Origin of the sequence: Microbacterium luteolum, from assembly GCF_039533965.1 — a bacterium.
Classification (GTDB): domain Bacteria; phylum Actinomycetota; class Actinomycetes; order Actinomycetales; family Microbacteriaceae; genus Microbacterium; species Microbacterium luteolum.
Genome location: NZ_BAAAUN010000001.1, coordinates 1 through 55,979, shown reverse-complemented (window position 1 = coordinate 55,979; position 55,979 = coordinate 1). Strand labels below are relative to the sequence as shown.

The 55,979-nt window shown below is 69.2% G+C and carries 57 protein-coding genes, 1 tRNA gene and 1 rRNA gene (1 of these 59 running past the window's edge); 19 read left to right on the top strand and 40 right to left on the bottom strand.

Going from position 1 to position 55,979, the window contains the following annotated elements:
- Together ABD648_RS00295 and ABD648_RS00290 are read right to left on the bottom strand one after the other, a co-directional pair.
- Window positions 1-214: the start of a MinD/ParA family ATP-binding protein gene (locus ABD648_RS00295; RefSeq protein ID WP_282216759.1), read on the bottom strand. 1,673 nt of this gene lie to the left of the window's left edge; 214 of the gene's 1,887 nt are visible here — the first part of the coding sequence; it begins with the start codon at window positions 212-214; its stop codon lies beyond the left edge, outside the window.
- A 66-nt stretch (window positions 215-280) separates the two neighbouring features.
- Window positions 281-3,688, bottom strand: a complete 3,408-nt coding sequence (locus ABD648_RS00290; RefSeq protein WP_282216758.1) for a pyruvate carboxylase — start codon at window positions 3,686-3,688, stop codon at window positions 281-283.
- Between the two features lie 92 nt (window positions 3,689-3,780).
- Between ABD648_RS00290 and ABD648_RS00285 the strand changes: the two genes are divergently transcribed.
- Window positions 3,781-4,584 carry a ParA family protein gene (locus ABD648_RS00285; RefSeq protein WP_282216757.1) on the top strand — a complete coding sequence of 268 codons (804 nt, stop codon included), beginning with the start codon at window positions 3,781-3,783 and terminating at the stop codon, window positions 4,582-4,584.
- Here the strand turns inward: ABD648_RS00285 and ABD648_RS00280 are convergent.
- Window positions 4,527-6,335 carry a 2-isopropylmalate synthase gene (locus ABD648_RS00280; RefSeq protein WP_282216756.1) on the bottom strand — a complete coding sequence of 603 codons (1,809 nt, stop codon included), beginning with the start codon at window positions 6,333-6,335 and terminating at the stop codon, window positions 4,527-4,529. The two genes, ABD648_RS00285 and ABD648_RS00280, sit on opposite strands and share 58 nt — an antisense overlap.
- A gap of 188 nt (window positions 6,336-6,523) precedes the next feature.
- Between ABD648_RS00280 and ABD648_RS00275 the strand changes: the two genes are divergently transcribed.
- Complete coding sequence (locus tag ABD648_RS00275; RefSeq protein WP_282216755.1) at window positions 6,524-7,192, top strand: FadR/GntR family transcriptional regulator; 669 nt, start codon at window positions 6,524-6,526, stop codon at window positions 7,190-7,192.
- Between the two features lie 57 nt (window positions 7,193-7,249).
- Here the strand turns inward: ABD648_RS00275 and ABD648_RS00270 are convergent, their stop codons facing one another.
- From ABD648_RS00270 to ABD648_RS00260, 3 genes are all read right to left on the bottom strand, one after another.
- Window positions 7,250-7,795 (bottom strand): MerR family transcriptional regulator, encoded by a 546-nt coding sequence (locus ABD648_RS00270; protein WP_116636800.1) that lies wholly within the window; start codon window positions 7,793-7,795, stop codon window positions 7,250-7,252.
- 99 nt (window positions 7,796-7,894) lie between these two features.
- Window positions 7,895-8,572: a transcriptional regulator FtsR gene (ftsR, locus tag ABD648_RS00265; RefSeq protein WP_282216754.1), complete on the bottom strand. Its 678-nt coding sequence runs from the start codon at window positions 8,570-8,572 to the stop codon at window positions 7,895-7,897.
- Window positions 8,572-9,057 (bottom strand): FHA domain-containing protein, encoded by a 486-nt coding sequence (locus tag ABD648_RS00260; protein WP_282216753.1) that lies wholly within the window; start codon window positions 9,055-9,057, stop codon window positions 8,572-8,574. The genes ftsR and ABD648_RS00260 overlap by 1 nt, the downstream gene beginning before the upstream one ends.
- A gap of 101 nt (window positions 9,058-9,158) precedes the next feature.
- Between ABD648_RS00260 and ABD648_RS00255 the strand changes: the two genes are divergently transcribed.
- Window positions 9,159-9,821: a copper resistance CopC family protein gene (locus tag ABD648_RS00255; protein WP_282216752.1), complete on the top strand. Its 663-nt coding sequence runs from the start codon at window positions 9,159-9,161 to the stop codon at window positions 9,819-9,821.
- A gap of 9 nt (window positions 9,822-9,830) precedes the next feature.
- Window positions 9,831-11,228: a dihydrolipoyl dehydrogenase gene (gene lpdA / locus ABD648_RS00250; protein ID WP_282216751.1), complete on the top strand. Its 1,398-nt coding sequence runs from the start codon at window positions 9,831-9,833 to the stop codon at window positions 11,226-11,228.
- Between the two features lie 111 nt (window positions 11,229-11,339).
- On the opposite strand, the gene ABD648_RS00245 is transcribed toward lpdA, so the two are convergent.
- From ABD648_RS00245 to ABD648_RS00220, 6 genes are all read right to left on the bottom strand, one after another.
- The gene (locus ABD648_RS00245; RefSeq protein WP_282216750.1) at window positions 11,340-12,461 is read right to left on the bottom strand and encodes an FAD-dependent oxidoreductase; all 1,122 of its coding nucleotides are present in this window, start codon (window positions 12,459-12,461) and stop codon (window positions 11,340-11,342) included.
- On the bottom strand, window positions 12,448-13,170 hold the full coding sequence (locus ABD648_RS00240; protein ID WP_282216749.1) for a methyltransferase domain-containing protein: 723 nt from the start codon (window positions 13,168-13,170) through the stop codon (window positions 12,448-12,450). Before ABD648_RS00240 ends, ABD648_RS00245 begins: the two co-directional genes overlap by 14 nt.
- The gene (locus ABD648_RS00235; protein WP_282216748.1) at window positions 13,167-14,327 is read right to left on the bottom strand and encodes a type III polyketide synthase; all 1,161 of its coding nucleotides are present in this window, start codon (window positions 14,325-14,327) and stop codon (window positions 13,167-13,169) included. Before ABD648_RS00235 ends, ABD648_RS00240 begins: the two co-directional genes overlap by 4 nt.
- A gap of 63 nt (window positions 14,328-14,390) precedes the next feature.
- Entirely contained in the window at window positions 14,391-15,008 is a 618-nt protein-coding gene (locus ABD648_RS00230) for a CYTH domain-containing protein (protein ID WP_282216747.1), read from the bottom strand.
- Entirely contained in the window at window positions 14,998-15,213 is a 216-nt protein-coding gene (locus ABD648_RS00225; RefSeq protein ID WP_116636791.1) for a response regulator, read from the bottom strand. Before ABD648_RS00225 ends, ABD648_RS00230 begins: the two co-directional genes overlap by 11 nt.
- A gap of 18 nt (window positions 15,214-15,231) precedes the next feature.
- Complete coding sequence (locus tag ABD648_RS00220) at window positions 15,232-15,702, bottom strand: prepilin peptidase (RefSeq protein WP_282216746.1); 471 nt, start codon at window positions 15,700-15,702, stop codon at window positions 15,232-15,234.
- A gap of 144 nt (window positions 15,703-15,846) precedes the next feature.
- Here ABD648_RS00220 and ABD648_RS00215 point away from each other — a divergent pair, with 144 nt between their 5' ends.
- The 3 genes from ABD648_RS00215 to ABD648_RS00205 are packed head-to-tail and all read left to right on the top strand — an operon-like array spanning window position 15,847 to window position 21,637.
- Complete coding sequence (locus tag ABD648_RS00215; protein WP_282216745.1) at window positions 15,847-16,644, top strand: hypothetical protein; 798 nt, start codon at window positions 15,847-15,849, stop codon at window positions 16,642-16,644.
- The gene (locus tag ABD648_RS00210) at window positions 16,641-18,179 is read left to right on the top strand and encodes a DNA polymerase Y family protein (RefSeq protein WP_282216744.1); all 1,539 of its coding nucleotides are present in this window, start codon (window positions 16,641-16,643) and stop codon (window positions 18,177-18,179) included. The genes ABD648_RS00215 and ABD648_RS00210 overlap by 4 nt, the downstream gene beginning before the upstream one ends.
- Window positions 18,179-21,637 (top strand): error-prone DNA polymerase, encoded by a 3,459-nt coding sequence (locus tag ABD648_RS00205; RefSeq protein WP_282216743.1) that lies wholly within the window; start codon window positions 18,179-18,181, stop codon window positions 21,635-21,637. Before ABD648_RS00210 ends, ABD648_RS00205 begins: the two co-directional genes overlap by 1 nt.
- A gap of 20 nt (window positions 21,638-21,657) precedes the next feature.
- On the opposite strand, the gene ABD648_RS00200 is transcribed toward ABD648_RS00205, so the two are convergent.
- Entirely contained in the window at window positions 21,658-22,038 is a 381-nt protein-coding gene (locus ABD648_RS00200) for a hypothetical protein (protein WP_282216742.1), read from the bottom strand.
- Between the two features lie 278 nt (window positions 22,039-22,316).
- A complete protein-coding gene (locus tag ABD648_RS00195) occupies window positions 22,317-23,336 on the bottom strand; it encodes a Gfo/Idh/MocA family oxidoreductase (protein ID WP_282216741.1) in 1,020 nt (339 codons plus the stop codon).
- 128 nt (window positions 23,337-23,464) lie between these two features.
- Here ABD648_RS00195 and ABD648_RS00190 point away from each other — a divergent pair, with 128 nt between their 5' ends.
- Both ABD648_RS00190 and ABD648_RS00185 read left to right on the top strand, forming a co-directional pair.
- Window positions 23,465-24,649: an adenosylhomocysteinase gene (locus ABD648_RS00190; protein WP_282216740.1), complete on the top strand. Its 1,185-nt coding sequence runs from the start codon at window positions 23,465-23,467 to the stop codon at window positions 24,647-24,649.
- Window positions 24,650-24,665: 16 nt separating this feature from the next.
- Window positions 24,666-25,379 carry an IclR family transcriptional regulator gene (locus tag ABD648_RS00185; protein ID WP_282216739.1) on the top strand — a complete coding sequence of 238 codons (714 nt, stop codon included), beginning with the start codon at window positions 24,666-24,668 and terminating at the stop codon, window positions 25,377-25,379.
- Window positions 25,380-25,400: 21 nt separating this feature from the next.
- Here ABD648_RS00185 and ABD648_RS00180 read toward each other — a convergent pair whose 3' ends face one another.
- On the bottom strand, window positions 25,401-27,020 hold the full coding sequence (locus ABD648_RS00180) for an amidohydrolase (RefSeq protein WP_282216738.1): 1,620 nt from the start codon (window positions 27,018-27,020) through the stop codon (window positions 25,401-25,403).
- Window positions 27,017-28,447 carry a purine-cytosine permease family protein gene (locus ABD648_RS00175; RefSeq protein WP_282216737.1) on the bottom strand — a complete coding sequence of 477 codons (1,431 nt, stop codon included), beginning with the start codon at window positions 28,445-28,447 and terminating at the stop codon, window positions 27,017-27,019. Before ABD648_RS00175 ends, ABD648_RS00180 begins: the two co-directional genes overlap by 4 nt.
- Window positions 28,448-28,523: 76 nt before the next feature.
- Between ABD648_RS00175 and ABD648_RS00170 the strand changes: the two genes are divergently transcribed.
- Window positions 28,524-29,183: a TetR/AcrR family transcriptional regulator gene (locus ABD648_RS00170; RefSeq protein WP_282216736.1), complete on the top strand. Its 660-nt coding sequence runs from the start codon at window positions 28,524-28,526 to the stop codon at window positions 29,181-29,183.
- A gap of 34 nt (window positions 29,184-29,217) precedes the next feature.
- Window positions 29,218-29,682 (top strand): VOC family protein, encoded by a 465-nt coding sequence (locus ABD648_RS00165; RefSeq protein ID WP_282216735.1) that lies wholly within the window; start codon window positions 29,218-29,220, stop codon window positions 29,680-29,682.
- Between the two features lie 24 nt (window positions 29,683-29,706).
- Here ABD648_RS00165 and ABD648_RS00160 read toward each other — a convergent pair whose 3' ends face one another.
- Both ABD648_RS00160 and ABD648_RS00155 read right to left on the bottom strand, forming a co-directional pair.
- Window positions 29,707-30,096, bottom strand: coding sequence for a hypothetical protein (locus ABD648_RS00160; protein ID WP_282216734.1), 390 nt, complete (start codon window positions 30,094-30,096; stop codon window positions 29,707-29,709).
- Window positions 30,097-30,281: 185 nt separating this feature from the next.
- On the bottom strand, window positions 30,282-30,968 hold the full coding sequence (locus tag ABD648_RS00155; protein ID WP_282216733.1) for a hypothetical protein: 687 nt from the start codon (window positions 30,966-30,968) through the stop codon (window positions 30,282-30,284).
- A 172-nt stretch (window positions 30,969-31,140) separates the two neighbouring features.
- Between ABD648_RS00155 and ABD648_RS00150 the strand changes: the two genes are divergently transcribed.
- Together ABD648_RS00150 and ABD648_RS00145 are read left to right on the top strand one after the other, a co-directional pair.
- Window positions 31,141-31,962, top strand: coding sequence for a hypothetical protein (locus ABD648_RS00150; RefSeq protein WP_282216732.1), 822 nt, complete (start codon window positions 31,141-31,143; stop codon window positions 31,960-31,962).
- Window positions 31,959-32,489, top strand: a complete 531-nt coding sequence (locus ABD648_RS00145; protein ID WP_282216731.1) for a hypothetical protein — start codon at window positions 31,959-31,961, stop codon at window positions 32,487-32,489. Before ABD648_RS00150 ends, ABD648_RS00145 begins: the two co-directional genes overlap by 4 nt.
- Here the strand turns inward: ABD648_RS00145 and ABD648_RS00140 are convergent.
- From ABD648_RS00140 to ABD648_RS00125, 4 genes are all read right to left on the bottom strand, one after another.
- Entirely contained in the window at window positions 32,486-33,106 is a 621-nt protein-coding gene (locus ABD648_RS00140; protein ID WP_282216730.1) for a pentapeptide repeat-containing protein, read from the bottom strand. The two genes, ABD648_RS00145 and ABD648_RS00140, sit on opposite strands and share 4 nt — an antisense overlap.
- A gap of 132 nt (window positions 33,107-33,238) precedes the next feature.
- Window positions 33,239-33,760, bottom strand: a complete 522-nt coding sequence (locus tag ABD648_RS00135) for a hypothetical protein (protein ID WP_282216729.1) — start codon at window positions 33,758-33,760, stop codon at window positions 33,239-33,241.
- Between the two features lie 61 nt (window positions 33,761-33,821).
- Window positions 33,822-34,235, bottom strand: coding sequence for a hypothetical protein (locus tag ABD648_RS00130; RefSeq protein WP_344708096.1), 414 nt, complete (start codon window positions 34,233-34,235; stop codon window positions 33,822-33,824).
- Between the two features lie 281 nt (window positions 34,236-34,516).
- Window positions 34,517-34,593 (bottom strand) — tRNA-Pro (locus ABD648_RS00125).
- Window positions 34,594-34,700: 107 nt separating this feature from the next.
- Here ABD648_RS00125 and ABD648_RS00120 point away from each other — a divergent pair.
- The 6 genes from ABD648_RS00120 to ABD648_RS00095 are packed head-to-tail and all read left to right on the top strand — an operon-like array spanning window position 34,701 to window position 38,535.
- Entirely contained in the window at window positions 34,701-35,285 is a 585-nt protein-coding gene (locus ABD648_RS00120) for a GNAT family N-acetyltransferase (RefSeq protein ID WP_282216727.1), read from the top strand.
- A complete protein-coding gene (locus ABD648_RS00115) occupies window positions 35,282-35,479 on the top strand; it encodes a helix-hairpin-helix domain-containing protein (protein ID WP_282216726.1) in 198 nt (65 codons plus the stop codon). Before ABD648_RS00120 ends, ABD648_RS00115 begins: the two co-directional genes overlap by 4 nt.
- Before the next feature lie 20 nt (window positions 35,480-35,499).
- Window positions 35,500-35,955, top strand: coding sequence for a hypothetical protein (locus ABD648_RS00110; protein WP_282216725.1), 456 nt, complete (start codon window positions 35,500-35,502; stop codon window positions 35,953-35,955).
- A 40-nt stretch (window positions 35,956-35,995) separates the two neighbouring features.
- Complete coding sequence (locus tag ABD648_RS00105) at window positions 35,996-36,664, top strand: lysoplasmalogenase family protein (protein WP_282216724.1); 669 nt, start codon at window positions 35,996-35,998, stop codon at window positions 36,662-36,664.
- Window positions 36,664-37,038 carry an RNA-binding S4 domain-containing protein gene (locus ABD648_RS00100; protein WP_282217467.1) on the top strand — a complete coding sequence of 125 codons (375 nt, stop codon included), beginning with the start codon at window positions 36,664-36,666 and terminating at the stop codon, window positions 37,036-37,038. The genes ABD648_RS00105 and ABD648_RS00100 overlap by 1 nt, the downstream gene beginning before the upstream one ends.
- Window positions 37,039-37,077: 39 nt before the next feature.
- Window positions 37,078-38,535, top strand: a complete 1,458-nt coding sequence (locus ABD648_RS00095) for an HNH endonuclease signature motif containing protein (protein WP_282216723.1) — start codon at window positions 37,078-37,080, stop codon at window positions 38,533-38,535.
- 36 nt (window positions 38,536-38,571) lie between these two features.
- Here the strand turns inward: ABD648_RS00095 and ABD648_RS00090 are convergent, their stop codons facing one another.
- From ABD648_RS00090 to rrf, 18 genes are all read right to left on the bottom strand, one after another.
- On the bottom strand, window positions 38,572-39,495 hold the full coding sequence (locus ABD648_RS00090; RefSeq protein ID WP_282216722.1) for an NUDIX domain-containing protein: 924 nt from the start codon (window positions 39,493-39,495) through the stop codon (window positions 38,572-38,574).
- Between the two features lie 61 nt (window positions 39,496-39,556).
- A complete protein-coding gene (der, locus tag ABD648_RS00085; RefSeq protein ID WP_282217466.1) occupies window positions 39,557-41,029 on the bottom strand; it encodes a ribosome biogenesis GTPase Der in 1,473 nt (490 codons plus the stop codon).
- A 40-nt stretch (window positions 41,030-41,069) separates the two neighbouring features.
- Entirely contained in the window at window positions 41,070-41,774 is a 705-nt protein-coding gene (gene cmk, locus ABD648_RS00080; RefSeq protein ID WP_282216721.1) for a (d)CMP kinase, read from the bottom strand.
- Complete coding sequence (locus ABD648_RS00075; protein WP_282216720.1) at window positions 41,767-42,903, bottom strand: prephenate dehydrogenase; 1,137 nt, start codon at window positions 42,901-42,903, stop codon at window positions 41,767-41,769. Before ABD648_RS00075 ends, cmk begins: the two co-directional genes overlap by 8 nt.
- Complete coding sequence (locus ABD648_RS00070; protein ID WP_282216719.1) at window positions 42,900-43,709, bottom strand: pseudouridine synthase; 810 nt, start codon at window positions 43,707-43,709, stop codon at window positions 42,900-42,902. Before ABD648_RS00070 ends, ABD648_RS00075 begins: the two co-directional genes overlap by 4 nt.
- Window positions 43,706-44,311: an SMC-Scp complex subunit ScpB gene (scpB, locus tag ABD648_RS00065; protein WP_282216718.1), complete on the bottom strand. Its 606-nt coding sequence runs from the start codon at window positions 44,309-44,311 to the stop codon at window positions 43,706-43,708. The genes ABD648_RS00070 and scpB overlap by 4 nt, the downstream gene beginning before the upstream one ends.
- A complete protein-coding gene (locus ABD648_RS00060; RefSeq protein WP_282216717.1) occupies window positions 44,301-45,137 on the bottom strand; it encodes a segregation and condensation protein A in 837 nt (278 codons plus the stop codon). Before ABD648_RS00060 ends, scpB begins: the two co-directional genes overlap by 11 nt.
- The gene (locus ABD648_RS00055; RefSeq protein WP_282217465.1) at window positions 45,121-45,954 is read right to left on the bottom strand and encodes a ParA family protein; all 834 of its coding nucleotides are present in this window, start codon (window positions 45,952-45,954) and stop codon (window positions 45,121-45,123) included. The genes ABD648_RS00060 and ABD648_RS00055 overlap by 17 nt, the downstream gene beginning before the upstream one ends.
- 136 nt (window positions 45,955-46,090) lie before the next feature.
- Entirely contained in the window at window positions 46,091-46,993 is a 903-nt protein-coding gene (xerD, locus tag ABD648_RS00050) for a site-specific tyrosine recombinase XerD (RefSeq protein WP_282216716.1), read from the bottom strand.
- A 2-nt stretch (window positions 46,994-46,995) separates the two neighbouring features.
- On the bottom strand, window positions 46,996-47,595 hold the full coding sequence (locus tag ABD648_RS00045) for an NUDIX domain-containing protein (RefSeq protein ID WP_425561688.1): 600 nt from the start codon (window positions 47,593-47,595) through the stop codon (window positions 46,996-46,998).
- Window positions 47,588-49,285 carry a CTP synthase gene (gene pyrG, locus ABD648_RS00040; RefSeq protein ID WP_282216715.1) on the bottom strand — a complete coding sequence of 566 codons (1,698 nt, stop codon included), beginning with the start codon at window positions 49,283-49,285 and terminating at the stop codon, window positions 47,588-47,590. Before pyrG ends, ABD648_RS00045 begins: the two co-directional genes overlap by 8 nt.
- A gap of 17 nt (window positions 49,286-49,302) precedes the next feature.
- On the bottom strand, window positions 49,303-50,994 hold the full coding sequence (gene recN / locus ABD648_RS00035; RefSeq protein ID WP_282216714.1) for a DNA repair protein RecN: 1,692 nt from the start codon (window positions 50,992-50,994) through the stop codon (window positions 49,303-49,305).
- Window positions 50,991-51,911 (bottom strand): NAD kinase, encoded by a 921-nt coding sequence (locus tag ABD648_RS00030; protein WP_282216713.1) that lies wholly within the window; start codon window positions 51,909-51,911, stop codon window positions 50,991-50,993. Before ABD648_RS00030 ends, recN begins: the two co-directional genes overlap by 4 nt.
- Window positions 51,908-52,705, bottom strand: a complete 798-nt coding sequence (locus tag ABD648_RS00025; RefSeq protein ID WP_282216712.1) for a TlyA family RNA methyltransferase — start codon at window positions 52,703-52,705, stop codon at window positions 51,908-51,910. Before ABD648_RS00025 ends, ABD648_RS00030 begins: the two co-directional genes overlap by 4 nt.
- Window positions 52,702-52,878: a hypothetical protein gene (locus tag ABD648_RS00020; protein WP_282216711.1), complete on the bottom strand. Its 177-nt coding sequence runs from the start codon at window positions 52,876-52,878 to the stop codon at window positions 52,702-52,704. Before ABD648_RS00020 ends, ABD648_RS00025 begins: the two co-directional genes overlap by 4 nt.
- 54 nt (window positions 52,879-52,932) lie before the next feature.
- Window positions 52,933-53,973, bottom strand: coding sequence for an HAD-IIA family hydrolase (locus ABD648_RS00015; RefSeq protein WP_282216710.1), 1,041 nt, complete (start codon window positions 53,971-53,973; stop codon window positions 52,933-52,935).
- On the bottom strand, window positions 53,973-55,814 hold the full coding sequence (locus ABD648_RS00010) for a primosomal protein (RefSeq protein ID WP_282216709.1): 1,842 nt from the start codon (window positions 55,812-55,814) through the stop codon (window positions 53,973-53,975). The genes ABD648_RS00015 and ABD648_RS00010 overlap by 1 nt, the downstream gene beginning before the upstream one ends.
- A 68-nt stretch (window positions 55,815-55,882) precedes the next feature.
- Window positions 55,883-55,979: ribosomal RNA gene (gene rrf, locus ABD648_RS00005) — 5S ribosomal RNA — on the bottom strand; the annotation flags it as partial.

Below are 55,979 nucleotides of genomic sequence, written 5' to 3'. Positions count from 1 at the left end.
CCACGACGGCCAGGTCATCGATGACCAGGTCGCCGACGACCTCTCCGTCGACGACGCCCTCGTCATCGAGATCGTCGTCATCGTCCTTCGGCAACGTCACGCTCACCTGGGCTGTCCCGCCGAGGATGCCGATGACGGCCGTGTCCACGGACGCGGCGTCATCGAGCACCCCCAGCGGGTTCTCTTCAGGGTCTTTGCTGTTCTTCGGGGTCACGATGTCACTCCAAGCCTGCGCGGGCCTCGGGTGCGCACACAGTGCGCGGCCCTCGCCCGCACAAGATTAGTGCGCGGGACGGATGACGACCAAAAGATCTCCGGCATCGACCTGCTGCGTCTCGCCGATCGCGTGACGCTCGATCACTCCGTCGACGGGCGCGGTGATGGCGGCTTCCATCTTCATCGCCTCGATCGATGCGATCGGATCACCCGCCCGGACGGCGGCGCCGACCTCGGCCTTCAGCGTCACGACACCCGAGAAGGGTGCGGCGACCTGACCGGGAACGGAGGTGTCCGCCTTCTCGACCTGGTGCGCTTCCACCGCGACGGATCTGTCGCGCACGAAGACCGGCCGGAGCTGCCCGTTGAGGGTCGTCATCACGGTGCGCATGCCCTTGTCGTCGGCGTCGCCGATGGCCTCGAGCCCGATGAAGAGTTGCACACCGCGATCGATCTCGATGCGGTGCTCCTGGCCCTGCACGAGACCGAAGAGGTAGTCGCTCGTGTCGAGCACGGAGAGGTCGCCGAAGAGCTCGCGCCGTTCGAGGTACTCCTTGGTCGGCGCGGGGAACAGCAGCGCGTTGAGCCGCGCGCGGCGCTCCGCACTGGTTCCCGCGAGCGCCGCCTCGTCGTCCGCAGAGATCTCCGTGAGTCCGAGGCGCACCGAGCGCCCGGCGAGGACCTTCGTGCGGAACGGCTCCGGCCATCCGCCCGGAAGATCGCCGAGTTCACCCGCCATGAATCCGACGACCGAGTCCGGCACGTCGTACTTCTCCGGGTTGGCCTCGAAGTCCGCAGGGTCCGCCTTCACGGCGGCCAGATGCAGGGCGAGGTCGCCGACGACCTTCGATGAAGGCGTCACCTTCGGCACGCGACCGAGAATGCGGTCGGCGGCGGCGTACATGTCCTCGATGAGCTCGAAGTCGTTCGCAAGGCCCAGAGCCTTCGCCTGCTGCCGGAGGTTCGACAGCTGACCGCCGGGAATCTCATGGTGGTAGACGCGCCCCGTGGGTCCGGGAAGCCCCGACTCGAACGGCGCGTACTGCCGGCGGACCGCCTCCCAGTACGGCTCGAGATCGGACACCGCGTCGAGCGCGATGCCGCTGTCGCGATCGGTGTGCGCGAGCGCGGCGACGAGCGACGACAGCGACGGCTGGCTCGTGGTGCCCGACAGCGGTGCCGACGCGGCATCCACGGCATCCACTCCGACGGCACTCGCCGCGAGCAGCGTCGCGAGCTGGCCACCCGGCGTGTCATGCGTGTGCAGGTGCACCGGGAGGTCGAAGCGCTCACGCAGCGCAGCGACGAGCTTCGCCGCGGCCGCAGGCCGCAGGAGCCCCGCCATGTCCTTGATCGCGATGATGTGCGCGCCGGCGGCCACGATCTGGTCGGCGAGCCCGAGGTAGTAGTCGAGCGTGTAGAGGTTCTCGGCCGGGTCGAGCAGGTCTCCGGTGTAGCAGAGTGCCACCTCGGCGACCGCCGTGCCGGTGTTCCGCACCGCCTCGATCGCCGGGCGCATCTGCTCCACGTCGTTGAGGGCGTCGAAGATCCGGAAGATGTCGACACCACTCGCAGCCGCCTCGGCGACGAAAGCCTCGGTGACCGCCGTCGGGTACGGCGTGTAGCCGACCGTGTTGCGTCCGCGGAGCAGCATCTGGATCGCGACATTCGGCAGCGCGGCACGGAGCTTGTCGAGACGCTCCCACGGGTCCTCCCCGAGGAAGCGCAGCGCGACGTCGTAGGTCGCCCCGCCCCACGCCTCGACGGACAGCAGTTCCGGAGTCAGTCTCGCCAGGTACGGAGCCGCCGCGACGAGGTCCTTCGTGCGGACACGCGTGGCCAGCAGAGACTGGTGGGCATCACGGAAGGTGGTGTCGGTGATCGCCAGCGCGGTCTGCTCACGCAGGCTCCGCGCGAAGCCCTCGGGACCGAGCTCGAGCAGGCGCTGACGCGAGCCCGCCACCGGCTCGGCGGAGAGGTCGACGGCAGGGAGCTTCGAGACAGGGTCGACGACGCCGGGGTGCGCGCCGTGGGGCTTGTTGACGGTGACGTCGACCAGCCAGTTCAGCAGCCGCGTGCCGCGGTCCTTCGAGGCGCGACCGCGCAGCAGCTCGGGGCGCTCGTCGATGAAGGAGGTGCTGACGTCTCCGGCGATGAAGGCGTCGTCGTCGAGCAGAGCCTGCAGGAAGGGGATGTTCGTCGAGACGCCGCGGATGCGGAACTCCGCCAGGGCGCGCCGGGCGCGGGCGACCGCAGCCGGGAAGTCGCGACCGCGGCAGGTCAGCTTCGCCAGCATCGAGTCGAAGTGGGGGCTGATCTGCGCTCCCTGATGCACCGTGCCGCCGTCGAGGCGGATGCCGGCGCCGCCGGGCGAGCGGTACGTCGTGATCTTGCCGGTGTCGGGGCGGAAGCCCTGGGTGGGGTCCTCCGTGGTGATGCGGCACTGCAGGGCGGCGCCGCGCAGCTGCAGGTTCTGCTGCTGCAGTCCCAGCTCCGCGAGAGTCTGACCTGCGGCGATCCGCATCTGGCTCTGCACGAGGTCGACGTCGGTGACCTCCTCGGTCACGGTGTGCTCGACCTGGATGCGCGGGTTCATCTCGATGAAGACGACCTCGCCGGTGCGCTCCCCCGCCGTCTCCAGCAGGAATTCCACGGTGCCGGCGTTCTCGTAGCCGATCGAGCGGGCGAACGCGACCGCGTAGCCGTGGAGGGCTGTGCGGATGCCGTCGTCCAGGTTCGGCGCAGGAGCGATCTCGACCACCTTCTGGTGGCGCCGCTGCACCGAGCAGTCGCGTTCGAACAGGTGCACGGTCTCGCCGGTCTTGTCGGCGAGGATCTGCACCTCGATGTGCCGAGGGCGCACCACCGCCTGCTCCAGGAACATCCGCGCGTCGCCGAAGGCGCTGGCCGCCTCACGCATCGCCTCGGCCAGAGCCGGTGCGAGGTCGCCTGCCGTCTCGACGCGGCGCATGCCGCGTCCGCCGCCGCCGGCCACCGCCTTGGCGAAGAGCGGGAAGCCGATGTCCTCGGCCTGGGCGACGAGCGCCTCGACGTCGTCGGACGCCTCGGTCGACCGCAGCACCGGCACGCCGGCCTCGATCGCGTGACGCTTCGCCTCGACCTTGTTGCCCGCCATCTCGAGCACCTTGGCCGGGGGCCCGATGAACACGATGCCGTTGGCCGCGGCCTTCTCCGCGAGTTCCGGGTTCTCCGAGAGGAAGCCGTAGCCCGGGTAGATCGCATCCGCGCCCGCCTCCAGGGCGACGCGGATGATCTCGTCGACGTTCAGGTACGCGCGGACGGGGTGACCGCGTTCGCCGATCTCGTAGGCTTCGTCAGCCTTGAGCCGGTGGACGGATCCGCGGTCCTCATGCGGGAAGACCGCGACGGTGCGCGCCCCCACCTCGTACGCCGCTCGGAAGGCCCGGATCGCGATCTCGCCGCGGTTGGCCACAAGGATCTTCTGGAACATGCACACCTCTGAGAGCTCGATGCACGGCGTTTTCGGCGTGCAGGGGCGGGGCTGAGTGTCCCCTCAGCCTAGGGGAAGGTAACGTGGTCTCCGTGCACGTACTCAGCGTCAGCTCTCTCAAGGGGGGCGTCGGCAAGACGACCGTGACACTCGGGCTGGCCTCAGCGGCTTTCGCACGAGGCGTCCGGACTCTCGTCGTCGACCTCGATCCGCAGTCCGACGTCTCCACCGGGATGGACATCCAGGTCGCCGGGCGACTCAACATCGCCGATGTCCTGGCGAACCCGAAGGAGAAGGTCGTCCGTCAGGCGATCACCTCCAGCGGTTGGGCGAAGGTGCACCCCGGCACGATCGACGTGCTCATCGGAAGCCCTTCCGCCATCAACTTCGACGGGCCGCACCCGAGCGTCCGCGACGTCTGGAAGCTCGAAGAGGCCCTCGCCTCCGTCGAGGCGGACTACGACCTCGTGCTCATCGACTGCGCGCCGTCGCTGAACGCCCTCACGCGCACGGCGTGGGCCGCCAGCGACCGCGTCATGGTGGTCACCGAGCCCGGCCTGTTCTCGGTCGCCGCCGCGGACCGCGCCCTCCGCGCGATCGAGGAGATCCGCCGCGGCCTCTCCCCCCGGCTCCAGCCGCTCGGCATCGTCGTGAACCGTGTGCGCCCGCAGTCCATCGAGCACCAGTTCCGCATCAAGGAGCTCCGCGACATGTTCGGCCCGCTCGTGCTCGCCCCCCAGCTGCCGGAGCGCACGTCGCTGCAGCAGGCACAGGGTGCGGCGAAGCCCCTGCACATCTGGCCCGGAGACTCGGCGCAGGAGCTCGCCGCCGACTTCGATCAGCTGCTCGACCGGATCATCCGCACCGGACGCATCGCACTTCCTGAGAACGTCTGACCCTCCGCCGCCGCGTTCATCACGGCCGTGAGCGACGCGGTGAGCACGGAACGATCCTTCCCCGCGACCCATCCACTGCGCTGACCGGCGCGATACTCGATCAGCGTGATCGCCTCGCTGTCCGGCCCGACACCGGTGCTCGTCTGATGGAAGCTCAGGATGTCGACCACGAATCCGATGCGGGCGAGTGCGGCGGTGAGCGCTTCGACAGGTCCGACGCCGTCATGCCTGGTCGTGCTCTGGCCGCCGTTCGAGCGGATGGTGATCGACGTTCCCTGCGCCGTCGTGTCGTATTCGACGAGGTCGACGGCAGACGGAGCCGGTGCAGCGAGGTAGGCGGCGTGGAAGATGTCCCAGAGCTCGACGGCGGTGACCTCGCTGCCGGTCTCATCCGTGTACAACTGGACGTGGCGGGCGAAGTCGATCTGCAGGCGTCGGGGCAGCTCGATGCCGTACTCGGTCTCCAGCAGGTAGGCCATGCCGCCCTTTCCCGACTGGGAGTTGACACGGATGACGGCGTCATAACTGCGTCCGATGTCAGCGGGGTCGATCGGCAGATACGGCACCTTCCACTCGATCTCCTGCTCCGGCCGGTCTTCCGCAGCGGCGCGTGAGCGGTGCTCGGCGAAGCCCTTCTTGATCGCGTCCTGATGCGTGCCGGAGAAGGCCGTGTGCACGAGGTCGCCGACGTAGGGATGGCGTGGAGGGACCTCGATGCGGTTGCAGTGTTCCACGGTGCGGCGGATCTCGTCGATGTCGGAGAAGTCGATCATCGGGTCGATGCCCTGGGCGTGCACGTTCAACGCGAGGGTGGCGAGATCGACGTTTCCGGTGCGCTCCCCGTTGCCGAAGATGCAGCCCTCGACGCGCTGTGCACCGGCGAGTACGGCGAGCTCGGCGCAGGCGATGCCGGTCCCGCGGTCGTTGTGCGGGTGCACGGAGAGGATCACGGCGTCGCGGCGGGCGAGGTTCTTGTGCATGTACTCGATCTGATCGGCGTACACGTTCGGCGTGGCGATCTCGACGGTGGCCGGCAGATTGAGGATGACCGGCCGCTCCGGGGTCGCATCCCACAGCTCGGTCATGGCGTCGCAGACCTCGAGGGCGAAGTCGGGCTCGGTGAGGTTGAACACCTCCGGACTGAACTCGAACCGCACGTTCGGCAGGTGTCCGGCGAACTCGAGCACGTCGCGACCCCCGGCGAGGATCAGCTCCTTCAGGCCCTCTCGGTCCTGGCCGAGGACGACGTCCCGCCACATCGGCGCGGTAGCGGTGTACATGTGGATCACGACCGGGTTGCGGATACCGCGGATGGACTCCACCGTGCGCTGGATCAGGTCGCGCCGGGCCGGGGTGAAGACGACGATCGTCACATCCTGGGGTGCGATGTCCGTGTCGGCGACCAGACGGACGAAGTCGTAGTCCGTCTGCGAGGCGGACGGGTAGCCGACCTCGATCTCCTTGTAGCCCATGGCGACCATCAGCTCGAAGAAGCGCTGCTTCCGGGCCGCGTCCATCGGTTCCGCCAGGGCTTGATTCCCGTCACGCAGATCCACCGGCACCCACAGCGGCGCGTGCGTCAGCCGGTTGCTCGGCCAGTCGCGGGCGGTGAGCGGGACCTCGACACGCGAGTACACATCCCGGTAGCGATGCGAGGGCATCTGCGAGTGCCGCTGCGGATTCCACGCCGGCGCATTCGCCGGGATCGGGCCGACGGGCGTGGAGAGGGTCGAGAAGCTGCTGCTGGTCATGGTGCGGTTCCTGTCCGGATCGTTCATCTTCGATCGACCGGCACGCGTATCGGCTCCACGTCGGGGAGCCGGTCTGGCTAGGCCCCGCCGTGGCGGCGAAGAAGAAGGAACCAGCAGGTGAGCATGCGTCGAACCTACCACAACTCCTCAGACAAGCAGAGCAGTCCAAGAGATGCCAGAATGACCGTATGACGACCGTGCGCCGCGAATCCCTCGCCGAGCAGGCCGCCGAGCTCCTCCTCACCCGCATCCGGGAGAGGGAGTGGGAGATCGGTGGGAAGCTGCCCGGTGAGACGACGCTCGCGCCGCAGCTCGGCATCGGCCGCTCCACGGCGCGGGAGGCGATCCGCATCCTCGCGGGTCGCGGCGTCCTCACCACCCGCCAAGGGGCCGGCGTCTTCGTCACCGCCACCGACGTCCCCGCGACCTGGGATGCCGTGCTTCAGCGTGCGGACATCGTCGCCGTCATCGAGGCGCGGACGGCGATCGAAGTCGAAGCCGCCGCCCTCGCCGCCGGACGCCGCACCTCAGCGGAGCTCCAAGCCCTCCGCAGAGCGCTGGGCGAACGAGAGCGACGCCGCGCGGACATCGACGATCACGTCGAGAGCGACCTCGCCTTTCACCGTGGCATCGTCGTCGCCGCGCAGAGTCCGGTGCTGCTCGAGCTGTTCGACGGCTTCGCGCCGCGCAGCCGGCAGGCGATGACCGACATGCTGCGGCTCCGCGGCCACCACGGCGACGAAGCCGACCATGACACCCACGAGCGCATCTACGAGGCGATCGCCTCGCGCGATGCCGAAGCGGCGGCCGCTCTCACTCGAGCGCACCTGGACGTGCTCAGGGGAAAGCTCAGCTGAAGCCGGCGCGAGTCCGGGGAGGGCGAACGGGTCGCGGGGCCCAGGCCTGTCGAAAGATCAGGCGGAGCGCTTCGAGCGACGTGCCGAGAGCTCGTCGACGGGATCCGGTGCCGTCGGGTCGAATGCGACGAGCGTCGACTCCACCTCGCGGAGTACCTTCCCGACGGCGATGCCGAACACGCCCTGGCCGCGGCTGACGAGGTCGATGACCTCGTCGTTCGACGTGCACAGGTAGACGGAGGCGCCGTCGCTCATGAGCGTGGTGCCGGCGAGATCGCGGATGCCGGCGCGGCGCAGCTCTTCGACCGCGGTGCGGATCTGCTGCAGCGAGATGCCGGTGTCGAGCAGGCTCTTGACGAGCTTCAGCACGAGGATGTCGCGGAACCCGTAGAGGCGCTGCGAACCGGAGCCGCTCGCGCCGCGGACGGTGGGCTCGACCAGCTCGGTGCGTGCCCAGTAGTCCAGCTGACGGTAGGTGATGCCGGCGGCACGAGCGGCGACGGCACCGCGGTAGCCGACCTCATCGTCCATGGCCGGGAGACCGTCCGTGAAGAGGAGTTCGGGTACGAACCGCGGGTCGCCTGTGAGCTCATCCGCATTCATCTGAAATCCTCCCTGGAACGGTTATCTCCACGGTAGAGCAGTGCTCGGGCACCGGCAATGACATCCGTGGGACGTCGAAGGTGTGTCGCAATCAGTTCGTTACGAAAGCACACGCGACAGGGCGTCCTTGACGAAGAGCGAGCGCACTTCGTCGATCTTGGCCGCCAGCTCGGGAGCGAGTTCGCTGGCCTTCGCGCGCGACGCGGCATCCGTCCGTCGCAGCAGCGACGACATCGCCGACTCGATGAGAGCGACCTCGCGCTCCGCCCCCTGGCGGAGGGAGCGCAGATGCCGGGGCTCGATGCCGTGGCGATCGAGCGCGACGAGTCCGCGCAGAAGCGTCACCGTCGCCTCGGGGTAGTTCTCCTGCGCGGTGATGACGCCGGTGCTGATCGCGTCGTTCAGCAGCTGGGGTCCTGCCCCTGCCGCCGCGAGGAGCTCGGCCCGACGGTAACGACGGGGCGTCGGCGTGATCGAGGGAGGCGGCGCGAGCGAGGTCTCCCCCGCGCTGCTGTCCAGCTGTTCCCGGATCACGCTCAGCGGCAGGTAGTGATCCCGCTGCAGGGTGAGTCCGAGACGGAGACGCTCGATGTCCGCTGTCGAGAACTTGCGATACCCGGACTCGGTGCGCGAAGGGCTGACGATGCCCTGCACCTCGAGGAACCGCAGCTTGCTGGAGGTCAGATCGGGGAACTCCGGAGTGAGACGCGCGAGCACCTGACCGATACTCAGCAGGCCCGCGGACGCAGAGCGTTCGCGGGCGGGAGTCGCCGCCATCAGGCGTTCGCCGCCTGGCGGTCGTGGGGTGAGGCGAAGAAGTTCAGTCGGAACTTGCCGACACGCAGCTCAGAACCGTCGACCAGCGCACTGCGGTCGACGCGCTCGCCGTTCACGTAGGTTCCGTTGAGGGAGCGCTGGTCGATGATCTCGAACGTCGTGCCGGTGCGGGTGATCTCCGCATGACGGCGCGAGACGGTCACGTCGTCGAAGAAGATGTCCGCCTCGGGGTGGCGTCCGACGGTGGTCACGTCGGTGTCGAGGAGGTATCGGGCACCGGCGAGGGCGCCCGAGCGGACCAGCAGAATGGCCGATCCCGACGGCAGCGCCGCGATCGCGGTCTGCTCGACGTCGGTGAGCTCCACGCCGAACGGCACGAACGACAGGTCCGAATCGTGTCCGAACGTCTGCGTCACGTCGTGTTTCTGCTCACCAGAGCGGTGGATCGCGGCTTCTCCGGCCGGTCGGCTGTCGCTGTCAGTCACTGTGCCCTCCTAGGCTGTCCAGACTAACGGATGCCGAGGGGCTCGCGGGAGGCCGCGTGCATACTCAGCCGTCACATACCGGGTCTCCATAGGGTGGACCTGTGAAGACCCACGCCCTGCGCCTCTCCGTCGTCCCCGTCGCCCTGGCCGCGACGCTTCTCGCCGCGTTCCTCGTGCTCGCCTCCCCGCTCTCGGCATCCGCGCACGACGCGCTCGTGTCGTCGGACCCGGCAGCCGACAGCCAGATCGAGACGCTCCCCGCCGAGCTGACGCTCACCTTCAGCGCCAAGCTGATCGACGGCGAGGGCGCCACCGAGGTCGTCGTCACGGACTCCGCGGGCAACGCGGTCACGGACGGGCCCGCCACCGTCGATGGCGCCGTCGTCACGCAGCCGCTCGTGTCGGCCGCCCCCGCCGGCGAGTACCACGTGATCTGGAAGGTCGTCTCGAGCGACGGGCATCCGACCTCCGACGAGTACTACTTCACCGTGACCACCGGCTCGGAGGTCACCCCCTCCGAGCAGCCCAGCGCCGCGCCGACCAGCGCAGCACCCAGCGACGAGGCGTCCGCGACGCCGGAGGCGACGGCCACCCAGGCCCCCGATGCGGACGGCGGATCCGGCGCCACCGCATGGATCTTCGCCCTGTCGATCGGCGGCATCCTGGTGATCGCGGTGCTGATGGTCTGGTACTGGCTTCGCAGCCGCCGCGGCGGTGCCGAGCCGGGCGCCGAGCCCGGTTCCGGGCCCTCGTCGGAGCGATAGGCTTAACCCATGCCCCATTACGATGTCGTCATCCTCGGTGCCGGTCCTGGTGGATACGTCGCCGCTGTCCGCAGTGCACAGCTCGGCCTCTCCACGGCCATCATCGAAGAGAAGTACTGGGGCGGTGTCTGCCTCAACGTGGGCTGCATCCCCTCCAAGGCGCTTCTCAAGAACGCGGAGCTCGCGCACACGCTGAACCACAAGGCCGACTTCTTCGGCATCTCGGGTGAGTTCACGATCGACTACGGCAAGGCGTTCGACCGCAGCCGCGTCGTCGCCGACGGCCGCGTCAAGGGCATCCACTTCCTGATGAAGAAGAACAAGGTGACCGAGTACGACGGCCGCGGCACCTTCACGGGCCCGAAGGCGATCTCGGTCGCCAAGGCCGACGGCTCCACCGAAGAGGTCACCTTCGACAACGCCATCATCGCCACCGGCTCGCGCGTCCGGCTGCTCCCGGGCGTCGAGCTCAGCGACAACGTCGTGACGTACGAAGAGCAGATCATGAGCCGTGAGCTGCCGAAGTCGATCGTCATCGTTGGCGCCGGCGCGATCGGCATGGAGTTCGCCTACGTCATGACGAACTACGGCGTGAAGGTCACCATCATCGAGTTCCTCGACCGTGCCCTCCCCAATGAGGACGCCGACGTGTCGAAGGAGATCACGAAGCAGTACAAGAACTACGGCGTCGACATCCTCACCTCGACCAAGGTCGAGACGGTCGTCGACAACGGCTCCTCCGTCACCGTGACCTACACGGCCAAGGACGGCCAGCAGTCGTCGATCGAGGCCGACAAGGTGCTCATGTCGGTCGGCTTCGCCCCGAACACCGAGGGCTTCGGCCTCGACGCGACCGGCGTGAAGCTCACCGAGCGCGGCGCGATCGACATCGACGACCACATGCGCACGAACGTCGAGGGCATCTACGCGATCGGCGACGTGACCGCCAAGCTGCAGCTCGCCCACGTGGCGGAGGCGCAGGGCGTCGTCGCGGCCGAGACCATCGGCAAGGCCGAGACCATGACGCTCGGCGACTACCGCATGATGCCGCGCGCGACGTTCTGCTCCCCCCAGGTCGCCTCGTTCGGCCTCACCGAGCAGCAGGCGAAGGACGAGGGGCGCGACATCAAGGTCGTCAGCTTCCCGTTCATGGCCAACGGCAAGGCGCACGGCCTCGGCGAGCCGGTCGGCTTCGTCAAGCTCATCGCCGACGCCGAGCACCTCGAGCTCATCGGCGCGCACATGATCGGCCCGGACGTCGCCGAGCTTCTGCCCGAGCTGACCCTCGCGCAGAAGTGGGACCTCACCGCGCTCGAGCTGGCCCGCAACGTGCACACCCACCCGACGCTGTCGGAGGCGCTGCAGGAGGGCTTCCACGGCCTCGCAGGGCACATGATCAACTTCTGACGCGAAGCGTCAAGGTTGAGCGAGCGAAGCGAGTCGAAACCCTGACGCAACGCACGAAGGCCCCGGTCCCTCTCGAGGGTGCCGGGGCCTTCGTGCGTCAGAGGTCGTACGTCAGAGACCCCGCATCGTGATGAGCCCGGCGGACCACCGGCGCAGCGGCCGTGTCCCCATCGTCCGGATGACGAGCTCCCGCGGAACCGCGACACCGATCGGCGCCGGAGCTCCCATCGACATATAGAAGGCGGACCGGCGCTGGACGATGCGCGTCCCTCGACGCAGGTCGCGGTCGTACCCCGTGAGGTCCGGCATCCGCCCGGGCAGCGATCGCGCGAGCTCCCGCGCCAACCGCACGGCATCCGTCCAGCCCAGATTCATCCCCTGACCGCCGATCGGACTGATCTCGTGCGCCGCGTCGCCGAGGAGGACCACGCGTCCCTGCGAGGTGCGCCGAGCGACATGCTGCGCGGCTTCGAAGACGGTCGGCCGTGCGTCATCCGCGAGTTCCAAGCGGATGCCGGTCCGGGCCTCGACCGCGCTGCGGAAGGCGTCCGGGGTGCCGAGCTGCTCCCCTGCTCCCTGGCGCGCCACCCACCGGCGCCCTCCCCCCGGCAGCGGGAAGGATTCGACGAGGCCAGACGGCTCGCAGTGCAGCACGGCGCGGGCATCCGTCTCCGCATCGGCGACGTCGACCATCGCGTAGGTCGCGCGCCCGCTCCGACGGCTCCACCCGAGTCCGAGACCCTCGCGCACGCGGCTCCGCACTCCGTCGGCCACCACGACGCAGCGGGCGGTCAGCTCGCGGGCCCCGTCCGGGGCATCGACCGCGACGCGCACGACCTCCCCCGCCGGATCGACCGCGCGTACGGCCCATCCGGAGCGCAGCGCATCCGGCGCGAGCGCCCGCAGTCGTGCTCTCAGCAGCGCGTCGGTACGCGGCTGCGGGAGGATCAGAACGGGCCGCTCGGGCGGGAAGGCGAGCGACGCCAGGGTCCGCCGACGGCTGCGCACCTCTCCCCCGTCGAGGCGCAGCGCCTCGGCCCGGACCTCGGCGCCGAGACCGGCAGCCTCCAGCGCGTCGAGCCCCGGCCGATGGATGCCGATCGCACGGGTGCGCGTGTCGGCATCCGCGCGACGCTCGCAGACGACCACCCGCAGTCCGTCCTGCGTCAGCAGGCACGCCAGCAGCAGACCCACCGGGCCCGCGCCGACGATGAGCACGTCATGGTCGGGCACGGTCGTCCTCCCACCGCACCTCCAGTCGGGACGGCACACCCCCGCGGACCCGCCAGCCCCGCGGGACGATCGCCCGGAGCTCCGCGACCGTGTGGGACCGGCGGATGCTGAGGAGCCCGTCCACGCGGATGAAGGAGTCGGCCAGGAGGTTCCGGGAGAGCGGCCAGGTGGCCGCCGCGAAGAGCGCATAGGCGGTGCGGCCGCGGGCGATGTCGTGATGCGCGGCCAGCCCACCGGGGGCGAGAAGCCGCCGGGAGTCCTCGAGCACGGTCTGCAGCTCCGCATCGTCGAGATGGTGCAGCACATGGTTGGAGAGCACGACGTCGAACGTCTCCCCCGCGTCGACGAGCTCGGTCGACAGCGCCCTTCGGTAGCGCACCCCCGCACCGCGATCGTGCGCGGAAGCCCACCGGATGGCGCGCTCATCCGTGTCGAGAGCCGTGATCTCCGCCTCGAGCCCGTCGCGGCGCAGCCGTCCGGCGAGGAACCGGCACAGGTCGCCGCCACCGGCGCCGATGTCGAGGATCCGCAACGGCGCACCGACGGCCCTCGGACGGATGTCACGGCGATAGAGCAGACCGGGGCGCGAGACCACGGCGTTCACGAAGCCGAATCGCCCGTAGGTGCGCGCCAGCATCCGCTCGTCCGCCCGCGGATCGTCCATCAGCTCCCGGATGCCGACGTCTCGAGCCGAGAGTCCCGAGCTCATGAGTCCGCGGAGGCCGTGACGGTCATCAGGGCGCTCTCGGCCGTCAGCCCCGGCCCGAACGCCATCGCCGAGACGCGATCGCCGGCCTGGGCGCCCTCCTCCTCGAGGATGCGCTTGAGCACGAACAGCACGGTCGCGCTGGACATGTTGCCGTTCTTCCGCAGGACCTCCCTGGCGGGGTGCAGCTGCGCGTCGCTGAGGTGCAGCTTCTCCTGGACGCGATCCAGGATGCTGCGCCCGCCCGGATGGATCGCCCAGTGCGCGACCTCCCGGCCGACCGCATCGTCGTCGAACGCGGCGACCAGGTCATCCTCCGGCGCGTACAGCGGACGCAGCGCGCCGATGATCGTCTCGCCGATGATCTGCGGCACGGTCGTGGCCAGGATCATCTCGAACCCGGTGTCGCCGATCGTCCAGGCCATCGCCTTCTCGCCCTCCGGCGCGATCGCGGTGTGGAAGCGGTCCAGGCGCAGGCCGGTGACCGCCGACGGGAGATCCCGCGCCGTCACGATCCCCGCCGCCGCGCCGTCGGCGAACAACGAGGACGCGACGATCGTGTCCGGGTCCTCGGAGGACCGCAGATGCAGGGTGCACAGCTCGACGCTGACCACCAGGACGACGGCGTTCTCGTCCGCGAGGCAGAACTGACTCGCGGCACGGAGCGCCGGCATCGACGCGTAGCAGCCCATGAAGCCGAGGTGGTAGCGCTGCACGCTGTCGGACAGACCGAGCGCCCGCACGATCTCGTACTCCGGGCCGGGGGCGTGGAACCCGGTGCAGGAGACGGTGATGACATGCGTCACATCGGCGGCCTCGAGGTCGGGGTCGGCGTCGAGCGCATGACGGGCGACGTCGACGAAGAGCCGTGCCGCCTCGCGCGTGTAGACCTCGTTGCGCGCCTTCGTCCCCGGCGCGAGGAGCGCTCCCGACCGGCGGTCGAAGAAGACCGGATCCGCCACGTCGGAGTCGAGCGACAGCTCGTCGATCACGGTGTGGCGGGTGTCGATGCCCGACACGTTGAACGAGGTCGACACGATCCGCTGCGCCAGTCGCCCGAGATCGGGCTGCGCGGCGAAGACGTCGCGCACCTCGTCCTGGTGGAGGACGGTGTCGGGGACGATCGTCTGCAGCGATCGAAGCACAGGCGGTCGGCTCATGTTGTCACTCAAGCACGCGCCGAGCTCGCCCGGGAAGGGGTTGCGTACGGCAACGACATCGGGCTAGAACCCCAGCGCGCGGGCGAGCTTGGATCCGGATGCGGAATGACGGCCTCCGGCGGCGCGCACTGCCCGCTCGACGGCGGCGAAGAACGCCTCTCGTCCGGCCACGTCGGTCGGGGCTGCGGGTCCGAGCTCCATCTCCCACTCCCGCCATTCGCGCTGCACTCCTCCGCGGAGGTCGGTGGCGCGGACCCGATCGTCGACGAACTCCGCCACGACCCCGTCGGGGCCGGTGAGCAGATACGCGGTGCGGTCGTTCTCGATCCGGGCGAGCGGTGCGAGGGGCTCGGTGGTCCAGGCCGAGACGGTCGCGGCGACGGCGTCGGGAAGCCCGTCGCCCTCTCCGAGCGGCCAGCCGAGCTCGAGTCGTCCGTCGCCCTGCCTCGGCCCCTTCACGTGCCAGCCCTCGTCCGGGCCGCCGGTGCGGCGGCGGAGTGCGACTCCGGAGCGCGCGAGGGCGCCGTCTGCGGTGTCGAAGTACCGGGCGTCCAGCGCCCGCTCCTCACCCGCCGTGACGGCGTCGACGCCGGGGATGTCCTCCCAGCCGGGCAGCGGCGTGTCGATGTCGACGTCGTACTTTCGCTCGACCTCGACCGTGCGAGACGGCTCAGTCGTCATCGTTGAGGGTGAGATCCTCGAGGGCTTCGTCGAACCAGTAGTCGATCTCGGTGGGACCGTCCTCGGGTCCCGTGTTCTGCGGCTCGCCGCGGCGGTTGTACACCACCTGCGTCTCGCTGTAGGGGACGATCAGCTTGTCGTCCGCGTCGCCGAGGGGGATGATCTGCCCGTCGAGCGGGCCGCCGTGAAGTCGTGCGAGTGCCATGACCTCAGAGTAGACCCTTCATCCGACGAGGATGCCGAGGAGCGCGCCCGCGATCATCCACGGTCCGAACGCGATGCGGGTGGCGCCGTCCGCCCGGCGCAAGAGCATCAGGGCGAGGGCGAAGAGGGAGCCCAGCACGAAGGCGGAGGCCGCGCCGATCGCGAGCTGCTGCCAGCCGTGCCATCCCAGGACGAGTCCGATGACCGCGGCGAGCTTGACGTCGCCTCCGCCCATCCCCGAGCGGCTGATCAACCGCAGCAGGGCGTAGAACCCGGCGAGGACGAGCAGACCGAGGAGAGCGCGGATCATCGGAGCGCTCTGCGCCGAGACCACGGCGTCGATCACGACGAGGAGGATCAGCGACGCGAGGGTCGGCAGCACGATCCGATTCGGCAGCCGATGCGTGCGGATGTCGATCACGGTCAGCCATCCGCCGATGCCCAGCAGCGCGCCGTGCACGAGGGCGACGAGCGCGAGCCGAGGGTCCATCCCGGCAGGGTAGGAGATCGGCGGATGCCGTGCCGACGGGGTGTGGATAACCGTCGCACCGCGATCGATTCCGGATGTCCGATGTACGAACTAGCGTCATCAGTGCCACTTGCTTTATTCGTACATATCTTCGAGGATGGATGCATGGGGATCGGGCTCGATGCGGTGACCGCGCTCTCTCCGACCAGCGATTCTCGCGCCGGAGAGGTGCTGCGACTGCGCCGCGAGATCAGCAGGATGCAGCGGCGGCGCAGCGAGCACGCGCTGCTCCCGCTCGACCCCTCGCTCGCCGCCCTGCTGCCGGAAGAGGGGCTGCAGACCGGCACCGCCTACAGCGTCTCCCCCTCACCGAGCCTCGTGCTCGCCCTGCTCAGTGCAGCCTCCAGGAAGGGGCACTGGTGCGCGGTGGTCGGCATGCCGACACTCGGCGTCGAGGCCGCCGCCGCCTTCGGCATCGACCTGACCCGGTTGATCCTGGTCCCCGAACCCGGCGAGCGCTGGCTCGCGGCGACCTCCGCACTGGCCGAGGTCGTCCCCCTGATCGTGGTGAACCCGCAGTCGCGGGCACGAGACGCCGACGTCTCGCGCCTCAGCGCACGGCTCCGTGATCGCGGATGCACACTCCTGGTCACGGAATCCCCCGCCGTGGAGCGATGGCCGCAGAGCGAGGGGTCGATCCGCCTCCACGACCCGCACTGGCACGGTCTCGGTGCGGGTTGGGGGCTGCTCTCCGACTGCACCGTGACGGTGACGGCCACGACCCGGCACAGTCCCCGACCCTCGAGCGTGCGCGTGCAGCTGCCCGACGGACATGGTGCCGTCGAGGCGGCCGCGGCAGAGCTCACCGCGCTGCCGTCGCTCGCCGCCGAGACGGCCTCCGGCAGATCCGCGGTCGACGACACGGCTCCGACCGAGCTCCTGCACTGGGCGGAGGCCGGATGAACACCCCGCTCCGCGTCCTCGTGCTGTGGTTCCCGGACTGGCCGCTGCGCGCCGCTCTGGGCGGTCCGCCTCCCCATCCGCCCACCGCGCTGGTGCAGGCGAACACGATCGTCGCCTGCACGGCCTCGGCCAGGGAGCACGGCGTGCGCACCGGTCAGCGCCGCCGCGTCGCGCAGGGGCATCTCTCCTCGCTGCGGGTGCTTCCGCACGACCCGGCGCGGGACGAGCGCGCCTTCCTCCCGGTGCTGCAGCTCATCGAGAAGCATGCGCCGGGCGTCGCCCTGCTGCGTCCTGGCCTCGCGATCCTCCGCGCCAGGGGCATCTCCCGCTATCACGGCGGAGAGGCCGAAGCGGCCGGAGCCCTCGCCGCCGTGCTCGCGGAAGCGGGTCTGCCCGAGGTGCGCATCGGCGTCGCCGACGGTCCCTTCACCGCCGAGATCGCCGCACGGGGCCGCGACGCCTGCACCGTCGTCCCGCCGGGGCGGTCGCAGGAGTTCCTCGCGCCCTACCCCGTGCAGGTGCTGCGGGACGAGCAGATCGCCGGCCTCCTCGTCCGCCTCGGCGTGCGCACTCTCGGCGAGTTCACCGCGCTCGCCCCGCTCGATGTGCGCGACCGCTTCGGCGAGCACGGCGCGCGCCTGCATGCGCTCGCCGCCGGCGCCGATTCCCGGCCGCTGACGCCTCGCCCTCCCGACCCCGAGCTGGTGCGGAGCATCGAGTTCGAGTCCCCGCTGGGCGGAACGGATCAGGTGGCCTTCGCCGTGCGGCAGACGGCGGATGCCGTGCTCCTCGCCCTCGGAGACGCCTCGGTCGTCTGCACCGAGGTGCGGATCGACATGACGGACGACAACGGGACGGTCTTCTCCCGCACGTGGCTGCATCCGACCTGCTTCGACGCCTCCGACCTGGTCGACCGCGTGCGCTGGCAGCTGGAGGCGCTGGCCGCGCAGTCGGCGAAGGAGCCCGTCGACGAGGCGCGGGCGTTCGGCGGCATCCTGGCGGTGCGCATCGTCCCGGTCGCCGTCGACGACGCCGCCCACCATCAGCCCGGACTCTTCGGCTCCGGCACCGATGAGCGGCTGCATCACGCGGTCTCCCGCGTGCAGACCATGCTGGGGCATCAGGGCGTGGTCACCGCCGCGCTCGCCGGAGGCCGCTGGCTCGCCGATCGTCAGGTGCTCACCCCGTGGGGCGAGCGCGCCGTCGCCCCTCGCGATCCCGGCTCCCCGTGGCCCGGAAGCCTGCCCGACCCGCTCCCCGCCGAGGTCTTCCTGCCGCCGCGCCCCATCGGGGTGCTCGCCGCCGACGGCGCCGCGATCAGCGTCGACGACCGGGGCGCTCTCTCCCAGGAGCCCGCCCGCATCGACGGCGTCGCCGTGCAGGCCTGGGCCGGCCCCTGGCCCGTGCACGAGCGCCGCTGGACATCCGATGGAGGCAGACGAGGGCACCGGCTCCAGATCGTCGACGATCACGACCACGCCTGGCTCGTCTTCCGCACCGGCGAGCGCTGGTGGGTCGAGGGGAGGTATCGCTGATGGGCTGGCACAATCCCCCGCAGACCTGGAGCGAGCTCGAGCGCACCCTCAGCGGAGAGGAGCCGGCCCCGCGGCAGGGGGTCGAGCCGCCCGCCACACGACCCGACCCCGGACCGGTGAGCCGACGACGGCAGCGCACACCGCTCACCGGCATATCCCGGCCGGCCGATGCGGTGCCCTACGCCGAGCTGCACGTGCACTCCTCGTACTCGTTCCTCGACGGCGCCTCCGCCCCGGAGGATCTCCTCGCCGAGGCCGAGCGCCTCGGGCTCACGGCCCTCGCCCTCACCGACCACGACGGCTTCTACGGCGCCGCACGGTTCGCCGACCAGGCCGAGCTCATGAAGTCGCCGCTGCAGACGGTGTACGGCGCCGAGCTGTCCCTCGATCTCCCCGCTCCGCAGCGGGGCAGCCCCGATCCCGCTGGTGAGCATCTGCTGGTCCTCGCGCGCGGGATGGAGGGCTATCACCGCCTCTCCGGCGCGATCACCGCCGCCCAGCTGCGCGGGGGCGAGAAGGGGCGCCCGGTCTACGACATCGACGAGCTCGCGGCGAGCGCGGGTGGGCAGTGGACGATCCTGACCGGATGCCGCAAGGGCGCGGTGCGTCGGGGACTCGAGGTCGGCGATGCCGCGACCCCGCTCCGGAGCCTCGTCGATCTGTTCGGCGCCGACCACGTCGCCGTCGAGCTCTTCGACCACGGGGATCCGCAGGACACCCGTCGCAACGACGCCCTCGCCGAACTCGCCCGGCGGATGCGGCTGCCCGTGGTGGCGACCAACAACGTGCACTACGCCGGTCCTGCCCAGGCCCCGCTCGCCGAGGCGGTGGCCGCTGTCCGTGCGGTCCGCAGCATGGACGAGCTCGACGGATGGCTGCCCGCGCACGGCGGCGCGCACCTGCGCAGCGGAGCGGAGATGTCGGCGCGCTTCCAGCGCTACCCCGGCGCGATCTCGTACGGCCTCGAGCTGGCAGCGGCATCCGCGTTCCCGCTGCGACTCGCGCGACCGGCGCTGCCGAAGCAGAAGGTGCCGGAGGGGCACACGCCGATGAGCTGGCTGCGGCATCTGGTGTGGGAGGCCGTGCCGTCGAAGTATCCCCGACTGAAAGACGAGGAGCATCGCCGGATCGAGCGGGAGCTCGACGTCATCGAGGAGAAGGACTTCCCCGGCTACTTCCTCATCGTGCACGGCATCGTCGCCGAAGCACGGCGGCGCGGCATCCTCTGCCAGGGACGAGGGTCCGCTGCGGCGAGCGCGGTCTGCTACCTGCTGGGCATCACCGCCGTCGACCCCATCCTCTACGGCCTCCCCTTCGAGCGGTTCCTCGCCACCACCCGGACAGAGGAGCCCGACATCGACGTGGACTTCGACTCCCGCCGCCGGGAGGAGATCATCCAGTGGGTGTACGGAGAGTACGGCAGGGAGCGCGCGGCCCAGGTCGCGAACGTCATCCAGTACCGTCCGAAGAACGCGGTGCGCGACATGGCAAGGGCGCTCGGGCATTCACCGGGGCAGCAGGATGCCTGGTCGCGGCAGGTCGACGGCTGGGGCACGGGCCTGGAGCCGTCGGAGGGTCACGACATCCCCGAGAACGTGCTCGCCTACGCGGGCGAGCTGCTGAAGGCGCCGCGCCACCTGGGCATCCACTCGGGCGGCATGGTGCTCACGGCGCGACCCGTCGGCGAGGTCGTTCCTGTCGAGCATGCCCGCATGGAGAACCGCACGGTGATCCAGTGGGACAAGGATGACGCCGCCTTCATGGGACTGGTGAAGTTCGATCTGCTGGGCCTCGGGATGCTCGCCGCGCTCCAGCACTGCTTCGACATGATCCTCGAGGCCACCGGTGAGCGGTGGACGCTGGAGACCCTCCCCAAGGAGGAGCCAGCGGTCTACGACATGCTGTGCCGAGCGGACTCGATCGGGGTCTTCCAGGTCGAGTCGCGCGCGCAGATCGGGCTGCTCCCCCGCCTGCAGCCGCGGAGCTTCTACGACCTCACCATCCAGATCGCTCTCATCCGCCCCGGCCCCATCCAGGGCGGGGCCGTGCATCCGTTCGTCCGGCGCAAGATGGCCAAGGACCGCCTCGACGAGGAGAACCGGGAGCGGATCGCCCGCGGCGAGGAGCCGGTGGACTTCCCCATCCCCTACCCGCACAGCGATCTCGAACCGATCCTGAAGCGCACACTGGGGATCCCCATCTTCCAGGAGCAGCTCATCCAGATGGCCACGGCGGTCGGCGACTGCACCGCAGACGAGGCCGACCTGCTGCGTCGGGCCATGGGCTCGAAGCGGGGCCTGGAGAAGATCGAGAGAGTGCGCGAGAAGCTCTACGCGGGAATGGCCAGGCGCGGGCTCGACCTCGACGCCTCCGATCGCATCTATGCGCAGATCCAGGCGTTCTCGAACTTCGGTTTCGCGGAGTCGCATTCGCTGTCGTTCGCGCTGCTCGTCTATGCCAGCTCCTGGTTGAAGCTGCACTATCCCGCCGCGTTCCTCGCCGGGCTCCTGCGCTCGCAGCCGATGGGCTTCTACTCCGGGGCGACACTGACCGCCGATGCGCGACGGCACGGGGTGGAGGTCCGCCGCCCCGATCTGCATGCCTCGGGCGCGACGGAGACGCTGGAGCCGCTCGCCGAGCCCACCGGGCGGCCGACCGGCAGGGACGACTGCCTCGACACTCCGCAGCCTCCGACGCTCCGCTTCGACCGAGACGCCCCCGACGAGTCGGCCTCCCATCGCCGGGACGGCGGGCACGCGGTGCGACTGGGGCTCAGCGGCATCCGCGGGATCGGCGTGCCCCTGGCCGAGAAGATCGTCGCCGAGCGCGAGGCCAACGGCCTCTACCGCGACCTGCACGACCTGGTGCGGCGCACGGATGCCACCGCCGCACAACTGGAGGCTCTCGCCACCGCCGGCGCGTTCGCCTGCCTCGGGCTGGAGCGGCGGGAGGCGATCTGGCTCGCGGGTGCGGCCGCCGACGACCGGTCGCGCTTCCTTCCCGGCACCTCCGTCGCCGTGCAGCCGCCCCTGTTCGCCGATCAGACCAGCTACGAACGGCTCTCCGCAGACCTCTGGGCGACCGGCGTCTCGACCGATGACCACCCGATGGCACACTTCCGCGGCGCGCTCCGCGACAGAGGTGTGCTGACCGCCGCCGATCTGCGCGCGCACGAATCAGGACGGCGCATCGAGGTCGCCGGCCTCGTCACCCACCGTCAGCGGCCGGCGACGGCCTCCGGGATCACGTTCATGAACCTCGAGGATGAGAGCGGGCTGGTGAACGTCGTCTGCTCGACCGGCGTATGGAACCGCTATCGGCGCGTGGCCCGCGACTCTCCGGCGCTCATCATCCGCGGCATCCTGGAGCGTTCAGAGGAGGGGGTCGTGAACGTGCTCGCCGATGCCTTCGAGGATCTGCGCACCGGGCTCACGCATCGATCCAGGGACTTCCGCTGATGCGCACCGGTGCCAGACGCTCACCAGAAGCGTTCCGGCTCCTCCGCCGGCGGACGGTCCGTGCCGCCCCAGCGGTCGGCCTCGGCCTTCGCGGCGTCCGCGGCCGCGTCGGCGCCGTACAGCGCGCCCTTCGCCTCCGTCGCGCCCGAGCCGATCGGGTCGACGCGCAGCACCGTTCGTCCGGCACCGCCGATCGTCACCGTGCACTCGATCACCCGGCCGATCCAACGGGAGAACTCGCCACGCACCTCGTCCGTGCGTCGGTAGCGGATGCCGGTGTCGAGGTCGACGACGGCGAGGACCACCGGCTCCTCGGTGAGGGGATCGATCTGCTCGATCACCTCGACCCGGTGGCCGTGGGCGATGGCGACCTGCGCGGTGATCACGAGCAATCTGTCCATGACTACACCCTACGAAACCCCTGCGGGAAGACAACCGGGTCATCGTCCAGAAAACTTTCGCAACTTTCTTTGTCCCCCAAATGGTGGACAAGACAAAACCGATGTACTCTGCTATATGTAGCGGGGGCTACGGGCTGAGACCTGGGGAATCAGCCGAAGAGTGCAGCGATATCTTCGCCGCCTCCCCAACCGTCCGGGAAGGGCGGTGGCCCTCTCGACGAGATCGTCTGGGGACGGGTCAGTCGGGAGGGCAAACCTCCCCCGCCCGCGGGTGAGGCTCAGGCGCCGCCGGTGTTCTCGCCTGCGGCGCGATCCGGCGGCAGCTGTCGCACGATCGCGTCGACGAGCTCCATGGTCCGCACGTTCTCCTCCGCACTCCGGTCGTCACGACCCAGGTCGCCGGTGGCGAACGCTGCGATCTCGTCGACGAAGCCACGCAGCACCAGGTCCTGCGCACCGCCCGACATCGTGCTCACGGCCGGCGTCAGGGACGTACTCTGCTCGCGCGGACGGCGCCAGTCGCCACCGCCGACGGCCCCGCGGCGCACGACCAGCTCTCGCGTGTCGGTCATCGTCACCATGCCGCGTTCGCAGGTGATCGTGGTGATGTCGAGCTCGCTCGTGTGTCCGGGACCGTTGGTGAGGTGCAGGGTGCCGACGACACCGGAGCGCATGCGCACGGTCACGAGCACCGTGGCGGCCAGGTCGCTTCCCGCGAAGGCGACATCGACCCGCTCGACGTCGCCGAAGAGGAAGCGCACGAGGTCCACGTGATGGATCGCCGCGAGTCGGATGAAGTCCGCCGTGGTCGGGGCGAAGGCGCCCGCGTCTGCACCGAAGCGCACGTCGAAGGAGAGCAGGGGCCCGAGTTGCGCGGTCGCCAGCAGCTCCTGAAGGGCGAGTACTGCCGGCGCATACCGCTTCATGAAGGCCACCCGGAGCACGACCTCTCGGCTCGTCGCGTGGTCGGCGAGCGCCCTCGCTTCGCCGGCATCCAGCCCGAGCGGCTTCTCGGCGAGCACATGCACCCCGGCGTCCATCAGCTCCCGGACGATCGCTGGCTGATCGGATGGCTGGGCGCAGACGATCACCCGATCGAGGTGAGGATTGTCGGCCACCATGTCGCCGACGCTGCCGTACGGGCGCGCGTCCCCGAAGCCTGCGCGGACGAGTGTCGCAGCGGAGCGCTCCGCGTTGCGGCTCGCCATGCCTACGATCTCGACACCCGCGAGCGCAGCCGCGGGCAGGAGGTTGGTCCGCGCATGGAAGCCCGTCCCGACGAAACCGACAGGGTGCATGACTGTGGCCTTTCCCGAAGCATCCGGATCTCGCGGGTGCTCGTTCTCGGCACTCGCGGTGTCAGCCTAAGACCGATCGCAGCAGATTTGTATATGCATTCTAATTTTGTATCTGTAAGCTGACGCGCATGACCGCTTCCGATATGGCCGCACAGGACAACTCTCGGGTCGCCTGGATCCGCTCCCGAATGGCGCTGCTGGCCGACGTGCGGCAGGAGCTCGAGCGCACGCGACCCTTCGCCGGCCACCGCATCGGCATGTCCCTGCACGTGGAGCCGAAGACCGCGGTCCTCGTGGAGACGCTCGCCGCCGGCGGCGCCGAGCTCATCGGCACGGGCAACTTCGGGTCGACGCAGGACGATGTCGTCGACTACCTGAACTCGCTGCCCGGCATCACGATCCACGGCCGTCGCGACGACACCCTCGCGCAGCACGAGGCCAACATCGCCGCGGTGCTCGACGGCGCCCCGGACATCATCCTCGACAACGGAGCCGATCTCGTCGCCGGACTCGTCGCCCGTGGCACGACCGGCACCGTGATCGGCGGGACCGAGGAGACCACCAGCGGCGGCGATCGTCTTCGCACGGAACTCGCCGGCGCCGTGCCCTTCCCGGTCATCGTGATCAACGACAGCCTGCTCAAGGCCATCGGTGAGAACAAGCATGCGGTCGGGCAGTCCGCGGTCGAGAGCTTCATGCGCATCACGAACGCGATGGTCCCCGGGCGGCGCTTCGTGGTCTTCGGCTACGGCTGGTGCGGCCGCGGGGTCGCTCACTACCTTCGAGCGCTCGGTGGCAAGGTCGCTGTCGTCGACACCGACGAGCTGAAGGCCTTCGAGGCGGCCCTCGACGGGTTCCGCGTCGGAAGCGCGACGGATTTCGCCCACTGGGGAGACGTCTTCATCACGGCGACGGGCCGCCCCGGCGTGCTCCCCTACGAGATCATCGAGCAGATGCACGCCGGTGCGATCATCGGCAACGTCGGACACTTTCCCTGGGAGATCGACGTCGAGACGCTGCGTGCCAGAGCGACGTCGACCACCTCGCTCGGCTCCGCTGTCGACCGTATCGACCTCCCACACGGCGGGCATGTGATCCTGCTGGCGAACGGCCGCATGTTTAACCTCGCCGGCAGCGAGCCCAAGGGGAACTCGATCGAGTCGATGGACCTCGGATTCCTCCTGCAGACCCTGTCGCTCGTGCGCGTCGTCACCGATCGTTCGGCTCTCTCCGCAGGACCCCAGCCCGTGCCCGACGACATCGATCGCACGATCGCCCGTCGTATCCTGGCAGTCCTCGATTCCTCATCCTGACGACGGAGAGACACCCTTGGTCGAACAGCAGCCCGACTATGCGGCACCCGCCGTGGACAAGGCTCTCGACATCCTCGAGACGCTCGCCGCCGCGGCCGACGGGCTCAGCCAGCTCGACATCGCGAAGGCCGTCGATCGCTCGCCAGGCCAGATCTTCCGCGTGCTGCTGCGGCTCGAGAAGCGCGGCTACCTCCACCGCGACCCGCAGAGCGGCCTGTACCAGCTGTCGATGCGGCTGTTCGACCTCGCGCATCGCCAGGAGCCGACCAGGTCGCTCATCGCCGCCGCGATGCCGGCCATGCGACGTGTCGCGGATGCGACGCGACAGTCCTGCAATCTCGGCGTGATCGACGAGGGCCGCGTGCGGATCATCGCGCAGGTCGAGAGCCCCGACGACTTCGGCTTCCACGTGCGGGTCGGAGCGCTCTTCCCCCTCGACGGGACCGCCAGCGGCCACGTGCTCTCCGCGTTCAGCTCGGTCGCGCACACGGAGATCGACGGCGCGATGCTCGCGGGGATCCGTCGCGACCGTCTCCTCGTCCGCCCCGACTCCGCGCAGCCCGGCATCACCGACATCGTCCATCCGATCCTGCGCAGCGGGCTCGACGAGGCGGTCGCCGCATTGACCGTGCCCTACATCGCCACGAGCTACAGCAAGGTGCCGGCCGAGGACGTCTCCGCCGCCGCGGAGCGCGGTGCCCGTGAGATCGAACGCGCGCTCGGCATCTGAGTCGCGCCGGTTCCGCCACCCCTACGCGCGGTACCGCGACCGCCCGGCGACGATCGTCTCGATCACCCGCGCCTCGAGCAGCGATGCCGGCCCCTCGACGAACGGGTCGGTGTCGAGGATGACGACGTCGGCGGCGAACCCCGCGGCGATGCGGCCGCGCCAGTCGCCATCGCCGACGGATGCCGCGGCGTCGCGCGTCGCGTGACCGATCGCCGCCGCGAGCGGCAGCGCGTACTGCGGATGGACCGCGGGAATCGAGCGGTCGAGCGCGGAGGCGCGCGTCGACGCGACGTACATGTTCGCCAGCGCCTCGTGCGGGGCGGTCGGCGCATCGGTCGAGAACGCGAGCAGAGCACCCGCGTCCTCGTACTCGGGCCACGGGAACGCCCGGTCCACCCGGTCGTCGCCCAGCATCTCGGCCCAGTTGGCGAAGATGGCAGGGTCGCTGTGCACGGGCTGCATCGAGGCGGTGACGCCGAGTCGCGCCATCCGCTCGGCGGTGCCAGGCGCCGCGTACTCGAGGTGCTCGATGCGGTGACGACGCGGCCTGTCGCCGTTGACGGCGATCGCGTTCTCGATGGCATCCAGGGCGATCTCGCTGGCGTAGTCGCCGATCGCGTGCTGCGCGACCTGCAGGCCCGCGGCATCCGCCGCCGCGACGACAGGGTTCAGCTGCGCGACCGGCCAGATGGGCGCGGCGTTCGTGCCATCGGCGTAGGGATGCCGCATCGCGGCGGTGCACGCATCGATCACGCCGTCGAGGATCAGTTTGATGCCGACGACGCGGAACCAGGGCGAGGAGGCTTCCCGGGCGAGCTCGGCCGCACGCGCGACCTGCGCGAGGTTCTCGCCATCGTCGCCCGTGTTGGTGATGAGCCAGTGCGCGGCGACGCGGATCGGCAGCTCTCCCCCATGACGCTCCTGCGCGCGCTGGAGCGCCGCAAGTCCGAACTCGTCGAACGCCATGTCGACCGCCCCCGTCACGCCGGCGGCGAGGTAGGCCTCGATGACGCGGTCCGCGTCCGCGTCACGGTCGGCGTCGGTCGTCGTCGCGTCGCGGTGCGCCCAGGCGTACTGCGTCGCCGCGGTCTCGTAGAGGAGCCCGGTCGGCTCCCCCGAGGCATCCCGGGCGAAATGGCCTCCGATCGGATCGGGGGTGTCCCGGGTGATGCCGAGTTCGACCAGAGCGGCGGTGTTGACCCAGCACGAGTGGTAGTCGTTGGCGTCGAGATACACCGGGATGTCGGCGACGACGGCGTCGATCATGGCGGCCGTCGGTGCGCCGCCGGGGATCGAGTCGAAGAGCCAGCCTCTCCCCCGCAGCACCGCGGCCTCCGGGTTCGCAGCCCTGGCATCGAGCAGCAACGCCTGGATGTCGTCGAGCGAGCGCGCCGCGGTGAGCGGCACCTGCCCGAGTGCCGCTCCCGCCATGAGCAGATGGGTGTGCGCATCGGTGATCCCGGGCAGCACCAGGCGGCCCTCCAGGTCGACGGTCTCGTCGGCCTCGTCAGCCTCGGGAGCATCGCCGTTCGAGCCGACGTACGAGATCGTGTCGGCGTCGACCGTGAAAGCCTCGGCCCAGGCCGTGACGGGGTCGGGGTCGCCCGTGAAGATGCGTCCGTTGATGTAGCGAGTGGTCATGGTCGACCGTCCTTTCCGAGGGGCGTGCGCAACAGGCCGGCATAGAGCACCGCGGCCACGAGCATGCCGACGGGCACCGAGAGGTCGATGTAGCCCAGGGCCTGTGCGATGGGACCGCTCCAGACGCTCGTCGACAGGCACAGCGCGGTGACGATCCCGCCGACGAACAGCGCGGTGATGCCGGGGATGCTCCATCCCGCCGAGTACCAGAACCGGCCGCCGGGTCGGTCATGGAAGAGGTCGATCCCGTCGTAGTCGTAGCGGCGCAGGATGACGTCGACGACGAAGATCGCCATGGCGGGTCCCGAGACGATCACGAGGAACTGGAGCATGAGGTTCGCGGCCTCGAGCAGGCTCGACGACAGGACGAGGTAGATGGTCAGCGCCGTGCCGACGACGCCGACGATGATCGCCGCGGGGATGCGACGCAGGCGGAACCCGATGGCCTGGAGAGCCATGCTCGAGGTGTACGCGGTCATGGCGTTGAGGGCGATCGTGTTGATCACGACGCCGAGCACGAGGACCGGCCCGAGCCAGGAGGGAAGAAGGTCGATCAGCGCGACATCGATGCCGGTCGCGAAGGCGGCCTCGCTCAGGCCCGTCGCGAGCAGTACGCCGACGGTCGTGAAGACGATGAACGGGATGGCACCGCCGAGCGCGGTCGCGGCCGCGATGTGCGACGGCTTCGTCTCACGAGGGAGGTAGCGGGCGATGTCGGGACTGTTCATGAACGACAGCGGCGTCGACGCGAGGATCGTGAAGCCGATCGAGATCGCCGACCACAGGGCGGGGCCGCTGAGAGTCTCCGGGGCCGAGTACTGCCAGTCGACGGTGGGCAGGATGAACGCCGCGACGGCCAGGAAGATGACGAACAGCGCCCCGGCCATGTACGGGTAGGCGCGCAGGATGAGTCCGTGGCCGAAGATCGCGACCAGGATCGTGACGGCGGAGACCACGAGGGTCACGCCGATCGGAACCCAGATCGGGTCGGAGATGCCGACCCGCCGCAGCAGGTCGGCGCCCAGGAACGACGATGCGAGCCAGGTCAGCGAGAGGAAGACCGCGCCGATGAACCATCCGACCACGGCGACGAAGAGCCGGTTGCCGAGGATGCCGTACATCGCCCTCGTCACCACAGAGCCCGACGTGCCGGATGCCGGGCCGCTGCCGGCGATGATGCCCGGCAGGACCCAGAGCAGCGAGGCGGCGACGATCACGGCGACCGCCTGCCAGATCTCGAGACCGAGCAGGATCAGCGAAGCGCCGATCGTGAGGTTCAGGATGCTGACGCTCGGGGCCGCCCAGATCAGGAAGAGGTCGCGCGCCCTGCCATGGCGTTCGGCGTCGTCGATCAGCTCGATGCCGCGGGTCTCGGGGCGGGAGGCCCCGTCGAGAGCCTCGGCGTCGATGGAGGGGATCTGGGTCATGGAGTTCCTTTCGGGAGGAGAGCGCCACTGCTATTGGTCACATGCCCAATGGACTATTGGTCACTCATTCAATAGCATGGGTGGGGTGACGTCAAGCACTTCTTCCCACTCCGCTCCGCCGCGTACCCGCAAGCCTCCCGAGGAGCGGCGCGAAGACATCCTCGCGTGCGCTGCGGCGATCGCGATCGAGGAGGGACTCGAGCGCATCACGCTCCGCGCTGTCGCCGCGCGACTCGGCGTGCGCCCCGGCCTGATCACGCACTACTTCCCCGTCGCGGAGGATCTGGTGGTCGCCGCGTTCGCCCGCGCCGCGGTCCTCGAACGCGAGCAGTTCTTCACGACCGGTGGCACGCCGATGCAGCGGCTGGCACGCTTCGTGGATCACGTCGAGCAGGGCCGCTCACTCCCGCTCGCTCGACTCTGGCTCAACGCGCGACACCTGTCGCGATTCAGCCCCCCGCTCGACACCGAATTGCAGATTCAGGACGAGCTCGACCGCGAGCGCCTGACGGCGATGATCGAGGACGGCATCGCCTCGGGCGACTTCCCCGGCGCGGATGCCGAGTCCGCCTGCATCCGGATCTTCATCGCCCTCGACGGAGGCGGATCGTACGTGAACTCGTCGCAGCCGATCGAGCACCCGGCTCACACGCGCGTGGTCGCGGATGTCGCGGAGTGGGCGCTGGGATTGGAGGTCGGCGCGCTGCGGGAGGCGATGGCAGCGCTGCCAGGCTGAGCGGCTCCGCCGATGAACGTGCAAGATGAGGGGCATGACATCGGAAACCCCCTCCCCCAAGCAGTTGCGTCTGATCATCGAGACCGACGACTTCGACACCGCGGTGCGGTTCTATCGCGACGTGCTCGGCATGCCGGAGCAACTGGCCTACGCGACCGAGGGCGATGACCGCGTGGCGATCCTGCACGTCGGCGTCGCGACGATCGAGCTGGCCACGCCGACGCACGCCCGGAACATCGACGACGTCGAGGGCGCACCACGCACACCGGGCGCCCTGCGGATCGCGCTGGAGGTCGACGACACGGAGCAGGCCGTCGCCGCGGCGACAGGCGGCGGCGCCGAGCTGATCTCCCCGCCGGTGAAGACGCCTTTCCGGAGTCTCAACGCCCGCGTGCAGGGTCCGTCCGGCTGGCAGGTGACGTTCTTCCAGGAGCTGGAGACGCTCGAGGAGCGCGCGGCACACGAGGGCTTCACGACCGACGACGCGCGCGAACGCTGACGCCGCCGGTCAGGGGCGACCGTTTCACCGATCGACGGTGAACCACGCCGTCGGGCCATTCGTGAGCAACGGTGCCTCCTTCGCCCCGAAACGGGAGGCGGCATCCGGCCACGCGATGAAGTTCCTCTCCGCTCGGCGCGCGATGTCCTTCGTCATCGGGTCGACAGCGAACACGCTCATCCCGCCTGTGCGCGCCACCCGCATCAGTTCGCGGATGTACTCGGCGGTGCGGGTGTCGCCGGTCGGCACGGATGCCCGCAGCTCGCCGTTCCGCAGGCCTTCGTCCTCGGAACGCGGCCGCACGAGGCTCGCGAGGCCGGCACCGACGATCGCGTACACCCACCCCCGACCGGACGGATGACGCACCACGTAGTCACGATGGAACATGCTCTCGGAGATGATGCTCGTGTCCACGAGGGTGACGTGAGGGCCTGCGCATTCGCTCAGCGATGAGCGAAACGTCGGGGTGGATGTCTCGGGTTGTCGAGTCGCGTCGACGAACCTCACCGAGGGAAGACGGGATCGCACCGCATCGCTGAACTGTGCTTCATCCGCGGGCGTCATGAAGACGCAGAGCCGATGGAGCTTCGACGGTGAGCTCATGACACCAGGGGTGACGTGATCTTGGTCGCCCGGTAGGACTGCCCGTCCTTCGTAGCACGCCACCGGCGCCAGTGCTTCGCCGACAGTCGGAAGGGCAGGTGCTTCTGCACATGAGCGGCAGCAGGGTGCAACCGGTCGTCGGCGGGGAATCCGAGCCAGAGCGACAGAGAGGAGGCTGTCGTGCCGAACATGGCACGCACCCCGGACGCGCCGAGGAGGCGTCCGTACCCATCCACCGCGAACCGACCGAACGCATCGGCATCGATCCCCTCGTACGGCGTTCCCGTCGCAGGGTCGACCAGAGCCACCCGTGCAGTCCAGACCAGGGAGGCCAGCGGATGCCCGTGGCCGGTCACCGCTCCCGAGCCGGCACTGCTCAGAACGTCGAGCGTGGCATCGACGTCATCTGGGCGAACCCGCCATTGGGTGTGTGTCCGCTGCCGGCTCTGCGGTCCGCCGAGGTGCGCCGCCGCGAACGATTCGAAGCGGTCTCCGACGTCGGGCGGGCCTCCGGCCCAGAGCTGGAAGGACATCTCCGGTGCACCGACGGTCAGCACGGCGGCGTCGAGGAAATCCTGCACGCTCCCGTAGGCCACGCGGGGGTTCTTGGTGCGAAGCGAGTGCGCACCACCCGCCGAGGTCGGCAACCCGTCGTAGGTCACGACCTCCTGATTCGATGTCACCCCTCCATTATCCCGGCAATGTGGATGCGAGCGAAGCACGTACAAGCGCACCGGAACCGGCGCGGCGCGGCAGGAACGACGACAACACGCGCCGGTAATCTGGGTCCTGGCGTGGCCGAAAGCAGGCGGATTCAGGGGAGAGTGGATGAGGGCGTCAACGAGCAAGCGGACCATGGTGTTGCACAGTGCGCACCGGGAGCAGTTCGACGTGCCGGACAGAGACCTCGTCTTCTACGACCAGCCCTACGACGCCGAGAAGCTGTCACGCATCACCGATGTGCACCTGTGGTCTCCTCTCGACGGGCCCATCGACCGTCTCCCGGAGATCATCACTGCGATGACGGGGCTGAAAGCCCTCAGCATCGGGCCGGGGCGGGTCCTCCCCACCGTCGTCACCGAACTGCGGCAGGGCGATCTCCCGGAGAGTCTGGAAGACCTCTCGGTGCACATCGGCGATCGGACCCTGGTGTGGCCGGATGTGGTGGTGCCGAACCTGAAGAGCCTCTACGTCGGCGAACCGTTCCGATTCAAGAACGAGCATTTCCCGCGGCTCCGCGCGCTCTCCCTCTATCCGCAGAGATCTCTGAACAACGTGCGGCAGGCGCTCGAACTGCCGCTGGAAGAACTGAATCTGTTGAACGTGCCCACCGACGAGGAGATCTTCCGCCTCGTCGAACCGGTGGGCCTTCGCCGTCTCGGACTGATCGGTGGACGCACGCTGACGAGCATCACCGGGATCAGCGCGCTCCCGCAGTTGGAGTCGTTGCGGCTGAAGAACCTCACCGCGCTGGGTGACATCTCGGAGCTGGCTGCTCTCCAGCAGCTCGAGGTCCTCAACATCCAGTACTGCAAGAAGATCGTCGGCATCGCCGCCGTCAACGACCTCCCGCGACTGCGCAGGCTCACCCTGGTCGGATGCGGGAACATCGGACTCGAGACGATCGAGGCGAAGATGTCGACGCTGGAATGGGTCAACACAGGCGCGACGACGTGACGGTCTTCCAGCGTGCCGCCGAATCCCTGCAGGAAGCCGGGTGGAGGTGCGAGCCTCCCCCGCCCACGGAAGAGGGCGTTCCTTCCGCGCTGCACACGGCATCCGAAACGGTGATCCGCTGGGTGTCCTCGTTCGCACTCCTGTCGAATTCAGACGAGACGGTGTGGTTCTTGTCCCGCCACGACTACTCGACCGGCGCCGAGAGTGCGTTCGCTTGGAACGAGTGGGAACAGCTGAGCATCGAGGCAGCGACGACGGATGCTGAGACGGAAGCGGTCTCCGGTTTCTGGAAGCGCCACTTGCCGATCCTGCTCTCCGTTCGCCACGGATACGAGTACCTCGCAGTGCGAGACGATGGAGCAGTCGTCCACGGAACGGAGCCGGAGTTCGAAGAGGCGGATGTCGTGTTCTCTCACTTCGAGGATCTGCTGAAGCACATCATCGCGCAGCCAGCGCGACGCGACCACGTCGTCGACGGATTACTGTTCGATGCCACCAGCGTCCCTGAGACGGCGCCAGACGGCTAGCTCGCTACCTCCGGGTCCAAGGCCAGATCGTCCGCATGTCCAGCAGCGGCGGCACGCGCATAGCGCCGCGCGTACGCTTCATGCGCTGCGTCGGCTTGCTCTTCGCCGTCCCATTGGTCCGGCAGCGGCTCGCCCTCACGACGTGAGCGTGTCACACGTGCGAGACCGAACGCGACGGGCGTGTTCACAAAAGCGCACCGCGTGAAGCTCGTGCCCGCGGAGAACGTGGCATCGACGAACGTGCAGTCCGTGAAGGTGGTATCCGAGAAGTCGGCTCCGCTGAGGTCGGCACCGTCGAAGGTGCAACGGTCGAATCGAGTATTCGGCAACGATTTCACCACCCGTAGGTCAGCCCCGGTGAAGTCGCACTCGGTGACCTGCGTGCCGATCGCCAACCCCTTCAGTGATGCGTCACGGAAACTGCATCGCACGAAGCCGCGGTCGAAACGGGGCTGCCCGGTGAGCGATACAGAATCGAACAGGCAGTCGGAGAGCTCGGACTCGAAGAACATCAGGCGGCCTCGTGCGCGGCGGAAGTCGACGCGGGACAACGTGATGAACCGGAACTGCAGGCCATCCCGCCCCGCTTTCACGCCGCAGATCCAGCCGGCCCTCATCCGTCGCAGCCCAGTCGGTGTCGAACCGATGCGGACCCTTCACGATGCGCGCCTGCTCCAGAACCTGCTCCTGCAGCGCAGCCAGCCGATCCGGTGTCCAGCGGCGTGAGAGCTCGGCGTCGCCAGGCGCTTTCACTGGCTCGTCTTCTCGGCAGCAGACGTGGCAGCATCCGGAGTTGCATCCGCGCCGGGGGTGGCCTCTTCGTCGATGAGGAAAGCGATCTTCCCTCGCTCCGCGTCCACGTCGAAGGCAGAGTCACGGGCAGCGATGCGACCCATGAGATCGGCGACTGCCGCGTGAATCGTCTGCCGCAGGAACGCGATCGGATCAGAAGCGGCGCTGACATCGTCGTTGCTGATCCGGATTTCTCCCGTGACAGTGCGTCGCGGCAGAAACACCCGCGGTGTCCGCAATCCGGACGGGCTGGGCACCAGCGTGATCTCGCCACCGACCGTGAGGAAGAGGTCGAAGTGGTACGAGAAATCCACGGTTCGCACGCGCTGTTTGATCCGGGCGAGCTCCTCGATGAAGCCCGCCTGCGGGGACGGTCCACCCCACACCGTGCGGAACGTGAGTCGCCCCTGCGGCACGCTGTCGCGTGCCGTGCTGACCGGTTCTCGCGGGCTCGCATCACGGTATTCGTCGGTTCCCACCGGAGCAGTTTATCGACGGCGCTTCGAGGGCTGCTTGGTGCAACGAAGTTGTCGCGTTCGGCTAGAAGTCGAGGAAGCCTGCGACGACGTCGCGCACGATCCCGTCTTCATCCGGTGTTCCGTAGAAGTACACCGAGCCGTATCCCCACAGGTATTCCGTGATGACGTCTTCGAGCTCGCCCTCCACAGGCCACCCCTCCTCATCGATCTGGAAGAGGAATCGATGCCCATCGGCGCGCACGGCGTCAGCGAACGCAGGCTCACCCTGAATCAAGACGGGTTCGTCATCGATCCGCACCAGAGCCGGCGTGGACGCGGCGTCCGGTCGCTGGATCAGCGCTGTCGCACGCAGTCCCGGCCACCCCAGGTCGTCCCGCGCACCACGCGGTGAGGGATCATGGACGATCGCCCGCATCGCCATGTCCGGATAGACGACGTCCTCGTCTTCGATGCCGAAGCCGGCACGCAACACCACCGACACCTCACTACTGCCGGTCCACGATGCGCAGCCCGCGGCAAGAGTCAGCAGATACCGATGCGTCTCCAAAAGCGGATGCGTCTCGATCACCGACGGCGGAGCACCACCCAACCGCGCCCCATCCCCGCGATCCGGCAATGCGGGATACAAGAGCACAGGCATGGTTCAAGCCTATGGGCACCTCGAAGGCGGTCACAGGCAACCCGCAACCCAGACTGGTCGGCGTTGCGCGGACATGCAGAAGGCCCGGAGACTCTCACGAGTTTCCGGGCCTTATGTGGTCGGGCTGACAGGATTTGAACCTGCGACCCCTTGACCCCCAGTCAAGTGCGCTACCAAGCTGCGCCACAGCCCGTTGTTCCGCACTTCCGCGCGGGCAACTCCCCTATCTTAGCCTGACCGGACGGCGCTCCGCGAACCGGTGCGTTGCGGGTGTCGGATGCTCGGCGTAGCGTGCGGTCCATGGCGACGATCACGACCGAGGTGGCGACCACCGCCCGCTGGGATGACGTTCAGCACGCGCTCACCGGCGGTGGAGACGGCGCGAGCTGTCAGTGCATCTGGCCGATGCTGAGCAACAAGGACTGGAACGAGACGACCACTCCGCAGCGCACCGAGATGTTCCGCGCCGAGATCGACGACGGCCCTCCGCCGGGGATCATCGCCTACGTCGACGGCGAGGCGGCGGGGTGGATCCGCATCGGTCCTCGCACGAAGCAGGCGCGCATCCCGCGGACGCGCATCATCGCCGCCGCGTCGACCGAGCCGTTCGATGACGAGTCGGTCTGGGCCGTGACGTGCTTCGTCGTTCGACGAGAGCATCGCGGCACAGGTCTCAACCTCGAGCTGCTGCGAGCCGCGGTCGACTTTGCACGGAGATCGGGCGCTCGGCTGATCGAGGGCTACCCCGTCGACACGCGTGGTGAGAAGCAGCGCGCGAACGACCTGTTCCACGGCACGGTCGGCACCTTCCGCGCCGCAGGCTTCTCGGAGACCACCGAACTCAAGCCGGGGCGCACGCTCGTGACGCTGGATCTCCGCTCATGAGCGACGAATCAGAGCTCCCCGCCGCAATGGGCAAGGTGGCCCGGCGCGAGCTCGCGTTGCACGGTTTGACGCGGCTCGATCAGTTCGACGGCACGTCAGAGAAAGAACTGCTCGCGATCCACGGCGTCGGACCGAAGGCGATCCGCATCCTCCGCGAGCACCTGGATCGGGCAGGCCGGATGCTGGCGCCATGACCGGGCACTAGCGTGAAGTCATGAGCGACGAGCATCCGACCATCGACGATCCAGAACTGGGCACCCTCGCACGTGCGACGACCGAGCTGACAGACGGCAGCGTGCTCACTCACGACTGGTACAGCGGCACCGTCGTCATCGACGGCGTGGAGCTCGAGCTCATGCTCGAGGGCACGAGTCCGCAGGACGTCACTCCCCTGCTCCCCCGCGTACGCGAGACGATCGCCGATCTCACGTCGCTCCGGCGGATCGCTTCGGATGCCGTGGTCACGAACTTCAGCAACGGCGAACCCGAACCTCACGAACTCGACGACGCGGCATCCGACCTCACGCTCGAGACGATCGAGGCCGCCGCCGACGGCACCATCATCCTGCATCTGATCGACAGCTGCGGCGAACATTTTCCCGAGGGGTACTGGCCCGCCGTGCACCTCGGCGCGGGCGGCGATGTCGAACAGGTCACCGTCGAATCCTGATCCGGCGGGATCGATGAAGCGTCGAGAATACGATGGGGAGATGCAGCGCCGCAGTCTGAGCCCGACGATCACGTGGGCATTCGCCCCCTTCGTCGCGGTCTCGGTCTTGCATGTCGTGCTCCTGGCCGTCGAAAGCCCGGCGGCGGGACCGACGAAGCTGCTGCTGATGCCGCTCCTGGCCGTGCCGGTGCTGCTGTCCGCCCGAGCCGTCGCGCCGCGTCCGGCGCTCATCCTGCTCCTGACCGCTCTGCTGTTCTCCTGGCTCGGAGACAGCGTCGGCGCATTCTTCCCGACCGCACCCGAGCTGCCGTTGATGCTGCTCTTCTTCGGCATCGCGCATCTGGCATACATCGCCCTGTTCGTCCGCCATCTGGGAAAGGGACGGATGCCGTGGTGGGCACTCGTCTACGCCGCCTGGTGGGTCGCGATGCTCATCTTCCTCGGCCCGCACACCGGCAGCCTGCTCATCGCTGTGGCCGTCTACGGACTCGTGCTGGGCGGCACGGCGGCATTCTCCGCACGATGCCACCCGCTCGTCGCTGTCGGGGGCGCGTTCTTCCTCGCGAGCGACACGATCCTCGCGTTCCGACTGTTCCTCCCCGACGCCCTCCCCGCCTGGAGCAACCCGGCCATCATGCTCACCTACACGATCGGTCAGGGCCTCATCGTGGCCGGCGCCCTGGTCGTCCTGCGGAAGCGGAGCTCATGATGGTGGATGCCGCGCGGGTCGACAGCTGGCTCTGGGCCGTCCGCGTCTACAAGACGCGCTCGGCGGCGACGACCGCATGCCGCGCGGGGCATGTACGCGTCAACGGCGAGAAGGTGAAGGCCGCTCAGGCCGTGCGCATCGGCGACGAGATCCGCATCCGGATCTCCGGCTTCGACCGGATCCTCGCCGTGCGCCAGATCCTCGTGAAGCGCGTCGGTGCCCCCGTTGCCGCCCTGGCATACGAGGATCGCACGCCGGAGCGTGAACCGCAGGCGGCGCTCGGACTCCGCGATCGCGGCGCTGGAAGGCCGACCAAGCGCGAGCGTCGAGACATCGACAAGCTCCGCGGGCGGGACGAGTTCTTCCTCGAGTAGTATGCTGCCATATTCGAACATATCTTCTAATCTGGAGGTATGGCACAGCGGCGGACGGATTTCGACCTCGATCTCGAGGAGCGTGGTCGTGTGCTGGATGCGTGGGTGGAGAAGAAGCGGCAGATCGCGGTGCTCGAGTGCGAGGCGATGGGGCTGATGGTGGAGCAGATCTCCATCCACGACGTTGATGTGGCGGGGAGTCCGTTTCATCGGGATGCGATCTACCGGTCGATGGTCGCGGAGTTCTCGGCCGCGGGGCGGATCCCTCAGGGAACGATCGAGTTCGCGTTCACGGACGCCCGCACGGTGAGTGGCGAGTTGCCCGCGGTGTGGGAGGCGTTCGGGTCGGGACGGATCAGTGCCTCGCATGTGCGGGAGATCTGTCGGGCGAGTGCGATCGTGTCGGAGGCGATCCGCAACAAGAAGGCGGATGCCGGCGTGATGGGGCTGTATGAGGCGGCGGTGCTGGTGTTCGCGGAACGGGAGACCGCTGCCCGCACCGGTGCGCATGCGAAGCAGGTTGCGGCGGCTCTGGTCGGGGAGACGGTCACGGACCGGCACAAGCGGGCGGCGGGTGAGCGGGGTGTGAAGGTCCGCTCGGTCGGTGATGGGCTGGCGTTGTTGACGGCGGTGTTGCCGGAATGGCTCGCGGTCGCGATCACGGACCGGTTGGCGCAGATGGCCCGACAGGTGATCCGGAACCGTACTCACGCCGGTCGCAACCCCTACGGCCACAGCGGCTCCGGTACGGACTCCGACACGGATTGCGGAGCCGGTTCTGACGTCGACCGCGATGCCGACTCTGACTTTGACGCTGACTGCGACGCCGACGAGGGCAAGATCTTCAGCGACGACACGTTCGCCACCGACCCGGAGACAGACACCGATTCAGACACGGAAGCTGTCCCCGCGGACACGCGCACCTGGGATCAGGTGCAGGCGGATCTGTTCGCCGACCTCCTGCTCACCACTGACCCGAGTGCCGTGCAGGGTGGCGGGCTGGACAACATCCAGGGGCGCATCCAGGTCACGATCGCCGGAACCACCCTGACCGGCGAGGATGACCGTCCGGCGGAGCTCGACGGGTACGGGCCGATACATCCCGATATCGCCCGGGACCTCGCCGGACGGAACACCGGGTGGTCGCGCTTGTTCCTCGATCCGGACGGGATGGTCGTTCAGACCGACACATACTCCCCGACGGAGGGGATGCGACGGTTCCTGCGTGCCCGGGATCAGCACTGCCGGTTCCCCGGCTGCCGGATGCCCGTGCACCGGTGCGACATCGACCACAACCACGACCACGCCCGAGGCGGCAAGACCCGGATCGACAACCTCGCCCACCTCTGCCGCCGCCACCACACCCTCAAACACCCCGACATCCCGGACACGCACCGGTGGACGGCGCGACAAGAACGCGACGGCACCATCACCTGGCACAGCCCCCTCGGCCGCGACTACGACGACCGACCCACCCACCGCGTCATGTTCATCTGACGCAAGAACACGACCCGAGAGAGGACGTCCCTCGTGCTAGCTCTTCGCGCGGTCCGCCTGCGACAGCAGATCCACCAGCCATCCGGCAGATCGAACCTGCGCGGCACCAGCCTGCTCGACGCGTTCACGAAGCGCTCGGTCGCTGGTCACCACCAGGACCGTCTCGCCTGCCGCGACTCGTCGCTCGACCTCGGCGACGAGCGCGTCGTCACCCGAGGCATCCGCGTTCACGACCGACACCGAGCCGGCGTCCAGGCCGGAGGCGATGCCCCGTGCCTGACCCTCCACGACCAACGTCACCTCGGGGAACCACAGGTCGCCCTCCACGCCGAGATCCGACGCGGGGACAGCCAGCCCCTCCAGCCGCGACCGGAGCCGGGAAGCCGCACCGGCGCGATCCTTCCACCATCCGTTCGGCACAGAACCGACCACGTTCGCACCGTCGACGACAACCGCAGGACGAACATCGAGCAGCGCCCGCAGCGCCGGCCAGGCGTCACCGAATCCGGGATGCAGCGGCCGCGTCGCAACCTCATCGACCGGCACCCACTCGAGAGCCACGCTCTCCGGGTCGCTGATCACCGGCTCGAAGGGCACCTGCACATCCGCGATGACGGTCGTGTACGACCAGATCTCCAGATCGAGCACGCTGATGAATCGGGCCCTGACCGCGCCATCCGGCACGCCCGCTTCCTCCTGGGCCTCGCGGATCGCACCGACGATCGCCGTCTCCCCCTCGTGCAGCGCACCGCCCGGCAGACCCCACGTGCCGCCGAAGTGGCTCCACGAGACGCGGTGCTGCAGCAGGATGCCGCGGGCCGGGTCGAACGCGAGCAGCCCGGCTGCGCCGAACCGCCCCCAGTACTTCTCCCCCGACTCCGCGACCACCCAGGCATCACCGGGGTTCCGCGGCCCGTCGGGGCGACGCGGCTCACCGGTGGCAGGAGGTACGACAGTCACCCCCTCAGCCTTTCACAGCATCCGGGCATCGTCACCACCTGGCGCAACAGGCGGGAACAGCTCAGCGCTGACGCTTCTCACGCACGCGCATGTTGACGACGATCGGCGTTCCCTCGAACGAGTACAGCTCGCGCAGGCGACGCTGGATGAACCGGCGGTATCCCGGGTCGAGGAACCCGGTGGTGAACAGCACGAACGTCGGTGGACGCGTCGACGCCTGCGTGCCGAACAGGATGCGCGGCTGCTTGCCACCACGCAGCGGGTGCGGGTGCTCGGCCACGAGCTCGGCGAGGAAGGCGTTGAACTTGCCGGTCGGGATGCGACGATCCCAGTTCTCGAGCGCCGTCTCCAGCGCCGGGACGAGCTTGTCGAGGTGACGGCCCGTCTTCGCCGAGATGTTCACGCGCGGCGCCCAGGCGACGTGCGCCAGGTCCTGCTCGATCTCGCGCTCGAGGTAGCGACGACGGTCGGCGTTCTCGAGGTCGTCGTCGTTCAGGCGATCCCACTTGTTGAACGCGAGCACCAGCGCACGGCCCGACTCCAGCACGAGGTCGATGATGCGCACGTCCTGCTCGCTGATCGTCTCCGACACATCGAGCACGACCACCGCGACCTCCGCCTTCTCGAGAGCGGCCGAGGTGCGCAGCGACGCGTAGAAGTCCGCGCCCTGCGCCATGTGCACGCGACGACGGATGCCGGCCGTGTCGACCAGGCGCCACATCTTGCCGCCGAGCTCGACGACCTCGTCGACCGGGTCGCGCGTCGTGCCGGCGAGCTCGTTCACGACGACGCGCTCTTCTCCGGCCGCCTTGTTCAGCAGCGACGACTTCCCGACGTTCGGTCGACCGAGGATCGCGACACGGCGCGGTCCGCCGATCTCCTGCTTCGCGACGGCCGAGATCTCAGGGAGCTTCTTCAGCACCGCGTCGAGCAGGTCGGCGACGCCGCGGCCGTGGATGGCCGAAACCGGGTAGGGCTCGCCGAGACCCAGCGCCCACAGCGCTGCGGCTTCGGGCTCCTGCCGGGTGTCGTCGATCTTGTTGGCGACGAGGAACACCGGCTTGCCGCTCTTGCGGAGCAGCTTCACCACGTGCTCGTCGGTCGAGGTCGCACCGACCATCGCATCCACGACGAACAGCACCATGTCGGCGAGATCGATCGCGATCTCCGCCTGCATCGCGACCGAGCGGTCGATGCCGCGGGCGTCGGGCTCCCAGCCGCCGGTGTCGACGATCGAGAAGCGGCGATCGGCCCATTCGGCCTTGTAGGTCACGCGGTCGCGGGTGACACCGGGGGTGTCCTCCACCACAGCCTCGCGACGGCCGAGGATGCGGTTGACGAGCGCGGACTTGCCCACGTTCGGACGACCGACGATCGCCACCACCGGCAGTGCCGGGCTGAACATGATCCCGTCCTCGCCCATGGTGATGCCCGCAAGGAGCGCGGCATCCTCATCGTCGAGCTCGTAGTCCGCCAGACCTGCGCGGAGCGTCTCGGCGCGCTGATCGGCGAGTTCCTCGTCGATCAGCTCCATCTTCTCGGCGAGCTGGTCGGGGCCGCCTTCGTATTCGTCGTCAGCCACGGTGTGCTCCTCGGTGTTGCTCGATCACCGAGAGAACGGCGTCGATGGTCTGGGAAAAATCTAGGTCCGTCGAGTCGACGACCTCGACGCCGTCCGCGGCGTTCAGGAAGTCGACGACGGTGCTGTCGGACGCGTCGCGCTCGTGCAGCGCTGCGGCGACGGCATCCGCGTTCTCGCCGGCGAGTTCGCCGGCGCGTCGGGCGGCCCGTACTTCGGGGGCCGCAGTCAGAAGGATCCGCACGGGGGCATCGGGCGCGACCACAGTCGTGATGTCACGGCCTTCGACGACGACCGCCGGATAGTCGGCGTCTGCGACGAGGGCACGGAACAGCTCGTTCACCTGCGCGCGGACCTCGGCGACTTTGGCCACGCCGCTCACGGCGCCGGAGACCCGCGGATCGCGGATCGCCTCGGTCACCTCGACGTCGCCGACCCGCACTGTGCGGTCATCGGGGTCGAGACCGAGCACGACGGGGAATTCGGATGCCGCGGTGCGCACGGCTTCCGCGTCGGAGGTGTCCGCTCCGCGGTCGAGCACATGCCAGGCGAGCGCACGGTAGGCCGACCCCGTGTCGAGGTAGCCGAAGCCGAGCCTGCGCGCGACGGCCTTCGACACGCTGGACTTGCCGGATCCCGCGGGACCGTCGATCGCGATGAACTTGGTGGCGCCGGTGGCCGAGAGCGAGGTGTCAGTCATTCGTGTTCCCTGCAATCCGCCATCCGCGTTCCTGGAGACCCGTGATCGCCCCGTGCAGTGTCGCCGGTTCGACGCTGATCTCCGCCAGGCCGAACTGCGCTCCCGGCGAGTGCTCGAGACGCAGGTCCTCGACGTTCACACCGAGCTCGCCGAGCTCGCCGAAGAGGCGCCCGAGCTGACCGGGGGTGTCGTCGATCATCACGATGAGCGATTCGAAGCGCTGGTTCTGACCGTGCTTGCCGGGGAGGCGGTCGACGCCGTCGTTCCCCTGGCGGATCGTCTCCGCGACGACGCGGCGAGCACCCGGCGCACCAGGTTCACGCAGGGCGTCGGAGATCTCACCGAGATCGGCGGCCAGCGCATCGAGGATCTCGACCACCGGTCCGGCGTTCGCGCCGAGGATCTGCACCCAGAGCTCGGGAGCGGATGCCGCGATGCGCGTCGTGTCGCGGACACCCTGGCCCGCGAGGCGCAGGGCGCCCTCCTCGGCACCGGCGAGGCGCGCGGCGAGAAGACTCGCGACCACCTGCGGCACGTGAGACGTGAGCGCGACCGAGCGGTCGTGCTCTTCGGGAGTCATCTCCAGCGGCATGGCGCCGACATCCAGCGCGAGCGCCTCGACGAGCGCGAGGTCGGAGGCCTTCGTCTCCCCATCACGGCAGACCACCCAGGGACGGCCGATGAAGAGGTCGGCGCGGGCGGAGATCGCTCCCCCGCGCTCACGACCGGCGAGCGGGTGCGAGCCGATGTAGCGGGTGAGGTCGACACCGCGCGCCTGGAGCGTGCGGAACGGCTCGAGCTTGACGCTCGCGACGTCCGTAACGACGGCATCGGGGAATCGGGCGAGTTCGGCCTCGATCACGTCGGCGGTGACGTCGGGCGGCACGGCGACGACGATCAGCGCGGGAGTGTCATCGTCTTCCGCGAGGCGTCCGGCTCCGTAGTCGACCGCGAGACGCAGCTGGGCGGGCGACGCGTCGGTGAGGACGACATCGACGCCCTTCGCCCGCAGGGCATGCCCGACGCTCGCGCCGAGCAGACCGGCACCGACGATGCGGACGGTGCCGGAGAGCCGAGGCGCGACGACGCCGGCCTTCCGCGCCGTGGGCGCACTCGTCGTATCGGTCACTCGTTCTCCTGCTGCTCGCCTGGCGCCTCGGCGACACCGGAATCCTGGCGCGACAAGGTCAAAAGCGCGCCTAGTTCGATTTTAGTCAGTTCCCGCGTCTTCCCCGCCGGGAGGGTTCCCAGGTGGAGCGGTCCGAACTGCCGGCGGACGAGTTCGGTCACGGGGTGGCCGACCGCGGCCAGCATCCGGCGCACGATGCGGTTGCGTCCGGAATGGAGGGTGAGCTCGACCAGGCTCGACCCGCGAGAGGTGTCGAGCAGCCGCGCCTTGTCGGCCGCGATCGGACCGTCGTCGAGCTCGATCCCCTTCGTGAGCTTCGAAATCGTCTGTGGCAGGACCGTTCCCTCGACCTTGGCGATGTACACCTTCGTGACGCCGAACGACGGGTGGGCCAGCACGTGGGCCAGTCCGCCGTCGTTGGTGAGGATGAGCAGACCGCTCGTCTCGGCGTCGAGCCGGCCGACGTTGTACAGGCGCTCCTCGTAGTCGGCGGTGAAACGACGGAGGTCGGGGCGTCCGTTCTCGTCCTTCATGCTGCTCACGACGCCCGTCGGCTTGTTGAGCATGACGTACCGCTTGGAGACGTCGAGCTGGATCGCGGTGCCGTCGACGTCGACCAGGTCGTGCTCCGGGTCGATCCGTCGACCGAGCTCTTCGACGACCACGCCGTTGACGCGGATGCGCCCCTCGACGATGTAGTTCTCGACGACGCGGCGCGATGCCACCCCGGCGGCGGCGAGCACCTTCTGCAGGCGGACGCCCTCTGGCTGCTGTTCGGTCTCTGAGCTTGTCGATGCGTCAGTCATCGGATGGTCCCTTCGTCGAAGCCGTCTGCGCCGTCGTCGAGCAGCGGGGAGATCGGGGGCAGCTCGTCGAGCGAGTTGATGCCCAGGTGCTGCAGGAGCGCGTCGGACGTGCCGTAGTTGATCGCTCCGGTCTCGGAGTCGGCGAACAGCTCGGTGATCAGACCGCGGGCGAGGAGCGTGCGGACCACGGAGTCCACGTTCACTGCGCGGATGGAGGCGACCTGACTGCGCGTCACCGGCTGCTTGTAGGCGATCACGGCGAGGGTCTCGAGCGCCGCCTGCGAGAGGCGGGCCGGCGCCTGCCCTCCGATGAACTCGGCAACGAGGCCGTCGTGGTCCTCGCGCACGTAGAGTCGCCAGCCACCGCCGACCTCCCGCAGCTCGAAGCCGCGACGCGGACCGTGGCCCCGCCCGTCGTAGTCGTCGACGAGCGTCTCGAGCGTCTGCCGGACGGCGGGCACCGGAGACCCGACCGCGGCGGCCAGCGCCATCAGGCCGATCGGCTCGTCCACGATCAGCAGGATCGCCTCGATGCGCTCGGAGAGCGGGGATTCGGTCACGACCTCCTCGCTCACGGTCTCGGTCGAAGTGTCATCGGTCATAGTCGGCTCCCAGGGTCGCCAGAGTCTCATCCGACCAGGCGTCGGCTGCCCAGCGCAGCGTGAGCTCGCCGAGCGGTTCCAGTTGTTCGAAGGACAGTGCGGCGTGGCGGTACAGCTCCAGCACGGAGATGAAGCGCGCGACGACGATGCCCGGCTCGGTGACGCCCGCGACGAGCTCGCGGAAGCTGACCGACTCGGTGCCGCGCAGCAGCGTCACGACGATCGCGGCCTGCTCGCGGATGCTGATCAACGGCGCGTGCAGATGGTCGAGTCCGACGTGCGGGATCTCCTTCGGCGCGAAGGCGAGGAGCGCGAGGGCGGCGAAGTCGTCTGCCGTGAGCGACCAGACGAGCTCCGGCGTCTGACGGCGGTGCTTCTCGTCGAGGCGCACCGCGCGTACGTGCCGTCGATCCTCGCGCTGCAGGCAGCGGGCGAACCAGCTCGAGACCTCCTTGAACGCCCGGTACTGCAGCAGGCGGGCGAACAGCAGGTCACGGGCTTCGAGCAGCGCCACCGCCTCGGCGTCGACCAGTTCGCCCTGCGGCAGGAGGCCAGCCACCTTCATGTCGAGCAGCGTGGCGGCGACGACCAGGAACTCGGATGCCTGATCGAGCTCCTCGTCGTCGTCGAGCTGGCTCAGATAGGCGATGAACTCGTTGGTGACCGCGCTCAGCGACACCTCCGTGATGTCCATCTCGTGCTTGGAGATGAGGTTCAGCAGCAGGTCGAAGGGGCCGTCGAAGTTCGACAGCGAGACACGGAATCCCTCGGCGGGATCCGCGATCTCGTCCGCCCGGTCAGGAGTCTCGTCAGGCGACGGCGCCACGGGCGACCAGCTCCCGCGCCAGCCGCAGGTACGCCTGGGCGGCGGCGTGCTCCGGAGCGAACTCGGTGATGGGCACACCCGAGACCGAGGCATCCGGGAACTTCACGGTGCGGCCGATCACGGTCTCCAGCACGTCGTCGCCGAACGTCTCCACCACGCGCTCGAGCACCTCGCGGGAGTGCAGCGTGCGGGCGTCGTACATCGTCGCGAGCAAGCCATCCATCGTGATCGACGGGTTGAGCCGGTCGCGGACCTTGTCGATGGTCTCGATCAGCAGTGCCACACCGCGCAGCGCGAAGAACTCGCACTCGAGCGGGATGATCACGCCGTGCGCGGCCGTGAGGGCGTTCACGGTGAGCAGTCCGAGAGACGGCTGGCAGTCCACGAGGATGACGTCGTACTCCCCCGCCACCTGGCGGAGCACGCGGGCGAGGATCGTCTCACGAGCGACCTCGTTGACGAGATGCACCTCGGCGGCGGAGAGGTCGATGTTCGCCGGCATGACGTCGAGGCCCTCAACGCTCGAGTGCACGATCGCATCGTGCGCATCGCGCTTCGTGTCGAGCAGGAGGTCGTAGACCGTCGGGACGTCGTGCGTCTGGATGCCGAGACCGGCGGAGAGCGCGCCCTGCGGATCGAAGTCGACCGCGAGCACCTTGCGACCGTACTCGGCGAGGGCCGCGGCGAGGTTGATGGTGGTCGTCGTCTTGCCGACGCCGCCCTTCTGGTTGCATAGCGCGATGATGCGCGCCGGACCGTGCGACTTCAGCGGCTCGGGCGTGGCGAACCCGTGATACGGACGGCCGGTGGGTCCCATGGGGGTCTCGTCGGCCTTCTGTGCCTTCGCCCTGGACTTCGCCGCTTTCTCAACCACCGGTTCTCCTGCTCCTTCGTGCTTGGTCGATTCTAGCGGCCGCCCTGTTCTCCGGCCTCCCGGCACGCGGCACAGCGCCTCAGCGGGCGCGGGGATGCGAGGTCGCGTAGATGTCGCGCAGCGTGTCGACCGACACGTGGGTGTAGATCTGCGTCGTCGCGACCGATGCGTGGCCGAGAAGCTCCTGCACCACGCGCACGTCGGCGCCGCCCTGCAGCAGGTGCGTCGCGAAGGAGTGCCGCAGCGTGTGCGGGGAGACCTCGCTCGTGATCTGGGCGCTCTCCGCCGCCGCCCGGATGATCAGCCAGGCGGTCTGCCGGGACAGCGGCGCTCCGCGGGCCCCCAGGAACAGCCGGGCGGATGCCCGTCCCTTCGCGGCGAGCCCCGGGCGCACTCTGGTCAGGTAGGCGTCGACGGCATCGCGGGCGTACGACCCGATCGGCACGATGCGCTCCTTCGACCCCTTGCCGCGCAGGCGCAGCACATCACCGTGAGCGAGGTCGTCGACGTCGAGCCCGATCGCCTCGGACACACGGGCACCCGTCGCGTACAGCAGCTCGAGCAGGGCGCGATCGCGGATGCCGACGGGGTCTTCCGGCGACGGCGCTGCGAGAAGGCGCTCGACCTGGTCGATCGTCAGAGCTTTCGGAAGCCGACGCGGCGCCTTCGGCGGGCGGAGCCTCCCGCTCGGGTCATCGACTTCGACGCCCTCCCTGGCGAGGAAGCGATGCCAGCCCCGCACCGACGACTGCAGCCGGGCGAGGCTGGTCGACGCCGGGGGCGGTTCGGCCGACGATCGCTCCGTGATGAAGCGCCCGATCACCGCCGGGGTGATCTCGGCGGTGTCGACGATCCCGTCAGCCGCCAGCCACTCCAGATAGCCCCCCAGATCCCGCCGGTAGGCGGCGATGGTGTGCTCGCTCAGACCGCGCTCGATCGTGACGTGCCGCAGGTAGAGGTCGAGAGCGCGAGGAAGCAGCATCCTCAGGGCCGATCGCGCAGCCTCTGCGACGCCGCGAGCACTCCGATCGACAGGATGCCGTTGCGCATGCGCCCGGCGAGGACCGCGTCGACCGCGGCCGGGAGCGGCACCCACTCGACGCGGATGTCGGCCTCCTCGTCCTCGCGGTCGTGCGCGGACTCGGCGGCCGAGATGCCCGTCGCGAGGAAGATGTGGATCATCTCGTCGTTGCCGCCCGGCGTGGTCCACGACGACACCAGCGGTTCCCAGTGCGCGGCGACCAGGTCGGCTTCCTCGGCGAGTTCGCGCTTCGCTGCCTCGAGCGGCTCCTCGCCTGCGACATCGAGGAGGCCGGCCGGGAGCTCCCAGTCACGGTGGCGGATCGGATGCCGGTACTGCTGGATCAGCAGGACACGGCCGTCGTCGTCCAGCGCGAGGATCGCCACGGCACCGGTGTGCGCGACGTACTGCCGCACCATCTCGCCGTCGCCGTACCGCACCCGGTCGGAGCGCACGTCCCAGACCTTGCCCTCGTAGACGAGGTCGCTCGTGAGCACCTCGGGCGAGAAGGGCTCGTCGCGGAGCTCCCCCACCGGATCCGTCATCGACACCGGGTCAGTCATCGGCGCTGACGTCGAAGAGCTCGCTGGCGCGGTGGCGCTCGATCGCGGCGCCGACGAGCCCGCGGAACAGCGGGTGCGGGGCGGTCGGACGCGAGCGCAGCTCGGGGTGCGCCTGCGTGGCGATGTAGTACGGGTGCACGTCGCGCGGCAGCTCGACGTACTCGACGAGATCGAGTTCCGGGTTGAGACCGGAGAACACGAGCCCCGCCTCGGAGAGACGATCACGGTACGCGTTGTTCACCTCGTAGCGGTGACGGTGCCGCTCCGAGGCCTCAGGGGTGCCGTAGAGCTCACGGGCGAGCGAACCTTCGGCGAGAGCCGCCTGGTACAGACCGAGCCGCATCGTGCCGCCCAGGTCGCCGCCGTCGAGGATCTCGATCTGCTCGGCCATCGTCGCGATCACGGGCTCCGAGGTCTCGGGATCGAACTCGCTGGACGATGCTCCGGCGATGCCGGCCACGTCGCGCGCGTACTCGATCACCATGCACTGGAGGCCGAGGCAGAGGCCGAGCGTCGGGATGCCCTGTTCGCGAGCGAACTTGAGCGCCCCCAGCTTGCCCTCGATGCCGCGGATGCCGAAGCCACCGGGCACGCAGATGCCGTCGAGCTGGGCCAGCTGCTCCTGCGCACCCTCGGGGGTCTCGCAGAGGTCGGAGGGGATCCAGCGGATGTTGACCTTGGTCTCCTGGGCGAACCCGCCGGCCTTGAGCGCCTCGGTCACGGAGAGGTAGGCGTCAGGCAGATCGATGTACTTGCCGACGAGGCCGATCGTGACCTCGTGCTTCGGATTGTGCACCGCGTGCAGCACCTTGCTCCAGCGCGTCCAGTCGACCTCTTCGGCAGACTTCTCGGCGAGGCCGAGGCGGCGCACGATGAAGGAGTCGAGTCCCTGATCGTTCAGCGTCGACGGGATGTCGTAGATGCTCGGCAGGTCGACCGTGTTGATCACGGCTTCAACGTCGACGTCGCACATGAGCGCGATCTTGTTGCGGTTGCTCGCGCTGACCGGGCGGTCGCTGCGGAGCACGAGCGCGTCCGGCTGGATGCCGACCTGGCGGAGGGCGGCGACCGAGTGCTGGGTCGGCTTGGTCTTCTGCTCGCCGGACGCGCCCATGAAGGGCACGAGCGAGACGTGCACGAAGAACACGCTGTCGCGGCCGAGCTCGTGACGGAGCTGGCGGGCGGCCTCGAGGAACGGCTGCGACTCGATGTCGCCGACCGTGCCGCCGACCTCGGTGATGATCACGTCGGGACGCGGCTCTTCATGCGCCTGCAGGCGCATGCGGCGCTTGATCTCGTCGGTGATGTGCGGGATGACCTGCACGGTGTCTCCGAGGTACTCGCCGCGGCGCTCGCGCGCGATGACCTGCGAGTAGATCTGGCCGGTCGTCACGTTCGCGGCCTGCGACAGGTTGATGTCGAGGAACCGCTCGTAGTGGCCGATGTCGAGGTCGGTCTCGGCGCCGTCGTCGGTCACGAAGACCTCGCCGTGCTGGAACGGGTTCATCGTGCCCGGGTCGACGTTCAGGTACGGGTCGAGCTTCTGCATCACGACACGCAGGCCGCGAGCGGTGAGGAGGTTGCCCAGGCTGGCCGCCGTGAGTCCCTTGCCCAAAGACGAAACGACACCACCTGTCACAAAAATGTGCTTGGTCGTGTCGTTCTTGGGCCCCGCAGAAGAAGAGTTCATCACGGGCTTCGATCCTATCAGGCAGCAGGGGTGCCGAGGCTGAGAAGTTCTCGGGCATGGGTCAGTGCAGCGTCCGAATCGGCGAGTCCCGACAGCAGGCGGGCCATCTCGGCCTCCCGCTCCTCGCCCTCCAGAAGCCGCACACTGGAGGCGGTGACGGCGCCGTCGTTGGCCTTCACGACGGACAGGTGATTGTTCGCGAAGGCCGCGACCTGCGCGAGATGCGTGACCGCGATGACTTGCGACTTCTCTGCAAGCCGGGCGAGTCGCCGTCCCACTTCGATCGCCGCAGCACCGCCGATGCCCGCGTCGACCTCGTCGAAGACGAAGGTCGGCACCGGGTCGGTTCCGGCGATGACGACCTCGATCGCCAGCATCACCCGGGAGAGCTCCCCCCCGGAGGCGCCCTTTCCGACGGAACGGGGCTCGGCGCCCGGGTGCGGCGCGAGGAGGATCGCGACGTCGTCGCGGCCGTGCGTGCTCTCGGCGCCTTCCGAAACGGCCACCTCGAGACGCGCGTCCGGCATCGCGAGGGCATGCAGCTCCTCGGTGACCGCCGCGCCCAGACGCGTCGCGGCCGATGTGCGCTCGGCGGTCAGGACGGCGGCGTGCGCGTCGAGCTCGGCACGCACCGCATCCCGTTCCTCGGCGAGCCGCTCGATCTGGTCTCCGTCGTCGTCGAGTTCGGCGAGACGCGCAGACCCGGTCCGCCACACCTCGAGCGCCTCATCGAGCGAACCGTGCGCGCGGACCAGCGTTCCCAGGGCGGCGCGACGTTCCTCGACGGCGGCGAGCTCGTGCGGCCCCGATTCGTCGAGATCCGCGAGGTACGCGGACAGGAGGCCGGCGACATCCGCTATGCGATAGCCGATGTCGGCGATGCTCTCCGCGATCTCTGTGAGCTTCGAGTCGGACACGCGCTCGAGCAGACGGCGGGCCTCGGCGACGAGGGCGGACGCATCGGGCTCGCCCTCCTCGCTGGACAGCGCGCCGTGGGCGAGGGATGCCGCCAGTCGCAGCTCCTCGGAGTTGGCGAGGCGTTCGGCGCGTTCGCTGAGCTCCTGGTCCTCCCCCGGCTCCGGCGCGGTCGCTTCGATGAGTGCGAGGGCCTCGCGGAGACGCGTAGCCTCCTCGGCACGGCGATCGCGGTTCTCGGATATCTCGGTGATCTCGGCGTCGAGCGCCCGCCAGCGGGCGAAGGATGCCGTGTACGCCTCGAGGGCTTTCGCGACGGGAGCGCCGCCGAAGCGGTCGAGCGCGTCGCGCTGCGCGGCTGCTGAGCGCAGCCGGAGCTGCTCGGACTGGCCATGAACGACCACGAGTTCCTCGGCGAGAGCGGACAGCACGCCGGCAGGGGCAGCGCGACCGCCGACACTGGCACGACTGCGGCCCTCGGCGCTCAGGGTGCGCGACACATAGAGCTCGGCGAGGTCGGTGCCGGCGGGTTCGAGCTCGCCCCCGGCATCCGTCACGATATCGGCGACATCGCCCTTCTCGGGGACGATCCAGACACCGGCGACCGAGGCCTGCGCGGACCCCGCGCGCACGGCACCGGAATCGGCGCGCTGACCCAGCAGCAGTCCGAGGCCCGTGACCACCATCGTCTTGCCCGCGCCGGTCTCGCCCGTGATCGCCGTGAAGCCGGGCCCGAGGGGCAGCACCGCGTCGGCGATCACGCCGAGGCCCTGCATCCGCATCTCCTCGATCATGGCGTCTTCCCCGGCTCCTGCCCGCGCCATCCTTCGACGGGCAGACGGAACTTGCGCACGAGACGGTCGGTGAAGGCGGCGTGGTGCAGGCGTGCCAGGCGCACCGGACGGGAGGACCGGCGGACGACGACGCGCGCGCCCGGAGGCAGGTCGTGCGAGCGCCGGCCATCGCACCACAGGATGCCGGAGCCGTCGGTGCGCTCCAGCATCTCGATGGCGACAGCGGCGTCGGGACTGACGACGAGCGGCTTGGCGAACAGCGCGTGCGCCGACAGCGGCACCACGGCGATCGCCTCGACGCTCGGCCAGATCACCGGCCCGCCGGCGGAGAAGTTGTAGGCGGTCGATCCGGTCGGCGTCGAGACCACCATGCCGTCGCACGCGAAACTGGACAGCGGTCGGCCGTCGATCTCGAGCACGACCTCGATCATCCGCTCGCGGCTGGCTTTCTCGACCGTCGCCTCGTTGAGCGCCCAGGTGTCGAAGACGACCGCGCCTGCGGCATCCTTCACCCGCACGGACAGCGCGAGACGCTCCTCGACCTCGTAGTCCCGGTCGATCACGCGGCGCACCGCGTCATCCATGTCATCGCGGTCGATCTCCGCGAGGAAGCCGACGTGCCCCATGTTGATGCCGAGCACGGGCGCACCGCTGTCACGGACGAGCTCGGCCGCCCGAAGGATGGTTCCGTCCCCGCCCAGCACGATCGCGAGCTCGAGGTCCGCGGACTCGGACGAGCCGTCGAGCACGTCGACGTCGGTGAAGAAGCCGTCGACCGCGGTGAGCGCGGCGTGGTCGTCTGCGGCGAGGAACGGGCGGGCGCCCGCGCCACGCAGCGCGTCGATCACGCGACGCGCCGCCTCCACGGTCTCGACGCGGCCGGCGTGGGCGACGACCAGGATCCTGCGCTCGTTCATCGTCCCCCTGCCAGTCGATTGATGCTGTCCAACCATTCTGTCGGATTGCTGCCTCGTCCCGGCGCGAGGTGCACGAGATATTCGGCGTTGCCGTGCGTGCCGAGGATCGGGGAGGGAAGGATGCCGAGCATGCCGAGGCCGATATCCCAGGCGCTCCATACGGTCCGGGCGACGGCATCCGCGCGCGTGGCGGGGTCGGTCACCAGACCGCCGCGCACGGCGGTGCGGCCGACCTCGAACTGCGGCTTCACGAGGAGCAGGATGTCGGATCCCGGCGCGGCGACTCCCGCGACGGCCGGCAGCACGAGCTCGAGGGAGATGAACGACAGGTCGCCGACGAGGAGCTCCGGTGGCGACTGCTCCCCCGTCGCCGCGGCGAGATTCTCCGGCGTCATGTGGCGCACGTTGTAGCCCTCGACGGCCACCACGCCTTCGTCGGCGGCGATCGACGGCGCCAACTGGCCGTGCCCCACGTCGACAGCGAGCACTCGTCGGGCGCCGCGCTCACGCAGCACCTGGGTGAAGCCACCGGTCGAGGCGCCCATGTCGAGCGCGAGCCTTCCCGCCACCGGGATCGCGAAGCCGTCCAGGCCCGCGATGAGCTTGTGCGCGGCACGGCCGACGTAGTGGTCGGAGCCGGCGATCGTGATCTCCGCCTCGTCGGTCACCGGCGTCGACGACTTCACGACCGGTCGGCCGTCGACGCTCACGAGCCCCTCGGAGATGAGGGTGGCGGCGTGGCTGCGCGACCGGGCGAGTCCTCGGGCGGCGAGGGCGGCGTCGAGTCGCGTCATCGGGATCCCGGGGTCTCCCGTTGGTCGAGCTTCGCGCCGGTCTCGAGGCGGCGGGAGAGCTCGTCGTGCAGGGCCGAATAGGCATCGGCACGGGCGGGGAGCGGCTGTCCCTCGATCAGGCGCAGGCGACTCCACAGACCGTCGGTCGGCGTGCTCGTCGTCTCATCGCTCACGGTCCTACTGTACGCGGCCCGGCGGACAGAAGACGGAGCCACGGCGGCCCCGGATCAGGGCCGGTGGAACGGATCGTCGTAGAGGCGCTCGGGAACGCGCAGGACGAACACCGGTATGCCGGATGCCCAGATCGCCGCGGCGCCTGCCCGGAGCAGGTCGATCTGCACGCCCGATTCGGCGACGATCTCGACATCCGCGCCGGACACGCGCACGGCGGCTCCGTTCACGTGGAACACGCCGTCCTTCTCGATCACCTCCGGGTACGGCTCGTGCAGCTCGCGCAGGTCGCCGAGGATGTAAGTGGGACGCGAGCCCTCCGGAGCAGCCAGCACGTGCTTGGGGCGATCGATGCCGGTGAGTACCAGTACCGAGTCGATGCCGACCCGACTCGCTCCCATGATGTCGGTGTCGAGGCGGTCGCCGATGAACAGCGCCTTCTGCGCGCCGAAGCGCGCGAGGGCCTCCTCGAAGATCGGAGCCTCCGGCTTGCCGGCGACGGTCGCCAGGCGGCCGATCGCGGTGTGCACGGCAGACACCAGGGTGCCGTTCCCGGGGGCGACACCGCGCTCGCGCGGAATCGTCCAGTCGGTGTTCGTGGCGATCCAGGGAATGCCACCCTCTTCCTCGGGCAGCTTGAGGGCGAACGCCGCCTCGGCCAGGTCTGTCCAGGCCACTTCGGGAGCGAATCCCTGCACGACCGCGGCCGGGGAGTCCTCGGCGCTGCGGGTGACCGTGTAGCCGGCTTTCGTGACCTCGTCGACCAGACCGTCTCCGCCGACCACGAGGATCGTGGCAGGAGCAGGAAGGATGCCGGCCAGAAGGCGCATCGCGGCCTGCGGGCTCGTCACGACGTCGGATGCCGCGACCTCGAGACCGAGGCTGCTCAGGTGCTCCGCGACGGACGCATCGGTGCGGGCAGCGTTGTTCGTGATGTAGCCGAGGCGAGCCGACTCCCCCGCGCGGTTCAGGCTGTCGACCGCGAACGGGAGCGCGCCGGGGCCGGCGTAGACCACACCGTCCAGATCGGCCAGGACCGTGTCGACGCCGTCGAGCGGAGTGGACGCGGCCGGCCGCTTCCGGGAGAACAGCGCCACTACGCGTCCTGCTCCGTGCCCTGAGCCTTCTCGTCGTCCCCAGAGTCGTCGGAGTCGCCCGAGTCGTCGGAGTCGTCGTCCTCGCCGAGGAGTTCGCGGACCTCGTCCTCGACCGTGAACTTGTCGGCTGCGGCTTCATCGGCGGCAGGCTCGTCGGTTGCAGAGTCCTCTGCTGCGTGCTCGTCGGTAGCAGAGTCTTCTGCTGCGCCTTCTGCAGAAGGCTCCTCAACGGCGGGCTCTCCGGCAGCCTCGGCGTCAGCATCCGAGGCGGTCTCGTCGTCGTCGAAGTCGCCCTCGATGAGGCCGTCCTCGACGAAGAGCTCCTCATCGCCGGCTTCATCGACGCCGAGAGCCTCGGCGGCGACATCGGCCCGGTGTGCCCAGAAGGCCGCTTCCTCCTCGCGACCGAGGTCCTCGAGCACGGCGGCGCGCGCTGCGAACAGCGCCGGGCTCCACTCGAAGGCGCGATCGGGGTCGAGTTCCGGGATCTCGAGCTCGCCCAGCGCCAGTTCGAGATCGCCCTGGTCCAGACGCGCACCCGACATCGCGATCGCGAGCGCCACCCGCACCGGTGTCGTGAGAGCCGTGCGATCGACGGCGCGGCCGGTCTCGAGGGCGCGGTCCGGTCGACCGATACCGCGTTCGCTGTCCACCATGAGGGCGATCTGGTCGTCCTTGCCGGAGATGCGACGGTAGGTGCGCAGCTCGCGCAGAGCGAGAGCGAAGTCCTCGGTCGCGTAGGCGGTGATACCGAGCGTCTCGCGCACGATGGCGATACGTCCGGCACGGCGCGAGGCCGCCAGCGCGTGCTCGTGAGCCAGCGCCGGATCCTCGTCGATGAGCTGGGAGGCCATGGCGAGGTGGCGGGCGACGAGCTCCGCGTTCTCCTTGCTCAGTGTCTTGAGCTCATTGCGCGCTGAGGTGTGCAGGTCGCGGGCCGTGACTTCATCCGGGATGTGCGGGTCGTTGAAGCGCGGACGCTCGTCCGCCGCCTGGACCGGGCGCTCGCGCCCCGAGCCCCCGCGCTGCGGGTAGGAACGGGCGCGGTCGCGGTCGGATCCGGAATCGCGGCGAGGAGCGGAATCGCGGTTGTACCCGCCACCCTCACGACGAGGCGCAGAGTCGCGGTTGTAGCTGCCACCCTCACGACGCGGAGCGGAGTCGCGGTTGTACCCGCCACCCTCACGACGAGGCGCGGAATCGCGGTTGTAGCTGCCACCCTCACGACGAGGTGCCGAGTCGCGGTTGTACCCGCCACCCTCACGACGCGGAGCCGAGTCACGGTTATAGCCGCCACTCTCGCGACGCGGAGCGCGGTCGCCGGAGCGGTTGTCGCCATCGCGACGAGGTGCCGAGTCACGGTTGTAGCTGCCACCCTCACGACGCGGTGCAGAGTCGCGGTTGTAGCTGCCACCCTCACGACGAGGTGCCGAGTCGCGGTTGTAGCCGCCACCCTCACGACGAGGTGCCGAGTCGCGGTTGTAGCCGCCACCCTCACGGCGCGGAGCAGAGTCACGGTTGTACCCGCCACCCTCACGACGAGGAGCCGAGTCACGGTTGTAGCCCCCGCCCTCGCGACGAGGGGCGCGATCGCCGGAGCGGTTGTCGCCGTCACGACGCGGAGCGGAGTCGCGGTTGTACCCGCCACCCTCACGACGCGGAGCAGAATCACGGTTGTAGCCGCCACCCTCACGACGCGGTGCGCGGTCCCCGGAGCGGTTGTCGCCGTCGCGGCGAGGCGCGGAGTCGCGGTTGTATGCGGGGCGGCCGCCGGAAGGACGCTGATTGCGCGATCCGTTGTCGTTGTCGCGACGCGGACGGCGCTCTTCGTCTTCCGGCATGATGCTCCCTGTTTTCGTATAAACGCAAAATGGCCACCCATCGATGGGTGGCCATTTGCTTAAAAGAAGTCCGGCGGTGTCCTACTCTCCCACAGGGTCCCCCCTGCAGTACCATCGGCGCTGTGAGGCTTAGCTTCCGGGTTCGGAATGTAACCGGGCGTTTCC

Coding starts and splice junctions, on each gene's coding strand:
- ABD648_RS00190 (WP_282216740.1), top strand. CDS start 23,465: ATGACCGCTTCCGATATGGCCGCACAGGACAACTCTCGGGTCGCCTGG.
- ABD648_RS00270 (WP_116636800.1), bottom strand. CDS start 7,795: ATGAATGCGGATGAGCTCACAGGCGACCCGCGGTTCGTACCCGAACTC.
- ABD648_RS00140 (WP_282216730.1), bottom strand. CDS start 33,106: ATGAGGGCCGGCTGGATCTGCGGCGTGAAAGCGGGGCGGGATGGCCTG.
- ABD648_RS00025 (WP_282216712.1), bottom strand. CDS start 52,705: ATGACGCGACTCGACGCCGCCCTCGCCGCCCGAGGACTCGCCCGGTCG.
- ABD648_RS00280 (WP_282216756.1), bottom strand. CDS start 6,335: ATGACCAGCAGCAGCTTCTCGACCCTCTCCACGCCCGTCGGCCCGATC.
- ABD648_RS00105 (WP_282216724.1), top strand. CDS start 35,996: ATGCAGCGCCGCAGTCTGAGCCCGACGATCACGTGGGCATTCGCCCCC.
- ABD648_RS00175 (WP_282216737.1), bottom strand. CDS start 28,447: ATGACCCAGATCCCCTCCATCGACGCCGAGGCTCTCGACGGGGCCTCC.
- lpdA (WP_282216751.1), top strand. CDS start 9,831: ATGCCCCATTACGATGTCGTCATCCTCGGTGCCGGTCCTGGTGGATAC.
- scpB (WP_282216718.1), bottom strand. CDS start 44,311: ATGACCGATGACACTTCGACCGAGACCGTGAGCGAGGAGGTCGTGACC.
- cmk (WP_282216721.1), bottom strand. CDS start 41,774: ATGACTGACACCTCGCTCTCGGCCACCGGCGCCACCAAGTTCATCGCG.
- ABD648_RS00150 (WP_282216732.1), top strand. CDS start 31,141: ATGGTGTTGCACAGTGCGCACCGGGAGCAGTTCGACGTGCCGGACAGA.
- ABD648_RS00070 (WP_282216719.1), bottom strand. CDS start 43,709: ATGACTGACGCATCGACAAGCTCAGAGACCGAACAGCAGCCAGAGGGC.
- ABD648_RS00045 (WP_425561688.1), bottom strand. CDS start 47,595: ATGACTGACCCGGTGTCGATGACGGATCCGGTGGGGGAGCTCCGCGAC.
- ABD648_RS00205 (WP_282216743.1), top strand. CDS start 18,179: ATGGGCTGGCACAATCCCCCGCAGACCTGGAGCGAGCTCGAGCGCACC.
- ABD648_RS00230 (WP_282216747.1), bottom strand. CDS start 15,008: ATGACGACTGAGCCGTCTCGCACGGTCGAGGTCGAGCGAAAGTACGAC.
- xerD (WP_282216716.1), bottom strand. CDS start 46,993: ATGCTGCTTCCTCGCGCTCTCGACCTCTACCTGCGGCACGTCACGATC.
- ABD648_RS00170 (WP_282216736.1), top strand. CDS start 28,524: ATGGGTGGGGTGACGTCAAGCACTTCTTCCCACTCCGCTCCGCCGCGT.
- der (WP_282217466.1), bottom strand. CDS start 41,029: ATGGAGCTGATCGACGAGGAACTCGCCGATCAGCGCGCCGAGACGCTC.
- ABD648_RS00180 (WP_282216738.1), bottom strand. CDS start 27,020: ATGACCACTCGCTACATCAACGGACGCATCTTCACGGGCGACCCCGAC.
- ABD648_RS00225 (WP_116636791.1), bottom strand. CDS start 15,213: ATGGCACTCGCACGACTTCACGGCGGCCCGCTCGACGGGCAGATCATC.
- ABD648_RS00290 (WP_282216758.1), bottom strand. CDS start 3,688: ATGTTCCAGAAGATCCTTGTGGCCAACCGCGGCGAGATCGCGATCCGG.
- ABD648_RS00235 (WP_282216748.1), bottom strand. CDS start 14,327: ATGAGCCGACCGCCTGTGCTTCGATCGCTGCAGACGATCGTCCCCGAC.
- ftsR (WP_282216754.1), bottom strand. CDS start 8,572: ATGGCGGCGACTCCCGCCCGCGAACGCTCTGCGTCCGCGGGCCTGCTG.
- recN (WP_282216714.1), bottom strand. CDS start 50,994: ATGATCGAGGAGATGCGGATGCAGGGCCTCGGCGTGATCGCCGACGCG.
- ABD648_RS00120 (WP_282216727.1), top strand. CDS start 34,701: ATGGCGACGATCACGACCGAGGTGGCGACCACCGCCCGCTGGGATGAC.
- ABD648_RS00010 (WP_282216709.1), bottom strand. CDS start 55,814: ATGCCGGAAGACGAAGAGCGCCGTCCGCGTCGCGACAACGACAACGGA.
- ABD648_RS00200 (WP_282216742.1), bottom strand. CDS start 22,038: ATGGACAGATTGCTCGTGATCACCGCGCAGGTCGCCATCGCCCACGGC.
- ABD648_RS00115 (WP_282216726.1), top strand. CDS start 35,282: ATGAGCGACGAATCAGAGCTCCCCGCCGCAATGGGCAAGGTGGCCCGG.
- pyrG (WP_282216715.1), bottom strand. CDS start 49,285: ATGAACTCTTCTTCTGCGGGGCCCAAGAACGACACGACCAAGCACATT.
- ABD648_RS00110 (WP_282216725.1), top strand. CDS start 35,500: ATGAGCGACGAGCATCCGACCATCGACGATCCAGAACTGGGCACCCTC.
- ABD648_RS00275 (WP_282216755.1), top strand. CDS start 6,524: ATGACGACCGTGCGCCGCGAATCCCTCGCCGAGCAGGCCGCCGAGCTC.
- ABD648_RS00030 (WP_282216713.1), bottom strand. CDS start 51,911: ATGAACGAGCGCAGGATCCTGGTCGTCGCCCACGCCGGCCGCGTCGAG.
- ABD648_RS00055 (WP_282217465.1), bottom strand. CDS start 45,954: ATGGGACCCACCGGCCGTCCGTATCACGGGTTCGCCACGCCCGAGCCG.
- ABD648_RS00210 (WP_282216744.1), top strand. CDS start 16,641: ATGAACACCCCGCTCCGCGTCCTCGTGCTGTGGTTCCCGGACTGGCCG.
- ABD648_RS00220 (WP_282216746.1), bottom strand. CDS start 15,702: ATGGACCCTCGGCTCGCGCTCGTCGCCCTCGTGCACGGCGCGCTGCTG.
- ABD648_RS00240 (WP_282216749.1), bottom strand. CDS start 13,170: ATGAGCTCGGGACTCTCGGCTCGAGACGTCGGCATCCGGGAGCTGATG.
- ABD648_RS00165 (WP_282216735.1), top strand. CDS start 29,218: ATGACATCGGAAACCCCCTCCCCCAAGCAGTTGCGTCTGATCATCGAG.
- ABD648_RS00095 (WP_282216723.1), top strand. CDS start 37,078: ATGGCACAGCGGCGGACGGATTTCGACCTCGATCTCGAGGAGCGTGGT.
- ABD648_RS00195 (WP_282216741.1), bottom strand. CDS start 23,336: ATGCACCCTGTCGGTTTCGTCGGGACGGGCTTCCATGCGCGGACCAAC.
- ABD648_RS00100 (WP_282217467.1), top strand. CDS start 36,664: ATGGTGGATGCCGCGCGGGTCGACAGCTGGCTCTGGGCCGTCCGCGTC.
- ABD648_RS00215 (WP_282216745.1), top strand. CDS start 15,847: ATGGGGATCGGGCTCGATGCGGTGACCGCGCTCTCTCCGACCAGCGAT.